The 57426-nt window shown below is 56.5% G+C and carries 50 protein-coding genes and 2 pseudogenes (1 of these 52 only partly in view); 35 read left to right on the top strand and 17 right to left on the bottom strand.

The genetic code is table 11. The features are described from left to right. The 3 genes from ABLU96_RS23740 to ABLU96_RS23730 form a co-directional block, all read left to right on the top strand. Positions 1–1129, top strand: partial view of an ATP-binding domain-containing protein gene (locus ABLU96_RS23740; RefSeq protein WP_063940526.1) — the 3' portion only. Its footprint begins 26 nt before the window's first position; 1129 of the gene's 1155 nt are visible here — the last part of the coding sequence; the start codon falls outside the window, past its left edge; its stop codon occupies positions 1127–1129. Further along, the gene (locus tag ABLU96_RS23735) at positions 1116–2450 is read left to right on the top strand and encodes a hypothetical protein (RefSeq protein ID WP_348862854.1); all 1335 of its coding nucleotides are present in this window, start codon (positions 1116–1118) and stop codon (positions 2448–2450) included. Before ABLU96_RS23740 ends, ABLU96_RS23735 begins: the two co-directional genes overlap by 14 nt. Before the next feature lie 289 nt (positions 2451–2739). Then, positions 2740–2922, top strand: a complete 183-nt coding sequence (locus ABLU96_RS23730) for a Fe-S-cluster oxidoreductase (protein ID WP_103468754.1) — start codon at positions 2740–2742, stop codon at positions 2920–2922. A 25-nt stretch (positions 2923–2947) separates the two neighbouring features. On the opposite strand, the gene setB is transcribed toward ABLU96_RS23730, so the two are convergent. Beyond that, positions 2948–4129, bottom strand: coding sequence for a sugar efflux transporter SetB (setB, locus tag ABLU96_RS23725; protein ID WP_032721873.1), 1182 nt, complete (start codon positions 4127–4129; stop codon positions 2948–2950). Positions 4130–4460: 331 nt separating this feature from the next. On the opposite strand from setB, the gene fruB reads away from it, so the two are divergent. The 6 genes from fruB (at position 4461) to ABLU96_RS23695 (ending at position 11769) form a co-directional block, all read left to right on the top strand. After that, complete coding sequence (fruB, locus tag ABLU96_RS23720) at positions 4461–5591, top strand: fused PTS fructose transporter subunit IIA/HPr protein (RefSeq protein WP_004852698.1); 1131 nt, start codon at positions 4461–4463, stop codon at positions 5589–5591. After that, positions 5592–6530: a 1-phosphofructokinase gene (gene fruK / locus ABLU96_RS23715; RefSeq protein WP_004103928.1), complete on the top strand. Its 939-nt coding sequence runs from the start codon at positions 5592–5594 to the stop codon at positions 6528–6530. A gap of 16 nt (positions 6531–6546) precedes the next feature. After that, positions 6547–8235, top strand: coding sequence for a PTS fructose transporter subunit IIBC (gene fruA / locus ABLU96_RS23710; protein WP_014230167.1), 1689 nt, complete (start codon positions 6547–6549; stop codon positions 8233–8235). A gap of 324 nt (positions 8236–8559) precedes the next feature. Next, a complete protein-coding gene (locus ABLU96_RS23705) occupies positions 8560–9495 on the top strand; it encodes a pseudouridine kinase (protein ID WP_025106748.1) in 936 nt (311 codons plus the stop codon). Continuing rightward, a complete protein-coding gene (locus tag ABLU96_RS23700) occupies positions 9488–10423 on the top strand; it encodes a pseudouridine-5'-phosphate glycosidase (protein WP_004852691.1) in 936 nt (311 codons plus the stop codon). Before ABLU96_RS23705 ends, ABLU96_RS23700 begins: the two co-directional genes overlap by 8 nt. Before the next feature lie 95 nt (positions 10424–10518). After that, positions 10519–11769: a NupC/NupG family nucleoside CNT transporter gene (locus ABLU96_RS23695; RefSeq protein ID WP_064404477.1), complete on the top strand. Its 1251-nt coding sequence runs from the start codon at positions 10519–10521 to the stop codon at positions 11767–11769. Positions 11770–11800: 31 nt separating this feature from the next. Here the strand turns inward: ABLU96_RS23695 and ABLU96_RS23690 are convergent, their stop codons facing one another. The 3 genes from ABLU96_RS23690 to ABLU96_RS23680 form a co-directional block, all read right to left on the bottom strand. After that, positions 11801–12892, bottom strand: coding sequence for a sugar kinase (locus tag ABLU96_RS23690; RefSeq protein ID WP_014839060.1), 1092 nt, complete (start codon positions 12890–12892; stop codon positions 11801–11803). Between the two features lies 1 nt (position 12893). Then, positions 12894–13751: a deoxyribonuclease IV gene (gene nfo / locus ABLU96_RS23685; RefSeq protein ID WP_014230162.1), complete on the bottom strand. Its 858-nt coding sequence runs from the start codon at positions 13749–13751 to the stop codon at positions 12894–12896. A 96-nt stretch (positions 13752–13847) separates the two neighbouring features. After that, the gene (locus ABLU96_RS23680) at positions 13848–14897 is read right to left on the bottom strand and encodes a YeiH family protein (RefSeq protein WP_064357828.1); all 1050 of its coding nucleotides are present in this window, start codon (positions 14895–14897) and stop codon (positions 13848–13850) included. A 173-nt stretch (positions 14898–15070) separates the two neighbouring features. Between ABLU96_RS23680 and yieE the strand changes: the two genes are divergently transcribed. The 3 genes from yieE to cirA all read left to right on the top strand — a co-directional run bounded on the left by yieE (position 15071) and on the right by cirA (position 19843). Beyond that, positions 15071–15937, top strand: coding sequence for a DNA-binding transcriptional regulator YeiE (gene yieE, locus ABLU96_RS23675; RefSeq protein WP_014839059.1), 867 nt, complete (start codon positions 15071–15073; stop codon positions 15935–15937). Between the two features lie 159 nt (positions 15938–16096). After that, the gene (locus tag ABLU96_RS23670) at positions 16097–17566 is read left to right on the top strand and encodes an amino acid permease (protein WP_004852681.1); all 1470 of its coding nucleotides are present in this window, start codon (positions 16097–16099) and stop codon (positions 17564–17566) included. 303 nt (positions 17567–17869) lie between these two features. Continuing rightward, positions 17870–19843 carry a catecholate siderophore receptor CirA gene (gene cirA / locus ABLU96_RS23665; protein ID WP_049080623.1) on the top strand — a complete coding sequence of 658 codons (1974 nt, stop codon included), beginning with the start codon at positions 17870–17872 and terminating at the stop codon, positions 19841–19843. A gap of 110 nt (positions 19844–19953) precedes the next feature. On the opposite strand, the gene ABLU96_RS23660 is transcribed toward cirA, so the two are convergent. From ABLU96_RS23660 to fghA, 3 genes and pseudogenes are all read right to left on the bottom strand, one after another. After that, positions 19954–20064: a DUF5431 family protein gene (locus ABLU96_RS23660; protein ID WP_305955786.1), complete on the bottom strand. Its 111-nt coding sequence runs from the start codon at positions 20062–20064 to the stop codon at positions 19954–19956. Beyond that, positions 20013–20165: pseudogene (locus tag ABLU96_RS23655) on the bottom strand (Hok/Gef family protein); the annotation flags it as partial. The gene ABLU96_RS23660 and the pseudogene ABLU96_RS23655, both read right to left, overlap by 52 nt. Positions 20166–20402: 237 nt before the next feature. Continuing rightward, positions 20403–21239, bottom strand: coding sequence for an S-formylglutathione hydrolase (gene fghA / locus ABLU96_RS23650; protein WP_064404479.1), 837 nt, complete (start codon positions 21237–21239; stop codon positions 20403–20405). A 368-nt stretch (positions 21240–21607) separates the two neighbouring features. Here fghA and folE point away from each other — a divergent pair, with 368 nt between their 5' ends. The 6 genes from folE (at position 21608) to mglC (ending at position 28581) form a co-directional block, all read left to right on the top strand. Continuing rightward, positions 21608–22276 (top strand): GTP cyclohydrolase I FolE, encoded by a 669-nt coding sequence (folE, locus tag ABLU96_RS23645; protein ID WP_004103895.1) that lies wholly within the window; start codon positions 21608–21610, stop codon positions 22274–22276. Positions 22277–22291: 15 nt separating this feature from the next. Then, positions 22292–23449, top strand: a complete 1158-nt coding sequence (gene yeiB / locus ABLU96_RS23640) for a DUF418 domain-containing protein YeiB (RefSeq protein ID WP_025106752.1) — start codon at positions 22292–22294, stop codon at positions 23447–23449. A gap of 155 nt (positions 23450–23604) precedes the next feature. Next, positions 23605–24627 carry an HTH-type transcriptional regulator GalS gene (gene galS / locus ABLU96_RS23635; protein ID WP_064404613.1) on the top strand — a complete coding sequence of 341 codons (1023 nt, stop codon included), beginning with the start codon at positions 23605–23607 and terminating at the stop codon, positions 24625–24627. 289 nt (positions 24628–24916) lie between these two features. Continuing rightward, entirely contained in the window at positions 24917–25915 is a 999-nt protein-coding gene (gene mglB, locus ABLU96_RS23630) for a galactose/glucose ABC transporter substrate-binding protein MglB (protein ID WP_014230154.1), read from the top strand. A 119-nt stretch (positions 25916–26034) separates the two neighbouring features. Further along, positions 26035–27555 (top strand): galactose/methyl galactoside ABC transporter ATP-binding protein MglA, encoded by a 1521-nt coding sequence (mglA, locus tag ABLU96_RS23625; protein WP_014230153.1) that lies wholly within the window; start codon positions 26035–26037, stop codon positions 27553–27555. 15 nt (positions 27556–27570) lie between these two features. Further along, the gene (mglC, locus tag ABLU96_RS23620; RefSeq protein WP_004852662.1) at positions 27571–28581 is read left to right on the top strand and encodes a galactose/methyl galactoside ABC transporter permease MglC; all 1011 of its coding nucleotides are present in this window, start codon (positions 27571–27573) and stop codon (positions 28579–28581) included. A 191-nt stretch (positions 28582–28772) separates the two neighbouring features. Here mglC and sanA read toward each other — a convergent pair whose 3' ends face one another. From sanA to ABLU96_RS23595, 5 genes are all read right to left on the bottom strand, one after another. Then, complete coding sequence (gene sanA, locus ABLU96_RS23615; RefSeq protein ID WP_004852661.1) at positions 28773–29489, bottom strand: outer membrane permeability protein SanA; 717 nt, start codon at positions 29487–29489, stop codon at positions 28773–28775. A gap of 124 nt (positions 29490–29613) precedes the next feature. After that, positions 29614–30498, bottom strand: coding sequence for a cytidine deaminase (gene cdd, locus ABLU96_RS23610; RefSeq protein WP_014839055.1), 885 nt, complete (start codon positions 30496–30498; stop codon positions 29614–29616). 127 nt (positions 30499–30625) lie between these two features. Then, complete coding sequence (locus tag ABLU96_RS23605; protein ID WP_025106754.1) at positions 30626–31321, bottom strand: CidB/LrgB family autolysis modulator; 696 nt, start codon at positions 31319–31321, stop codon at positions 30626–30628. Beyond that, complete coding sequence (locus tag ABLU96_RS23600) at positions 31318–31716, bottom strand: CidA/LrgA family protein (RefSeq protein WP_014230151.1); 399 nt, start codon at positions 31714–31716, stop codon at positions 31318–31320. The genes ABLU96_RS23605 and ABLU96_RS23600 overlap by 4 nt, the downstream gene beginning before the upstream one ends. 121 nt (positions 31717–31837) lie before the next feature. Beyond that, positions 31838–32755, bottom strand: coding sequence for a LysR family transcriptional regulator (locus ABLU96_RS23595; RefSeq protein ID WP_004852655.1), 918 nt, complete (start codon positions 32753–32755; stop codon positions 31838–31840). A 126-nt stretch (positions 32756–32881) separates the two neighbouring features. Here ABLU96_RS23595 and ABLU96_RS23590 point away from each other — a divergent pair, with 126 nt between their 5' ends. From ABLU96_RS23590 to ascB, 9 genes and pseudogenes are all read left to right on the top strand, one after another. Continuing rightward, complete coding sequence (locus tag ABLU96_RS23590; RefSeq protein ID WP_049082278.1) at positions 32882–34240, top strand: aromatic acid/H+ symport family MFS transporter; 1359 nt, start codon at positions 32882–32884, stop codon at positions 34238–34240. A gap of 11 nt (positions 34241–34251) precedes the next feature. Further along, entirely contained in the window at positions 34252–35289 is a 1038-nt protein-coding gene (gene gtdA, locus ABLU96_RS23585; RefSeq protein WP_064404480.1) for a gentisate 1,2-dioxygenase, read from the top strand. 23 nt (positions 35290–35312) lie between these two features. Then, complete coding sequence (locus tag ABLU96_RS23580) at positions 35313–36011, top strand: fumarylacetoacetate hydrolase family protein (protein ID WP_014230148.1); 699 nt, start codon at positions 35313–35315, stop codon at positions 36009–36011. Positions 36012–36019: 8 nt separating this feature from the next. Next, positions 36020–36664 (top strand): maleylacetoacetate isomerase, encoded by a 645-nt coding sequence (gene maiA, locus ABLU96_RS23575; protein ID WP_064404482.1) that lies wholly within the window; start codon positions 36020–36022, stop codon positions 36662–36664. Between the two features lie 8 nt (positions 36665–36672). After that, a complete protein-coding gene (locus ABLU96_RS23570; RefSeq protein ID WP_064404483.1) occupies positions 36673–37866 on the top strand; it encodes a 3-hydroxybenzoate 6-monooxygenase in 1194 nt (397 codons plus the stop codon). A gap of 173 nt (positions 37867–38039) precedes the next feature. Beyond that, entirely contained in the window at positions 38040–38978 is a 939-nt protein-coding gene (gene dusC / locus ABLU96_RS23565; RefSeq protein ID WP_014230145.1) for a tRNA dihydrouridine(16) synthase DusC, read from the top strand. Between the two features lie 152 nt (positions 38979–39130). Then, on the top strand, positions 39131–39964 hold the full coding sequence (bglG, locus tag ABLU96_RS23560; protein WP_004122830.1) for a transcriptional antiterminator BglG: 834 nt from the start codon (positions 39131–39133) through the stop codon (positions 39962–39964). 53 nt (positions 39965–40017) lie between these two features. Continuing rightward, positions 40018–41989: pseudogene (bglF, locus tag ABLU96_RS23555) on the top strand (PTS beta-glucoside transporter subunit IIABC). 17 nt (positions 41990–42006) lie between these two features. After that, complete coding sequence (gene ascB / locus ABLU96_RS23550; protein WP_064404488.1) at positions 42007–43401, top strand: 6-phospho-beta-glucosidase; 1395 nt, start codon at positions 42007–42009, stop codon at positions 43399–43401. A gap of 63 nt (positions 43402–43464) precedes the next feature. Here ascB and ABLU96_RS23545 read toward each other — a convergent pair whose 3' ends face one another. Beyond that, positions 43465–44199 carry a class I SAM-dependent methyltransferase gene (locus tag ABLU96_RS23545; protein WP_025106760.1) on the bottom strand — a complete coding sequence of 245 codons (735 nt, stop codon included), beginning with the start codon at positions 44197–44199 and terminating at the stop codon, positions 43465–43467. Between the two features lie 119 nt (positions 44200–44318). Here ABLU96_RS23545 and mdtQ point away from each other — a divergent pair, with 119 nt between their 5' ends. Continuing rightward, entirely contained in the window at positions 44319–45758 is a 1440-nt protein-coding gene (gene mdtQ / locus ABLU96_RS23540; RefSeq protein ID WP_064404490.1) for a multidrug resistance outer membrane protein MdtQ, read from the top strand. A gap of 105 nt (positions 45759–45863) precedes the next feature. Here the strand turns inward: mdtQ and ABLU96_RS23535 are convergent, their stop codons facing one another. Continuing rightward, a complete protein-coding gene (locus ABLU96_RS23535; RefSeq protein ID WP_014230139.1) occupies positions 45864–46433 on the bottom strand; it encodes a DedA family protein in 570 nt (189 codons plus the stop codon). A 155-nt stretch (positions 46434–46588) separates the two neighbouring features. On the opposite strand from ABLU96_RS23535, the gene ABLU96_RS23530 reads away from it, so the two are divergent. After that, positions 46589–47176, top strand: coding sequence for a Yip1 family protein (locus ABLU96_RS23530; protein WP_004122818.1), 588 nt, complete (start codon positions 46589–46591; stop codon positions 47174–47176). Between the two features lie 176 nt (positions 47177–47352). After that, positions 47353–48300: a D-alanyl-D-alanine endopeptidase gene (gene pbpG, locus ABLU96_RS23525; protein ID WP_014230138.1), complete on the top strand. Its 948-nt coding sequence runs from the start codon at positions 47353–47355 to the stop codon at positions 48298–48300. 94 nt (positions 48301–48394) lie between these two features. On the opposite strand, the gene ABLU96_RS23520 is transcribed toward pbpG, so the two are convergent. Both ABLU96_RS23520 and dld read right to left on the bottom strand, forming a co-directional pair. Further along, positions 48395–48949, bottom strand: a complete 555-nt coding sequence (locus tag ABLU96_RS23520) for a GNAT family N-acetyltransferase (protein WP_004138576.1) — start codon at positions 48947–48949, stop codon at positions 48395–48397. A 97-nt stretch (positions 48950–49046) separates the two neighbouring features. Beyond that, positions 49047–50789, bottom strand: a complete 1743-nt coding sequence (gene dld, locus ABLU96_RS23515; RefSeq protein WP_064404492.1) for a D-lactate dehydrogenase — start codon at positions 50787–50789, stop codon at positions 49047–49049. A 194-nt stretch (positions 50790–50983) separates the two neighbouring features. Between dld and bglX the strand changes: the two genes are divergently transcribed. From bglX to ABLU96_RS23490, 5 genes are all read left to right on the top strand, one after another. Further along, a complete protein-coding gene (gene bglX, locus ABLU96_RS23510) occupies positions 50984–53281 on the top strand; it encodes a beta-glucosidase BglX (protein WP_074189012.1) in 2298 nt (765 codons plus the stop codon). Positions 53282–53447: 166 nt separating this feature from the next. Beyond that, entirely contained in the window at positions 53448–54365 is a 918-nt protein-coding gene (locus tag ABLU96_RS23505) for an ABC transporter substrate-binding protein (protein WP_049102896.1), read from the top strand. Between the two features lie 7 nt (positions 54366–54372). Continuing rightward, entirely contained in the window at positions 54373–55530 is a 1158-nt protein-coding gene (locus ABLU96_RS23500; RefSeq protein WP_049082271.1) for an ABC transporter permease, read from the top strand. Next, positions 55523–56470: an ABC transporter ATP-binding protein gene (locus tag ABLU96_RS23495; protein ID WP_014230133.1), complete on the top strand. Its 948-nt coding sequence runs from the start codon at positions 55523–55525 to the stop codon at positions 56468–56470. The genes ABLU96_RS23500 and ABLU96_RS23495 overlap by 8 nt, the downstream gene beginning before the upstream one ends. Beyond that, positions 56454–57191 (top strand): ABC transporter permease subunit, encoded by a 738-nt coding sequence (locus tag ABLU96_RS23490; protein ID WP_014230132.1) that lies wholly within the window; start codon positions 56454–56456, stop codon positions 57189–57191. The genes ABLU96_RS23495 and ABLU96_RS23490 overlap by 17 nt, the downstream gene beginning before the upstream one ends. Here ABLU96_RS23490 and ABLU96_RS23485 read toward each other — a convergent pair. Then, positions 57166–57279: a protein YohO gene (locus ABLU96_RS23485; RefSeq protein ID WP_004103838.1), complete on the bottom strand. Its 114-nt coding sequence runs from the start codon at positions 57277–57279 to the stop codon at positions 57166–57168. The genes ABLU96_RS23490 and ABLU96_RS23485 overlap by 26 nt on opposite strands. Positions 57280–57426 lie beyond the last annotated feature (147 nt).

Here is a 57426-nt window from a genome sequence, read left to right as displayed (position 1 = left end):
TGAGTTAGATGAAGACCAGCGAAATATAATGGGACTTCCTCCTGACGGCAGCTTCGTTTTAAAGGGGGCTCCTGGCTCAGGGAAAACTAATCTTTTATTAATGCGAGCTGCATATCTAACTTCACTTAGACGCAATATTGCCGTAGTAGTACTAAATCGCAGTCTTGCCGAGTTTATACGCTCCGGGGCTCAAGCATATGGGCTTGAACCTGATAGCGTTTTTACTAGCCGTGGTTTGGTGGCTGAAATGGCTCGTGAAGCAGGGATACCTTTAGACAGAAATGCATCTTATGAAGAGGGGCGTGAAGAAGCATTACAGACCCTTATAAATATTCATAAAAAAACGAATGGTCCAATATATGATGCCATTTTTATCGATGAAGCCCAAGATCATAACGCTAAGGAAATTCAGGCTTTACGGGCTTTGACAAGAGATATTTTTCTTACTACTGATTCTCGACAGATGATTTATGCTGGTGGGACTAAGGCGGATAGTTTTGCTGATCTTGTTGATGATGTGAAAACATTGAACTTTCACTATCGATGCAGTCCGCACATTTGTGATCTTGCTGATGCTATTGGAGATACATTTTCAACTGGATACGAACGTATTGCTCCTACTAGTCGGTATCCTACCGATGCGCCCAATGAGATAGTTCGTGTTTTCAATGGTAATTTATTAAAGCAAGCAGAATTAATTGGTGAGCGTTTGGCTGGGCAAGTCAGAGCTTATCGAGGGCAACTTATAGGTGTTTTTGCTCCTAAACGTGAAGATGTGGCTATTATAACTGGACATTTGCGCGATATTGGACTCGGTGACTTATTGACCGTTCAAACTAGCGATACGGGTTACCTACCTTTGGACGAAAAAAGACCCATTTGTGTATCTACGGTTCATGGTGCCAAGGGGCTTGAGTATCAGGCTGTACATTTTGCTGCTGCGGAGACTGTGAGAACATGCGGTTCGAACCAGAAACGTGTCGCGTTTACAGGTGTTACACGTGCCAAATCTTCATTGTCTGTCTATCATGATGGGCAATTGCCAGGATATTTAAATGCTGCGCTTGATCCCTATAGAGATCAAACAGACCAAACTGATTGGACGAGTATATTCAATGCGCGAAATTAAAGTTAATATTGCTCGGTTTGAAAGAGATAGACTTCCTGAACTGCTTCAAGGAGAGATTAAACCTGAGCAAAGTATTTCTCTTTCACGGCTTGCAAATGAAAAATTCATTGCATCTGGTCTGATAGCTGTTTGGGCAAAAGAACGAGATTTCCTTAATCCGTTACCACATTTCATCGTCGGATCTTCCAGTTCTTTGTCCGATCTTTGTGCATGGTCCGCTGCATTCATGAAAAATATCGGTCCGCTAACAGGGATTATTAGACTTGTAGAGCCATCTCAGATCAAGGAATTCCCTAAAGTAGAAAACACCATAGAAGCAAACGATCTTGAAATAGTTAGTCAGCAAATATCGATAATCTTAGCGGAAGTAATTGCAAGATCATCTTTAGGGAATGCTCCAGAACGTATTGAATTGAGAAGCTGCTTGAGCACTGTTTCATTTGCTATATTTTTAGCTAAAAATCGTGGCTTATATATAGAACCGAAAGAAATCGCATCTAGGTGGACTAAAGCTCGTGGCCTTGTGCAGGCTAATGAGCAAAATCGAGTAACTGAATCCGTATTGTCATTTTATTCACATATTAATCAATATCCTGATGCAAATGCTAATCAATTGGAACAGTTTTATAATCATGGATTTAATATTTCTATACAAAATCCTGAGCTCCCTTTAGAGCTTGAAATAATCGAAAATAATTACTTAAAGAAATTGCTTGATGATCCAAAAATTAATAAAACACCCAAAGAGGATTTGGTTAAAATTATCGATGATATCATTCCGAAATTCACCCGAGGCCGTATGGATGAAGCATTTGACTATCTCCCTTTTGCAAGGCTGATCACACAAACTACAAGTGGTTTGGCAAATCAAGTAGCGTTGTTAGGACAGTCAGCTTCAGCTTTACCAGAGCTAATATTAATGCTTGGAGTTTTGAATGGTTCATCCCCGGCTCCTGATATATTATCATCTTATAATGGAGTAGGTTGGAAGCTTCTTTCGCGTTTGACAGAACGTTTTGACCCTTTCAAACGTCCCGATTGTGACATCTCTTTTGAAGAGGCTTATTTATATACAGGGATAAATGATAACACCAAAATCGTAGGGGTGAATAGGCAACGAATTGAAATCGCTTGGGGTGTAAATGTAGAAGTTGTTATTAATAGACCTAGCGGGAAAAATATTAATGCTTCTAGCAGCTCATCTAAAGATAAAAATCAGGTTTCTGATATTATCCCAACAATAAGCTTTATTGAGCGTCGACTTAAGGATGCTATGGAAATGATTCGATATATAAAAGATCAGCAGGCTGGTAAGCGGTAGTAGTAACTTTTTTTAAATTAATAGTGATACATCACCGCCTCTTAACTGAGGTGGTGTCAACGAACGGACCTGGGCTTCAACTCGATTCTTTTTTGTCAACGATTCATCGTGTGCACGGGTGAATATTAGCAATGAGATGATTAAATCGGTTGGATTATTCTTTACGTCCGCGAACTTATAGACCTTTTCATCCATGCCAGTAACAACGGCCATCCCCCTGCTAAGTATGTTCTTGAATATATCCAAAGCGCTCCAGCAGAAATATGAATTTTAAACAGTGAATAATTATATGTTAGGCAAGCCGGCAAACACCCGCTGCGTGCAGCTATCGCAAAATAATCTCTGCGCTATTTTTGGCTCGCCGTTAAGGCCGAAAGTGTGCGCCAGCCTGAAGCCGGAAGCGGAAATGTGCGCCACCAATCGCGAAGACGCCATGACCTGGCTGCTTCATCTTGAGCTGAGCACTTCGTGACGGTGCAAGCCCGCGCGGGATACCCTTAAACGTCTTTAATACGCCACAGGCAGGCCTGAGTGATGACCCCCATCACCAGCGCAATCCAGAAGACGGCGTGATAGCTCCAGACTTCCGCAACGACCCCCGCCAGCGAACCGGCGATAATCCAGCCAACGCGCGTGGTATTGGTATAAAGCGTGGTGGCCGCGCCCGCCTGTCCGGGCATCAGATCCTGAAAATAGAGCATGCCGATACCGGCGAGAATGCCGATGAAAATGGCGTTCAGCGCCTGCAGGGCCAGCAGCAGTCCGGGGGTATGGACGGTTAGCATGCCAACGTAAAACAGCACGCCGGCCACCGCTGAGATGCGCATCAGGAAGCGTTTGCCGAAGCGTTTGGCGTAGTAGCCCGCAATCAGCATGGTCGGGATTTCCAGCCCGGCGGCGGTGCCCATCATGACCCCGGCCAGCTTCTCCGGTAAATGCAGTTCATTGATGATAAACAGCGGCATATTAATGATGTACAGGCTGTTGATTCCCCACATCAGCGTACAGATGATAAACAGCAGCAGCGCGTCGCGGCGGTTGGTACGCGGCGCTTCAAGATGGCCCGTAGCGATCTTCGGCTCTTTACGCATGCTGGGAAGAAAAAACCAGACCATCGCGCCGCAGACCACAAAGGCAACTGCCGCGCTGAGATACATCACCGTAAAGCCAAAACCCATGGCCAGCGCGTAGGCCAGCGGCGGTCCGATAACCCATGCCAGCGACACCTGAGCGCGCAGAATCGAACTAAACATGACCGCCTCGCGGCCCGTTTTGTCCGCATGCTCGCGGGCGAGGGCAAACATCTGCGGGTTGGCGGTGGAGCCGAAGCTGCTGAGAAATACCCCGATGAACAGCAAAATAAAGTAGTTACGGTTCCAGGCGAAGAGCACGCAGGCCAGCACGCCCATCAGGCAGCAGAAGACGATCAGCCGCTTGCGGTCGCCTTTGCGATCCGAACGCCCGGCGAGGAACTGGCTCACCAGAATGCCGATCACCGCGCTACCGGTAAAAAAGAAGCCGACCATCGCCGGTCGTACGTGAACCTCGTTCGTCAGAAACAGGCTCAGCGTTGGCGTCTGGAGTGCCCCGGCGATACCCGTCAGGAAGGCGACGATCAGAAAGGCGGAAGAGGTGAAATCAAACCCGCGTCGTGGCAGGGCGGCGCTACTGTTTTGCATGTCGGCGTTCATCGGTTTTCAGGAGTCGCGGAGTTTACGCCGTCACTCAGAAAATGAACAGTACCAGGGCACGAATAAATCAAAAAGATGTTTCAAAATCAAACTCCAGCAGAAAGCTGAAGTTTTCCCGGCCTCGACGCTCCCGCTTCAGCAAAAGTGTGCTGTATCTCTAACTTCTGTTATCAGGAAACGAACTTTTCTTGCCTGGCGGCTAATAAAGGTACAGACTTCTTGAAACGTTTCAGCGTCATCGGGAGATTCTCCGGCAGGTAGATGACGCATTTTTTCTCAAAGTAGCTGAAACGATTCAATTCAGCAGGAGAGGAGAACCATGTTCCAGTTATCTGTGCAGGATATTCATCCCGGTCAGCAGGCCGGTAATAAAGAAGAGGCTATTCGTCAGGTTGCCTCCGCGCTGGTCAGCGCGGGCAACGTGGCAGACGGCTACATCAACGGGATGCTGGCTCGCGAGCAGCAAACCTCCACTTTCCTTGGCAACGGTATTGCGATTCCGCACGGTACCACCGACACCCGCGATCAGGTACTGAAAACCGGCGTTCAGGTGTATCAGTTTCCGCAGGGCGTGACCTGGGGCGAAGGGCAAACCGCCTACGTCGCCATCGGTATTGCCGCCAGCTCGGATGAACACCTGGGGCTGCTGCGTCAGCTGACCCACGTGCTGAGCGACGACTCCGTTGCTGAACAACTTAAGTCCGCGACGACCGCTGAAGAGCTGCGCGCCCTGTTGATGGGTGAAAAGCAGAGCGAAGCGCTGAAGCTGGATAACGAGACGCTGACCCTGGACGTTGTCGCCAGCGACCTGCTGACCCTGCAGGCGCTGAATGCCGCTCGGCTGAAAGAAGCCGGCGCGGTCGATGCTTCCTTTGTTAGCCGTACGATTAATGATAAACCGCTGAACCTCGGTCAGGGCATCTGGCTGAACGACAGCACCGAAGGCAACCTGCGCAGCGCCGTTGCCGTCAGCCGCGCGGCCAGCGCCTTTACCAGCGATGAGCAGCCGGTTTCTCTGCTGATCACCGTCGCGATGGCCGATGACCAGCCAACTGCGGTGCTTAATCGCCTGAGCAATTTGCTGCTCGACAAAAAAGCTGACCGTTTGCTGAAGGCTGATGGTGCCACGCTGCTGGCGCTGCTGACCAGCGACGACGCGATTGCTGAAGACGTTCTCAGCGCGGAATACGTTATCCGCAACGAGCACGGGCTGCACGCGCGTCCCGGCACGATGCTGGTTAATACCATTAAACAATTCTCCAGCGACATTACCGTCACCAACCTTGATGGTTCGGGCAAACCGGCCAACGGCCGCAGCCTGATGAAAGTCGTGGCGCTGGGCGTGAAAAAAGGTCACCGCTTGCGCTTTACCGCGCAGGGTGAAGATGCGCAGCAGGCGCTGGATGCGATTGGCGAAGCGATCGCCGCAGGCCTTGGGGAGGGCGCATAAATGAGCAGACGTGTCGCAACGATTACTTTAAACCCGGCCTATGACCTGGTGGGTTTTACCCCGGAAATTGAGCGCGGTGAGGTTAACCTTGTTCGCACTACTGGTTTGCACGCCGCAGGGAAGGGGATCAACGTTGCAAAAGTGCTGAAAGATCTCGGTATTGACGTCACCGTTGGCGGTTTCCTCGGTAAAGACAATCAGGATGGTTTTCAGCAGCTGTTCAGCGAGCTGGGCATTGCTAACCGTTTTCAGGTTGTTCAGGGCCGTACCCGTATCAACGTCAAGCTGACGGAGAAAGACGGCGAAGTCACCGATTTCAACTTCTCCGGCTTTGAAGTCACGCCGGGCGACTGGGAGCGTTTTGTTAACGATTCCCTGAGCTGGCTGGGCCAGTTCGATATGGTTTGCGTGAGCGGTAGCCTGCCGTCTGGCGTCAGCCCGGAAGCGTTCACTGACTGGATGACCCGTCTGCGTAGCCAGTGCCCGTGCATCATTTTTGACAGCAGCCGCGAAGCGCTGGTTGCCGGTCTGAAAGCGGCGCCGTGGCTGGTTAAACCTAACCGCCGCGAGCTGGAAATCTGGGCGGGCCGCAAGCTGCCTGAAATGAAAGATGTGATTGAAGCCGCTCATGCGCTGCGTGAGCAGGGAATTGCCCACGTGGTTATCTCCCTTGGCGAAGAAGGCGCTCTGTGGGTTAACGCATCCGGAGAGTGGATTGCCAAGCCGCCTTCCGTTGAAGTGGTAAGCACCGTTGGCGCCGGTGACTCCATGGTTGGCGGCCTGATTTATGGTCTGCTGATGCGTGAGTCCAGCGAACATACGCTGCGCCTGGCAACGGCAGTTGCCGCGCTGGCGGTGAGTCAGAGCAATGTCGGTATTACCGATCGTACCCAGTTGGCCGCAATGATGGCGCGCGTCGACTTACAACCCTTTAATTAACAGCAGGAGAGGCATAATGAAAACGCTGCTGATTATTGATGCCGGGCTTGGACAGGCTCGCGCCTATATGGCGAAGACCCTGTTAAGCACTGCGGCGCAAAAAGCGCAACTCGAACTGATTGATAACCCGAACGACGCTGAGCTGGCGATTGTGCTGGGCACGGCGCTGCCGGCCGACAGCGCGCTGAACGGCAAAAAGGTCTATCTCGGCGATATTAACCGCGCCGTAGCGCACCCGGAGCTCTTCCTCGGTGAGGCCAAAAGCCATGCAACGCCTTACAGCGCCCCGGCCGCTGCCGCTGTACCCGCAGCGACCAACGGTCCGAAACGCATCGTAGCGGTCACCGCCTGTCCGACCGGGGTGGCGCACACCTTTATGGCGGCGGAAGCGATTGAAACCGAAGCCAAAAAACGCGGCTGGTGGGTGAAAGTTGAAACGCGCGGCTCCGTGGGCGCGGGCAATGCAATCACCCCGGAAGAAGTTGAACAGGCGGATCTGGTGGTGGTGGCTGCCGATATCGAAGTGGATCTGGCGAAATTCGCCGGTAAGCCGATGTATCGCACCACCACCGGTCTGGCGCTGAAGAAAACCGCTCAGGAGCTGGATAAAGCCGTTGTTGAAGCGAAACCGTATCAGCCTGCGGGTAAATCCCAGGCCGCGGCGGAAGGCAAAAAAGAGTCCGCTGGCGCCTATCGCCACCTGCTGACCGGCGTGTCGTACATGCTGCCGATGGTGGTGGCGGGCGGTCTGTGTATCGCGCTCTCCTTCGCTTTTGGTATTAAAGCCTTTGAAGTGAAAGACACCCTGGCCGCCGCGCTGATGCAAATCGGTGGGGGCTCAGCCTTCGCGCTGATGGTGCCGGTACTGGCGGGCTTTATCGCCTTCTCCATCGCTGACCGTCCGGGCCTGACGCCGGGTCTTATCGGCGGTATGCTGGCGGTAAGCACCGGGTCCGGCTTTATCGGCGGTATCATCGCTGGTTTCCTTGCCGGTTACGTGGCGAAAGCGATCAGTACGAAGCTGAAACTGCCGCAAAGTATGGAGGCGCTGAAGCCAATCCTGATCATTCCACTGGTTTCCAGCCTGATCGTAGGTCTGGCGATGATTTACCTGATTGGTAAGCCCGTTGCCGGGATCCTCGAAGCGTTGACCCACTGGCTGCAAACCATGGGCACGGCGAACGCGGTTCTGCTCGGTGCGATCCTCGGCGGTATGATGTGTACCGACATGGGCGGCCCGGTGAACAAAGCGGCCTACGCCTTTGGTGTTGGTCTTCTGAGTACCCAAACCTATGCGCCGATGGCGGCCATTATGGCGGCGGGTATGGTTCCACCGCTGGCGCTGGGTCTGGCGACGCTGGTTGCGCGTAACAAGTTCGACAAAGCGCAGCAGGAAGGCGGTAAGGCCGCACTGGTTCTCGGCCTGTGCTTTATCACCGAAGGCGCGATTCCGTTCGCTGCTCGCGACCCGATGCGCGTCCTGCCCTGCTGTATCGTTGGCGGCGCGGTCACCGGCGCGATGTCCATGGCGGTCGGTGCTAAGCTGATGGCGCCGCACGGCGGTCTGTTCGTCCTGCTGATTCCTGGCGCGATTACGCCGGTACTCGGTTATCTGATGGCGATTGTCGTCGGTACGCTGGTCGCAGGGCTCTCCTACGCGGTGCTGAAACGTCCTGAAGTTCAGGTAGTCGAAAAAGCAGCCTGATCGACCTATTAAATCGTTCTCAAGGGCAGAGTCTTCTCTGCCCTTTTTTTATGCCTCATCTCCTCCCGCTCATCCTGCCGTATGTGCTCTCCTTCGCATTTTTAAACTGTTTAAAAACCATACGGGTCATTTTTTGTGATTTTGTTCATGTTCATATGAAATCCCTCTTGCTGACCTCTTTACTTTAAAAACATTGCGCTTAACATAAACACATGTTCACATTCAAACATGTGTTTATTGAGGGGTAATGAATGGGAGTATGCTTATTTATTGATATTCAATAATTCCACTGCCATAGCATTTTTTATGCTGGAGGGTATTTTTATGCCTGAAAATGATTACGTTGTAATTATTGGATCGGCAAATATGGATGTTGCTGGTTATTCCAATGTATCGTTGAACTATGCGGATTCTAACCCCGGGAAAATAAAATATACTCCCGGCGGCGTAGGGCGAAACATTGCGCAAAACATTGCCTTGTTAAATAAAACAGCGTGGCTATTATCGGTTGTCGGTGACGATTTTTATGGCCACTCTCTATTAAAACAAACGGCCCAGTCCGGGGTTCACGTCGATAAATGTCAGGTTATCCAGGGGGAAGGTACTTCAAGCTATTTATCGCTGCTTGATAATACCGGTGAAATGCTGGTGGCGATTAATGATATGAGCATCACTGAACATATTACGCCAGCGTTTTTAAGACAGCATCATGATTTTATCCGCAATGCCGCGGTGATTGTCGTTGATTGCAATATCAGCGAGGCCGCTCTCGCCTGGCTGATGGAAAATAGCGGCGCAACGCCCGTTTTTGTCGATCCGGTTTCAGCCTGGAAGTGCGTGAAAATCAGCCAGCATCTGGGGCGTATTCACACCCTGAAACCGAACCGAATTGAAGCTGAAACGCTGAGCGGCATCGCGCTGTCCGGCACGGATGACGTCGCGCGCGTTGCCGACTGGTTTCATCAGCGTGGCCTGAAGCGCCTGGTGCTGAGCATGGGCGGCGACGGGGTTTACTACAGTGAGAAAGAGGGCGAACGCGGCTGGTCAGCGCCGCTGAAAACTCAGGTCGTTAACGTCACCGGCGCCGGTGACGCCATGATGGCCGGCCTTGCCTGCTGCTGGCTCGACGGCTGTTCATTTTCGCAAGCGGTGAAGTTTGCTCAGGGATGCTCTTCTCTGGCGCTCTCATCGGAATTCACCAATAACCCTGAATTATCTTACGCCAACGTAAAAAAGGTAGTGGAGAAAGAATATGTCTGAATTAAATATTTCCTCTGAATTATTACAGGTTTCTGCGGAAGTTCAGCAGGCGTTGAAAAATAATCAGCCAGTAGTGGCGCTGGAATCGACCATTATTTCTCACGGCATGCCATTTCCGGAAAATGCGCAAACGGCGCTGGAAGTAGAAGAAACCATTCGTCGCCAGGGGGCGGTGCCGGCAACCATTGCGATTATTCATGGCGTCATGAAAGTTGGCTTAAGCCGTGAAGAAATTGAACTGCTGGGCCGCGAAGGGCATAACGTCGCCAAAGTCAGTCGTCGTGATTTACCCTTTGTTGTCGCCGCGGGATTAAATGGCGCGACCACCGTGGCGTCCACCATGATTATTGCAGCAATGGCCGGAATTAAAGTTTTCGCCACCGGCGGAATTGGCGGTGTACATCGCGGAGCCGAGCACACGTTTGATATTTCCGCCGATTTGCAGGAGCTGGCAAATACCAACGTCACCGTCGTCTGCGCCGGTGCAAAATCTATTCTCGATCTCGGTTTAACGACCGAATATTTAGAAACGTTTGGCGTTCCGCTTATTGGTTATCAAACCTCTGCGCTGCCGGCATTCTTCTGCCGAACCAGCCCGTTTGACGTCAGCATTCGCCTCAATAGCGCCAAAGAGATCGCCAAAGCGATGGCGGTGAAATGGCAGTCGGGTCTGAATGGCGGCATGGTGGTGGCGAACCCCATTCCTGAAGCGTTCGCGATGCCGGAAGAGAAAATCAACGCCGCCATCAACCGGGCGGTGAAGGAGGCGGAAGAGCAGGGCGTGGTGGGGAAAGCGAGTACGCCGTTCCTGCTGGCCCGCGTCGCGGAGCTGACCGGCGGAGACAGCCTGAAATCCAATATTCAGCTGGTCTTCAACAACGCCATTCTGGCCTGCGAGATTGCCAAAGAGTATCAGCAGGTAGCCTGACGACAGTTGCGGGCCGTTTGCGGTTGCCCGCCCCGATATCAACGATACCGAAAGCCTGGCTCGCGCCGGGTTTTCCACCAGGTAAGGATATCATTATGGACATTATGAGAAGTCTTCTGGGGATGGTGGTGTTGCTGGCCATTGCCTTTGCGCTGTCAGTCAATAAAAAACACATCAGCGTCAGAACGGTAGGGGCGGCGCTGCTGCTGCAAATCGTCATTGGCGGGGTGATGCTCTACTTTCCGCCGGGCAAGTGGCTGGTCGAGCAGGCCGCGCTTGGGGTACATAAAGTCATGTCCTATAGCGACGCCGGAAGCGCGTTTATTTTTGGTTCACTGGTCGGCCCGAAGATGGACGTGCTGTTTGACGGCGCCGGCTTTATCTTCGCCTTCCGCGTGCTGCCCGCCATCATTTTTGTCACCGCGCTGATAAGCCTGCTTTACTACCTCGGCGTGATGGGGCTGCTGATCCGGATTCTCGGCGGGATCTTCCAGAAGGCGCTGAATATCAGCAAAATTGAGTCTTTTGTCGCCGTGACCACCATTTTTCTTGGGCAAAATGAGATCCCGGCGATCGTCAAACCGTTTATCAACAAGCTCAACCGCAATGAGCTTTTTACCGCGATTTGCAGCGGGATGGCGTCGATCGCCGGGTCGATGATGATCGGCTATGCCGGTATGGGCGTGCCGATTGATTATCTGCTGGCCGCTTCGCTTATGGCTATCCCCGGCGGGATTCTGTTTGCCCGTATGCTGAGTCCGGCAACCGAAGCATCCCAGGTCACTTTCGACAATCTCTCCTTCACCGAGACGCCGCCGAAAAGCGTTATCGAGGCGGCGGCGTCAGGGGCAATGACCGGCCTGAAAATTGCCGCCGGGGTGGCAACGGTAGTGATGGCGTTTGTGGCGATTATTGCTCTGCTGAACGGTATTATCGGCGGCATTGGCGGCTGGTTTGGCTACGGTCACGCAACGCTGGAGGGAATTTTCGGCTTCCTGCTCGCGCCGCTGGCATGGATTATGGGCGTTGACTGGAGCGATGCGACGCTGGCGGGCAGCCTGATTGGCCAAAAGCTGGCGATAAACGAATTCGTCGCCTACCTCAACTTTTCTCCCTATCTGCAAGCCGGCGGCAATCTGGACGTGAAAACCGTTGCGATCATCTCGTTCGCGCTGTGCGGTTTCGCCAACTTTGGCTCGATCGGCGTGGTTGTCGGGGCGTTTTCGGCCATTTCACCGCAGCGCGCGCCGGAGATTGCCCAGCTTGGGCTGCGCGCCCTGGCGGCGGCCACGCTCTCTAACCTGATGAGCGCCACCATTGCCGGGTTCTTTATTGGTCTGGCATAACAGGCTGCGCGCACCGCGCCTGCGGTGTGCGCTACGCCACGCCGGGAAGTAAATTGAGCGCGTTATCAACGGACAACGAGGGGTTGTTGATACCGTCGCTGGCGCGGGTGATGGCGGTGCAGGCCATGGCGAAAGCGACGCTCTCTTTAAAGTCGCTACCGTCGAGATAGCTATAAAGTAGCCCTGCCATTAGCGCATCGTCGGCGCCGAAGCTGTCTATCGTCGTATGGTCCGGCAGACTCATCCGGAAGCGTTCACCCCCTGCTTCGCTACAGAAAACAGCGTCGTCTTCCGAGCAAATCACCACCCGCTGAGTTCCCCTTTCGTGTAGCCATGCTAGCGCCCGATCGCGATCCGCGTCGTTTTCGATAGCCTGTCCCCAGAGGATCTGGAGTTCGCGCAGCGTGGGTTTGAGGGTGTGGATCTTCCCCAGCCATGGGCGAATGCGGTGCGCTTTAAACTCGGACACGGTATCAACAAATACCGGAATGCCGTTAGCCAGGGTAAATACCCACTCCAGCGACTGCTCCGTCAAATTACAATCGACCAGAACGACGCCGGCATGCGTCAGCAGATCCCGGTACTGATTCAGCAGCTGGGGCGTGAGCGACTGTAAAATATGCGTATCGTTAATCGCCAGCACCGTCTCTTCCTGCGGGTTAGCGATGGAGAGATAGGTGGCGGTGTTATGGCCGTGCAGGCGGATACAGCTTTGCACGTTAACGCCCGCCTGGCGGGTTTGCTCCAGCAGCGTTTCGCCGTAAAAGTCGCTGCCGACGGCGGAAATCAAATGCACATCGCGGCCCAGCAGCGCCAGGTTATGCGCGATGTTCCGCGCCACGCCGCCGGCGGAGCACTGGATATTCCCCGGGTTGGAGACCGGTTGAGGATAATGAATATCGGCAATTCCGCGGATATCCATATTCACCGCGCCCAGCGAGACGCAGTACTCCTGCTCGGTAAGGATGTAGCCTTTGCCCTTGATGGCCCCCTTACGCGTGAGGTCCATAATATGCGCGGCCACGCGGGAGCGGCTAATCTGCAGAATATCGGCAATCTCATGCTGCTGAATTAGCGGATTGCGCCGCAAAATTTTGAGGATCTGCTTTTCCCTGTCGTTCATATCAGACCGTGGCCTCTTCCGTTTGCTGCGCCCGCAGCCAGGCGATCTCTTCCGCCCAGATATCAGGATTGATCGTTTCCAGAATCAGCGGGATACCGTCAAAGCGGCGGTCCTGCATAATCCAGCGGAAAGCATCATGGCCAATATTGCCTTCACCCAGGCTGTGGTGACGGTCAACGCGGCTGGCGAACGCGCTTTTCGCATCGTTCAGGTGCATACCGCGCAGATACTGGAAACCCACAATTCGGTCGAAATCAGCGAAGGTTTTTTCGCACTCTTCGGCGCTGCGCAGGTCGTAGCCGGCGGCGAAGGCGTGACAGGTATCAATGCACACGCCGACGCGTGATTTATCTTCCACACCGTCGATGATGGCCGCCAGATGCTCAAACTTAAAGCCCAGGTTACTGCCCTGGCCGGCGGTGTTTTCAATGACCGCCGTGACGCCTTCGGTTTTTGCCAGCGCGATATTGATCGATTCGGCGATACGCGCCAGACATTCGTCTTCCGGGATTTGCTGCAGATGGCTACCCGGATGGAAATTCAGCAGCGTCAGGCCGAGCTGCTGGCAGCGGGAGAGTTCATCAATAAAGGCATCGCGGGATTTTTCCAGCGCGTCCTCAACCGGATGACCGAGGTTTATCAGATAGCTGTCGTGCGGCAGAATTTGCCCCGGGCCGAACTGGTACTTTTCGCAGGCGGCTTTGAATTCAGCAATGGTTTCGTCGCTCAGAGGGGCGGCGCGCCACTGGCGCTGGTTTTTGGTAAAGAGGGCAAATGCGGTCGCGCCGATTTCGGCTGCGCGAATGGCGGCGTTGGCTACACCGCCGGAGGCGCTGACGTGCGCTCCAATATATTTCATAAAAAAACTCCAGTTAAGCCGCTGGGGGGAGGGTAATGATAGCGGCTTAGCCGGAGAGTTACATCATCCTTAATACAACCTGAGTAGCGAGGGGCTTCAGGCCATCAGGCTATGAATGGCCAGGTTAATCGCGCCGCCGCCGATAATCAGCCAGACGAAGAGCATCAGCGCCATCAGCAGCGGTTTGGCGCCGGCTTTTTTCAGCGCGCTGACGTGGGTGGTCAGGCCGAGGGCGGCCATCGCCATCGCCAGCAGTACGGTATCCAGCGTGACCAGCATATCGACAACCGCTTTCGGCAGCAGGTGGAAGGAGTTAAACACCGCCACCAGAATAAACAGGATCGCAAACCACGGAATGGTGATTTTACTTTTCTCACCGCCGTTTGCCGGGGCTAATTGCTTCACGCGCGCGGCGAGGAACAGCAGGAACGGAGCCAGCATCATCACGCGCAGCATTTTTGCAATCACCGCCGCGTTTTCCGCGTCCGGACCCACCGCGTGGCCTGCCGCGACAACCTGAGCAACCTCATGCATCGTCGAACCCATATAAATGCCGTAGGCTTCCGGCGTGAACCAGTGCGCCAGGAAGGGATAAATCGCCGGGTACAGGAAGATGGCAATGGTACCGAAAATCACCACAGTAGCGACGGCGACCGTGACTTTGCTGGCCTCCGCTTTGACGACCGGTTCCGTCGCCAGTACCGCTGCCGCGCCGCAGATGCTGCTGCCGGCGCCAATCAGCCAGCTGGTATGTTTATCGAGGCCGAAAACCTTTTGCCCAAGAAAACAGGCGATCAAAAAGGTGCTGGAAAGCGTCAGAACGTCAATCACGATACCGCCGACGCCGACGTCGGCAATCTGGGCGAACGTCAGGCGAAAGCCGTATAAGATGATGCCGAGGCGCAGCAGGTGCTGCTTGGCAAAAATCACGCCGCCGTCGCAGGGCTGCCAGATTTTCGGGTAAACCGTGTTACCGATGACCATGCCGAATAAAATGGCCAGCGTGAGGGCGCTGAAGCCCGCGCCGGCGATAGCCGGAAAGCTACCGGCCCACAGCGCTGCGCCGGTGAGCAGGGCGGTGAGCGCCAGTCCAGGTGCAAAGTGCCGCAATGGGCGATGTTTAGTCGGTAAAGTGAGTGCTGTCATAACCTTCTCCTTTGTCTGGGAAAAGCATACGACTCGCTGGTTTAAATATAAAATTGATTATATATTTATAATTAATCGAAATAAGTGGTAAAAACGCGGTTTTGCGATTTGAGAACGATGGGCCTCAGCCTCACGCCGCGGATCGCGAGTCGTCTATAAAGGCAGGAAAAAATATGCATATCACGCTACGTCAGCTGGAAGTTTTTGCTGAAGTTTTAAAAAGCGGATCGACCACTCAGGCGTCGCAAATGCTGGCGCTTTCCCAGTCGGCGGTTAGCGCGGCGCTGACCGAACTGGAAGGGCAGCTGGGGGTGCAGCTCTTTGACCGCGTAGGGAAAAGGCTGGTGGTCAACGAGCACGGCAGGCTGCTTTATCCGCGGGCGCTGGCGCTGCTGGAGCGGGCGCTGGAGATAGAGCAGCTGTTTCGCGGCGACAACGGCGCGATCCGCGTCTACGCCAGCAGCACCATCGGCAACTATATTCTGCCGGAAATCATTGCGCGCTATCGACGGGATCTGCCGGATTTACCGCTGGAGCTGAGCGTGGGCAATAGCCAGGACGTGATCAATGCGGTGGCCGATCTGCGCGTGGATATCGGGCTGATTGAAGGTCCCTGTCACGCCGCGGATATTATCGCCGAACCCTGGCTGGAAGATGAGCTGGTGGTCTTTGCTGCGCCGGATTCGCCGCTGCTGGCAGGGGAGGTGACGCTGCAACGGCTGGCGGAAGCGCCGTGGATTTTACGCGAGCACGGCTCCGGGACCCGGGAAATCGTCGACTATTTATTACTCTCGCATTTACCGGCGTTTCATCTTGGGATGGAGCTGGGCAACTCGGAAGCCATTAAGCACGCGGTGCGCCACGGTCTGGGCATTAGCTGCCTGTCGCGACGCGTGGTGGCGGAGCAGCTTGAAGTTGGATCGCTGGTGGAGCTGACGATTCCGCTGCCGCGCTTAACCCGCACCTTGTGGCGCATTCATCACCGGCAGAAGCATATTTCCAAGGCATTACAGCGGTTTCTGCATTATTGCGACGTGTAAAAGCGGACGCCAAGCGCGCTGGCGTTTTCGGGATTTCATGCTTTACTAATAATCCATGCTCGATCATGAAGCTCTCTTATAACTTTGCAATTGTATCGGATGGATCACAGACACTCTGCTACAATCTCGCCTCGTTTTTTGGATGGATAGCATTTTCACATGGTTTCGGATACTAAAACCACAGAAGCGCCCGGTTTACGTCGTGAACTGAAGGCGCGCCACTTGACCATGATCGCGATTGGCGGTTCCATAGGTACAGGTCTTTTTGTTGCCTCTGGCGCAACGATTTCTCAGGCGGGCCCGGGTGGGGCGCTGCTCTCTTATATTCTCATCGGCCTGATGGTTTATTTCCTGATGACCAGCCTCGGCGAGCTGGCGGCGTTTATGCCGGTGTCCGGCTCTTTTGCCACCTACGGGCAGAATTACGTTGAGGAAGGCTTTGGCTTCGCGCTGGGCTGGAACTACTGGTACAACTGGGCGGTGACCATCGCCGTTGACCTCGTTGCCGCTCAGCTGGTGATGACCTACTGGTTCCCCGATGCACCCGGCTGGGTCTGGAGCGCGCTGTTCCTCGGCATCATGTTCCTGCTGAACTGGATCTCGGTAAAAGGCTTTGGTGAAGCGGAATACTGGTTCTCGCTGATCAAAGTGGCCACCGTCATCATCTTTATTATTGTCGGCGTGATGATGATCTTTGGCATCTTTAAAGGCGCACAGCCTGCGGGCTGGAGCAACTGGGTTGTCGACGATGCGCCGTTTGCCGGCGGCTTTGCGGCGATGATTGGCGTGGCGATGATTGTCGGCTTCTCGTTCCAGGGAACCGAGCTTATCGGCATCGCGGCCGGCGAGTCGGAAAACCCGGAGAAGAACATTCCGCGCGCCGTGCGGCAGGTGTTCTGGCGTATCCTGCTGTTCTATGTGTTCGCCATCCTGATCATCAGCCTGATTATTCCGTATACCGACCCGAGCCTGCTGCGTAACGACGTGAAAGATATTTCCGTCAGCCCGTTCACGCTGGTCTTCCAGCACGCGGGGCTGCTGTCGGCGGCGGCGATTATGAACGCGGTTATTCTGACGGCGGTACTGTCGGCGGGTAACTCCGGAATGTACGCGTCCACCCGCATGCTCTACACCCTGGCCTGCGATGGCAAAGCGCCGCGTATTTTCTCTAAGCTGTCTAAAGGCGGCGTGCCGCGTAATGCGCTGTATGCCACCACGGTGATTGCAGGGCTGTGCTTCCTGAGCTCGATGTTCGGTAATCAGACCGTTTACCTGTGGCTGCTGAATACCTCCGGCATGACCGGCTTTATCGCCTGGCTGGGGATTGCCATTAGCCACTATCGCTTCCGTCGTGGCTACGTGCTGCAGGGGAACGATCTCAACGATCTGCCGTATCGTTCCGGCTTTTTCCCGCTGGGGCCGATCTTCGCTTTCGTGCTGTGCCTGATCATTACCCTGGGCCAGAATTACGAAGCGTTCCTCAAAGATACCATCGACTGGGGCGGCGTGGCGGCAACCTATATCGGCATTCCGCTGTTCCTGGTGATCTGGTTCGGTTACAAGCTGGCGAAAGGAACGCGTTTTGTGCGCTACAGCGAAATGAAGTTCCCGGAGCGTTTTAAAAGCTAAGGTCAGCTGACGCCGTAAGATAAAACCCTCTCATCGAGAGGGTTTTTTTATGTCTGCGATTCTTACATGTTGATACAGTTATTCATAATTTTATTGATAATTGTAATCATTATCTTTATCATTTCCGCCAAATTCAGGATGAAGCCAATCCCCGTATCTTGCAGAGGGTCAGACTGACAAGGGGCGACCAGCCACATCTACTGTAAAAAATTGCGCGCATACGCCGTTAGAGCGCTATGCCGACAGTACCTGTGAGCAGGACCTTTTTTGTTTGTTTTGTTGTACACCTCATGGAGATATGGAATGTTCAGGCTAAACCCTTTTGTCCGGGCCGGATTATGCGCGTCCGTCGTATCCCTGGCGTTTCCGGCGCTCGCCGACGTTAACGAAGAAACGCTGGTCGTCACCGCTGCGGCAACTGAACAGAGCGTCAAAGATGCGCCCGCCAGTATTAGCGTTATCACCCAACAGGATCTGCAGCGTAGACCGGTACAAAACCTGAAGGATGTACTGCGGGAAGTGCCGGGCGTGCAGCTCACCAACGAAGGGGATAACCGCAAAGGGGTGAGCATTCGCGGCCTCAGCAGCGGCTATACGCTGATCCTCGTTGACGGCAAACGCGTTAACTCGCGCAACGCCGTTTTCCGCCACAACGATTTTGACCTCAACTGGATCCCGGTTGATGCCATTGAGCGTATCGAAGTGGTGCGCGGGCCGATGTCTTCCCTCTATGGTTCCGACGCCCTCGGCGGCGTGGTCAATATCATCACCAAAAAAGTCGGTCAGCAGTGGACGGGCACCCTCAGCGCGGATACCACCATTCAGGAACACCGCGATCGCGGCGATACGTACAACGGTCAGTTCTTTACCAGCGGCCCGCTGATTGACGGCGTGCTGGGGATGAAAGCCTACGGCAGCCTTGCAAAGCGCGCCAAGGACGATCAGCAGGCTTCCAGCAACGCAGCTGGCGAAACGCCGCGTATTGAAGGCTTCACCAGCCGCGACGGCAACGTCGAATTCGCCTGGACGCCCAATGATAATCAGGACATCACCGCAGGCTACGGTTTTGACCGCCAGGATCGGGATTCCGACTCTCTTGACCGCAACCGCCTTGAGCGCCAGAACTACTCCCTGAGCCACAACGGCCGCTGGGATGTCGGCAATAGCGAGCTGAAATTCTACGGCGAGAAAGTGGATAATAAAAATCCGGGCCAGGCCGGAACGATCACATCTGAGAGTAACTCGGTGGATGGCAAATACGTTCTGCCGCTGGGCATGATCAACCAGCTGCTGACCTTCGGCGGCGAATGGCGTCACGATAAGCTGAAAGATCCGGTCAACCTGAGCAGCGGCGGTAAATCCACTTCCGCCAGCCAGTACGCGCTGTTCCTGGAAGATGAATGGCGGATAATCGAACCTCTGGCCTTAACCACCGGCATCCGTATGGACGATCACCAGACCTATGGCGATCACTGGAGCCCGCGTGCTTATCTGGTGTATAACGCCACCGATACCGTGACCGTGAAGGGCGGCTGGGCGACGGCATTTAAAGCGCCATCCCTGCTGCAGCTGAACCCGGACTGGACCACCAACTCCTGCCGCGGCTCGTGCAGCATTATCGGTAACCCGGATCTGAAACCGGAAACCAGCGAAAGCTTCGAACTGGGTCTTTACTATCGCGGCGAAGAGGGCTGGCTTGAAGGCGTGGAAGGAAGCGTCACCACCTTCCAGAATAACGTTGACGATATGATCGATATCCTGCGTACTTCCAGCGCCAGCGAAGCGCCGGGCTACCCGAATTTTGTCGGCTGGAAAACGGTGAACGGTAAGCGCGTGCCGGTATTCCGCTACTTCAACGTCAATAAGGCGCGTATCAAAGGGGTAGAAACGGAATTGAAGGTGCCGTTCGGCGACGAATGGAAGCTGACGGTAAACTACACCTACAACGATGGTCGCGACCTGAGTAACGGCGGCGATAAACCGCTGCAAACGCTGCCGTTCCATACCGCTAACGGTACCCTCGACTGGAAACCGCTGGACGACTGGTCCTTCTACGTCACCGCCAACTATACCGGCGAACAGCGTTCGGTCAGCGCGACGGGCAAAACGCCCGGCGGCTACACTATGTTTGATATCGGCGCGGCCTGGAACGTCACCAAAAACGTCAAGCTGCGCTCCGGGGTACTCAACGTGGGCGATAAGGATCTGAGCCGCGACGACTATAGCTATACGGAAGAAGGCCGCCGCTACTTTATGGCCGTCGATTACCGCTTCTAACCGGGCGATAAAAGAGGGCTGGCAGATTTCCCTGCCAGCCCTCGCTAAAGGCGCTCAGGGTGAAGCCAGACGGAAAAGCGGTGGGCGAACCCACCGCTCCAGGTGGCTACTTACCGGATTCGTAAGCCATAAAAGCAGCTACCTCCCTGTTCGTATCGCGGTAGCGAATTTCGCAAAGCGATTTTCTTACCATCAGGGTGAACGCTAATAGCGTGATACACACGATGAGCAGACACCAGATCGGGACGTTGGGCGGTACCTTCATGGTTTGTTCTCCTTGCCTTACGGCGGGTAAGAGACTAACCTGATGTTGTCTAGGCATCGGGACAGCCTCGTGGGTGATTACATTACCTTCGGGGCTTTCTTCTTTCTGCCTCAGCACAACGGTAAAACTCAATCCTGCTCTGAGGCGAAAGCCTCAAGCGCCGCCAAAAATCATACCCCCCGACGACGGAAAATACACTATCTCTCTGTATATATTAGTTTTTATGACTATTGGATGATGAGGCATTTTGCGTATCAATGCGCCGGGAAGGTGCTTCACGACGCATTGAAAGGATCAGGAGAAGAGGTGCCGGGCATGGAAGCGCAGGTGGTCCTCAATAAATGAGGCGATAAAGTAGTAGCTGTGATCGTAACCGGGCTGAATACGCAGGGTTAACGGCCAGCTTTTCTGACGCGCGGTTTCCGCCAGCACCGCCGGCTGCAGCTGTTCGGCGAGGAATGTATCGCTGTCACCCTGGTCAATCAGGGTTGGAATCGCATCTGACTCGCTGCTGGCCTGCATTAACGCGCAGCTGTCCCAGGCCTGCCAGGCCGCTTCATCCGCTCCCAGATAGGCGGTAAACGCTTTTTTGCCCCAGGGAACTTGGGTCGGGTTAACGATAGGCGCGAACGCGGAAACGCTGACGAAGCGGCCCGGATTCTTCAGCGCCATCACCAGCGCGCCGTGGCCGCCCATGGAATGCCCGCTAATGGCGCAGCGGTCGCTGAGATTAAACTCGCGGACAATCAGCTGCGGCAGCTCGTCGCGAAGGTAATCGTACATGCGGAAATGCGCGGACCACGGCGCCTGGGTGGCATTGAGATAAAAGCCCGCGCCTTTCCCCAGATCGTAAGCGCTATCGTCGGCAACGTTATCACCGCGCGGACTGGTGTCCGGCATCACCAGCGCAATGCCCAGTTCGGCGGCGACGCGCTGAGCGCCCGCTTTGGTGGTGAAGTTTTCATCGTTGCAGGTCAGGCCGGAGAGCCAGTAGAGAACCGGCGGCGGCGCGTCAGCGGCGGCGGGAGGTAAAAAGATGCTGAAGGTCATTGCGCAGTTCAGCGTTGCGGAGTCGTGCCGCCAGCGTTGCTGCCGACCTTCAAAACAGCGGTGCTCTTCGAGCAGTTCCATGCAGGGCTCCTTAAGTGTCTCAGGCGTAATTTTCCATAATACAGATATTTCATGCCCTCGTGAGTAACTTTCACTTCCTCCTTTTCGGAACGTATTGCATCATTAATGCAACTTTTAACCAACATGCTGACCTTGCCGCAGCGGCAGGCGTCGCGCTATGGGTCGGCGATTGGCTTGGTTGCGGCAAGGTGAGCAGGGCGTTGCGTGACGCATCGTAGTGCGCTGGTCTGGCGGCGTGGAACGAGAGGTGACGCCAATTTCAACAATTATCGATGCGGCTACTGGATTCTGTGCGTCACCTCACGCACAATGAATACAAACTTTGCCCTCAGAAGAGCAAAGAGCGCCACACCTGCAGGAGAACAAAAATGTCATCACTGAGTAAAGAAGCCATACTCGTTCATGAAGCGCTGGTCGCTCGTGGGCTGGAGACGCCGCTGCGTCCGCCAGTACAAGAAATTGATAATGAAACTCGCAAGCGTCTGATCGCCGGACACATGACCGAGATTATGCAGCTGTTAAACCTTGATCTAAGTGATGACAGCCTGATGGAGACCCCGCATCGCATCGCCAAAATGTACGTCGATGAGATCTTCTCCGGACTGGACTACGCCCGGTTCCCCAAAATCACCGTCATCGAAAATAAGATGCAGGTTGATGAAATGGTGACCGTGCGCGATATCACCCTGACCAGCACCTGTGAACACCATTTTGTGACCATTGACGGCAAAGCCACGGTGGCCTATATCCCGAAAGATTCGGTGATTGGCCTGTCGAAAATTAACCGTATCGTGCAGTTCTTCTCCCAGCGTCCGCAGGTGCAGGAGCGGCTGACGCAGCAGATCCTTACCGCGCTGCAAACGCTGCTGGGGACCAGCAACGTCGCGGTTTCCATCGATGCGGTGCACTACTGCGTGAAAGCGCGCGGCATTCGCGATGCCACCAGCGCCACCACCACCACGTCGCTGGGCGGCCTGTTTAAATCCAGCCAGAATACCCGCCAGGAGTTCCTGCGCGCCGTACGTCACCACAACTAAAACGGAGCAGGGTACATGGAGAGAAATGTCACGCTGGACTTTGTCCGCGGCGTCGCCATCCTCGGTATCCTGCTACTGAATATCAGCGCCTTCGGTTTACCGAAGGCCGCTTACCTCAACCCGGCGTGGTCCGGGAACATTTCCGCCAGCGACGCCTGGACCTGGGCGATTCTCGATCTGCTGGCGCAGGTCAAATTCCTGACCCTATTCGCCCTGCTGTTTGGCGCCGGACTTCAGCTTCTGCTGCCGCGCGGCAAGCGCTGGATCCAGTCGCGCCTGACGCTGCTGGCGCTGCTTGGCTTTATTCACGGACTGTTTTTCTGGGACGGCGATATTCTGCTGGCCTATGCGCTGGTCGGGCTGGTGGGCTGGCGAATGGTGCGCGACGCGCACGATGTCAAATCGCTGTTTAATACCGGCGTGGTGCTGTACGTTATCGGCGTGGCGGTACTGCTGTTGCTGGGATTGATTTCCGGCAATACGCCCAATCGTTCGTGGCTGCCGGACGCGGCAAATTTGCAGTACGAGCAGTACTGGAAGCTAAAAGGCGGCTTTGAAGCGGTGAGCAATCGTGCGGATATGCTGTCGGATAACCTGCTGGCGCTGGGCGCGCAGTACGGCTGGCAGCTGGCCGGTATGATGCTGATGGGCGCCGCGCTGATGCGCAGCGGCTGGCTCAAAGGGCAGTTCAGCCTTCACCACTATCGGCGTACCGGCGTGCTGCTGATTGCGGCCGGAATGGCGGTCAACTTGCCCTCGATTATTGCCCAGTGGCATCTTGGCTGGGACTACCGCTGGTGCGCATTTTTGCTACAGGCGCCGCGGGAGCTGGGCGCGCCGCTGCAAACCATCGGCTACGCGGCGCTGGCCTGGGGCTTCTGGCCGCAGCTGTGTCAGAGTCGTCTGGTGGGGGCGATTGCCTGCGTCGGGCGCATGGCGCTAACCAACTATCTGCTGCAGACCCTGATTTGCACTACCCTGTTCTACCGCTTCGGCCTGTTTATGAAGTATGACCGCTTACAGCTGTTAGCCTTCGTACCGGCCGTATGGGCGGTTAATCTTCTCTTCTCGTGGTTTTGGCTACGTCATTTCCGTCAAGGGCCCGTTGAGTGGCTATGGCGTCAATTCACCCTGCGTGCGTCGGGGACATCATTAAAAGATACATCCAGATAACGATCTGGATCACAATCATTAACAAAATGGATGTAACCGTTTCCATCCCTGTGACCTCACTCACGTAGCGTACGGCACGTCGCTGCCAGAATAGCCTCCTTGCTGAACACAGGAGGTGAGTGTGACGTACTGCAATGCTCTACAGGTCGGTGAGTATGATCACCATTCGTGATGTCGCCCGCCAGGCGGGTGTTTCCGTCGCGACGGTTTCGCGCGTGCTGAATAACAGCGCGCTGGTGAGCCCGGATACGCGAGAAGCGGTAATGAAGGCGGTAACGCTGTTGGGCTATCGGCCAAACGCCAACGCGCAGGCGCTGGCGACGCAGGTCAGCGATACCATCGGCGTGGTCGTGATGGACGTGTCGGACGCCTTTTTTGGCGCGCTGGTCAAAGCGGTTGATACCGTCGCCCAGCAGCATCAGAAATATGTGCTAATCGGCAACAGCTATCATGAAGCGGAAAAAGAGCGTAACGCCATTGAGGTGCTGATTCGCCAGCGCTGTTCAGCGCTGATCGTCCACTCTAAAGCGCTGAGCGACGCGGAGCTGGGGGATTTTATGGAGCATATGCCGGGAATGGTGCTGATTAACCGCATCGTGCCGGGATACGCCCACCGCTGCGTTGGACTGGATAACGTCAGCGGCGCGCTGATGGCGACCCGCATGCTGCTCAATCATGGTCACCAGCGCATCGGCTACCTCTCTTCCAATCACGGCATTGAAGATGATGATTTACGGCGAGAAGGGTGGTTAAGGGCGTTACATGAACACGGCATTGTCGCTCCCGAAAGCTGGGTGGGATCCGGGTCGCCGGATATGCAGGGCGGTGAGACGGCGATGGTCGAACTGCTGGGGCGCAACCTTGGTCTGAGCGCGGTTTTCGCCTACAACGACAGTATGGCGGCCGGCGCGCTCACGACGCTTAAAGATAACGGCATTGCCGTACCGCAGCATCTTTCGCTGATCGGTTTTGATGATATCCCCATTTCCCGTTACACCGACCCGCAGCTGACAACGGTCCGTTATCCGATTATGTCGATGGCGAAACTGGCGACAGAGTTGGCGCTACAGGGCGCGGCGGGAAAGCTGGATCGTGACGCCAGCCACTGCTTTATGCCGACGCTGGTGCGCCGACATTCGGTGGCGCAGAGGCAAATTGTGGGGCCGATCACTAACTAATTATCTGCCTGATGTAACCGCTTTCAATATGTGAGTGATTTCACAGTTTGTTAACATTAAGCTGACTATGATTGCTGCGTTTACAAGTCTGAACATACTATGTCACGGTGATTAATCACTTTTACAGCAGTAATCGGCGGTTAAACGATTAATAAAGCCGTTTTTCAGGAGCGTTACCCTACACGGAAGACAGAATTACAGTCGTGAATGTCGCTGTGCAGTAACATAAATGTAACTCTCGCCAGCCATTTTCACACCAAAGACCCTGCATAATAAAACCGGAGATTCCATGAATAAGAAGGTGTTAACCCTGTCTGCTGTAATGGCTAGCATGTTATTTGGCGCCGCGGCTCACGCAGCAGATACCCGTATCGGCGTGACGATTTATAAATACGACGACAACTTTATGTCGGTGGTGCGTAAGGCAATTGAAAAAGATGGCAAATCAGCGCCGGATGTTCAGCTGCTGATGAATGACTCGCAAAACGACCAGTCCAAGCAGAACGATCAGATTGACGTCCTGCTGGCAAAAGGGGTGAAGGCGCTGGCGATTAACCTGGTTGACCCGGCGGCGGCGGGGACGGTCATCGACAAAGCGCGTGGCCAGAACGTGCCGGTGGTGTTCTTTAACAAAGAACCTTCCCGCAAGGCGCTGGATAGCTACGATAAAGCGTACTACGTCGGTACCGACTCAAAAGAGTCCGGCGTGATTCAGGGTGACCTGATTGCCAAGCACTGGAAAGCGAACCCGAACTGGGATCTGAATAAAGACGGCCAGATTCAGTTTGTCCTGCTGAAGGGCGAGCCGGGCCATCCGGATGCGGAAGCGCGTACCACCTACGTTATTAAAGAGCTGAACGATAAAGGCTTCAAAACTCAGCAGCTGGCGTTAGATACCGCCATGTGGGATACCGCTCAGGCGAAAGATAAAATGGATGCCTGGCTGTCTGGCCCGAATGCCAACAAAATTGAAGTCGTCATCGCTAACAACGATGCGATGGCCATGGGCGCGGTAGAAGCGCTGAAAGCGCACAATAAGAGCAGCATTCCGGTATTCGGCGTCGATGCGCTGCCTGAAGCGCTGGCGCTGGTGAAATCCGGCGCCATGGCGGGTACCGTACTGAACGATGCCAACAATCAGGCGAAAGCCACCTTCGATCTGGCGAAAAACCTGGCCGATGGTAAAGAACCGGCTGCCGGTACTCAATGGAAAATTGATAATAAGATTGTCCGCGTACCGTACGTTGGCGTTGATAAAGATAATCTGAGCGAATTTATCGGTAAGTAATCGCTTAATAAGCTGCGGGCGTACGCGCTTGTACGCCCGATTATTCCTGATACAGAACCCGTCCCGGCTCGTCGTTAATGCGTCGGCTGGGGTATGCACGCACGCAGCCAGGTATAACTATGGTCAGCAATAATAGCGAACGGTCAGGCGAATATTTGTTGGAAATGAGTAACATCAACAAATCGTTTCCTGGCGTCAAGGCTCTCGATAATGTGAACCTCAAGGTTCGTCCCCACTCTATTCACGCGTTAATGGGGGAGAACGGCGCGGGCAAATCTACATTATTAAAATGCCTATTTGGAATCTATCAAAAAGATTCCGGCAGTATTCTTTTTCAGGGACAAGAGATCGATTTCCATTCGGCAAAAGAAGCCCTGGAGAACGGTATTTCAATGGTTCATCAGGAATTAAACCTGGTATTGCAACGCTCGGTAATGGACAACATGTGGCTGGGGCGTTATCCCACCAAAGGCATGTTTGTCGATCAGGACAAAATGTATCGTGATACCAAAGCGATTTTCGATGAGCTGGATATTGATATCGACCCGCGCGCTCGCGTCGGAACGTTATCGGTATCGCAAATGCAGATGATTGAAATTGCGAAGGCATTTTCCTATAACGCCAAAATTGTGATTATGGATGAGCCGACTTCTTCGTTAACCGAAAAAGAGGTCAACCATCTGTTTAAAATTATCCGCAAGCTGAAAGAGCGCGGCTGCGGCATAGTCTATATTTCTCACAAAATGGAAGAGATCTTCCAGCTGTGCGATGAAATTACCATCCTGCGCGACGGCCAGTGGATTGCCACCCAGCCGCTGGAAGGGCTGGATATGGATAAGATCATCGCGATGATGGTGGGCCGCTCCCTCAATCAGCGCTTCCCGAACAAGGAGAATAAGCCGGGTGAGGTAATTCTTGAGGTGCGCAATTTAACCTCACTGCGCCAGCCATCGATTCGCGATGTCTCTTTCGATCTGCACAAAGGCGAAATCCTGGGGATTGCCGGACTGGTTGGCGCGAAACGTACCGATATCGTGGAGACGTTATTTGGTATTCGCGAGAAGGCCGGCGGGACGATCAAGCTGCACGGTAAGAAGATTAATAACCATAATGCCAATGAAGCCATCAACCATGGCTTTGCGCTGGTGACCGAAGAGCGCCGTTCGACGGGAATTTATGCCTACCTGGATATCGGTTTTAACTCGCTGATCTCCAATATTAAGAAATACAAGAATAAGGTCGGATTGCTGGATAATTCACGCATGAAAAGCGATACCCAATGGGTGATTGATTCGATGCGCGTGAAAACTCCGGGGCAGCACACGCAAATTGGTTCGTTGTCCGGTGGTAACCAACAAAAAGTGATTATCGGTCGCTGGCTATTGACCCAGCCGGAAATTCTGATGCTCGATGAACCCACGCGCGGCATTGACGTTGGGGCGAAGTTCGAAATTTACCAGCTGATCGCCGAGCTGGCAAAAAAAGACAAAGGAATCATTATTATTTCCTCCGAGATGCCGGAGCTGCTGGGTATTACTGACCGTATTCTGGTAATGAGCAATGGTCTTGTTGCCGGAATTGTTGAGACTAAAACCACCACGCAAAACGAAATTCTCCGTCTTGCGTCGTTGCACCTTTAAGATCAGGGGCTCCTCATGAGTGCGTTAAATAAAAAGAGTTTTCTCACCTATTTGAAAGAAGGTGGGATTTACGTGGTTCTTTTAGTATTGCTGGCCATTATTATTTTCCAGGATCCGACTTTCTTAAGTTTGCTGAACTTAAGTAATATTCTGACCCAGTCTTCGGTGCGTATTATTATCGCTCTCGGCGTGGCCGGACTTATTGTCACCCAGGGAACCGACCTTTCAGCCGGACGCCAGGTCGGCCTGGCGGCGGTTATCGCCGCCACGATGCTGCAGGCGGTGGACAATGCCAATAAGGTGTTCCCGGAGATGGCTACGATGCCGATCCCGCTGGTTATCCTGCTGGTGTGTGCGATCGGCGCGGTCATTGGTCTTATCAACGGTATTATCATTGCTTACCTGAACGTGACGCCGTTTATCACCACCCTCGGCACGATGATCATCGTTTACGGTATCAACTCCCTGTATTACGACTTTGTTGGCGCGTCGCCGATTTCCGGCTTCGATAGCCACTTCTCGCAGTTTGCCCAGGGGTTTATCGCGCTGGGCTCATTCCGCCTGTCGTATATCACCTTCTATGCGCTGATTGCCGTGTTCTTCGTATGGATCCTGTGGAACAAGACCCGCTTTGGTAAAAACATTTTTGCTATCGGCGGTAACCCGGAAGCGGCGAAGGTCTCCGGCGTCAACGTCGCCCTGAACCTGCTGATGATTTATGCGCTCTCCGGCGTGTTCTACGCGTTCGGCGGGCTGCTGGAAGCCGGACGTATCGGTTCGGCGACCAACAACCTTGGCTTTATGTATGAACTGGATGCGATTGCCGCCTGCGTGGTCGGCGGCGTATCGTTCAGCGGCGGCGTCGGTACCGTATTTGGCGTGGTGACCGGGGTGATAATCTTCACCGTCATCAACTACGGTCTGACCTATATCGGCGTGAACCCGTACTGGCAGTACATTATCAAAGGGGCGATTATCATCTTCGCCGTGGCGCTGGATTCGCTGAAGTATGCGCGGAAGAAGTAACGATTAGTGAATGAAGGCAGGCGTCAGTTCAGGCGTCTGCCTTTTGCATTTTCTGGATGATAATTTGCCGCCTTCCTGCCACTCGAATTATTCAGGGTATCTATCCTCAGTATCCCGATACTCACTCGCGTAATCAGAAAAGTATTCCCGCTCGATAAGACGCCAGTTATCACGCTCACTTTATGGAGGCTTTACTTCTCTTTTTTCTGCAGCTCCAGCAGCTGCTGCGGCGTGACCGCCGGATAGGACTGTGCGCCGTCTGGAACTTCCTGCAGCGCGGGAATCGGGATCAGCGGGCCTAAAAAGCGCGGTTCGCGTTTAAAAATATAGAGATCCGCCAGCGCGCCGAAGCGGGCGCCGAACTCGCGCAGGCGAACGCTCCACATATCCTTCGGCGACGGCACCGCGTAGCACTGCGCCTGAATCCCCATATGCAGGGCAATAAACAGCGCGCGCTCGCAGTGGAAGCGTTGGGTAATAATAATAAAGTCGTTAGTATCGAAGACCTTACGGGTGCGGACAATCGAATCGAGCGTACGGAAACCCGCATAGTCCAGCACAATATCCGCCGGATCGACGCCGGCTTTAATTAAATCGCGGCGCATGGTCATCGGCTCGTTATAGCTTTGCAGCGCGTTATCGCCGCTGAGCAGCAGGTAGTTCACCTTGCCGCTATTGTAGGCGTTCAGCGCGCCCTGAATCCGGTAACGATAATATTGGTTGATAACCCCGGTACGGTAGTACTTGGCGGTACCGAGCACGACGCCGACCTGGCGGTAGGGCAGATCCTGTAGCTCATCGTAAATATAGGGAGAGGTTTTCCAGCTCATCCAGCGGTCGAGTCCCAACACGGTTAACAGCAGCAAGCCGAACAGGACTAACAGGCTGTATAACACACGCTTTAACATGAACCTGGCTCAATAGTGGACGAAGGAAGCTTCAGGCTACTTTACCCGTCGGGCAAGCGCAAGAAACCGTCGTTTAATTGCGGGGATTTTCAACAGCGCGGGCCGTTTGGCCCGCAGAATGTGACTAACCTAACAGTACGCGATCGATATTATGGCAGCCCAGCGCCTTCAGCGTCGCCGCGGTGGCGTCCCACTGGATAAGCGCCGCATCGGCCTTCTCGGCCAGGATCGCGCGCTGGATATCCGGGTAATCGTATCCGTTGAGGCTCAGCAGATTCAGCGCACCCTGCAGCGGGGGCAGCGTCGGGTTAAAGGCGGCGTTTTCGGCATAGCTACCGGTGAAAAGGGTACCGTCTTTCAGCTCCAGCGCAACGCCGGATGGTGAGTTGCTGTAAGGCATATGGCAACGGTTGGCCGCCTGAATCGCCGCCTGAGCCAGCGCGTCGCCGCTGAGCGGGAAGCCGTGGTCCTGCTCATCCATCAGCAGGGTTTTTATGTCCAGATCTTTCGGGCCGAAAGCGTCCGGCAAATAGTGCTGCAGCGAATGCGCTTCGCGCCCGGGGAGGTGGATGCGCAGCGACAGGCCGCTGTTCAATTCGTTCATAAACTGACGACAGTGGCCGCAGGGGGTGTAGTTCACGGTAATCGCCCGCAGGGATTTTTCGCCGCGCAGCCAGGCGTGGCTGATGGCGCTTTGTTCGGCGTGCACGGTTTGCTGCATGGTGGCGCCGAGAAATTCCATATTGCCGCCGAAGTACCAGGTACCGCTGATGCCGCGGGCAATCGCGCCGACGTTAAAATGCGACAGATCGGCCCGCGCGCAGGCCGCCGCCAGCGGCAGCAAAGCAAAGGCCAGCGCGTCTTCATCCAGCCCCGTCGCGCTTTGCAGCGCTGCCACCTGGTCTGCATTCAGCAGGGCCGGGAAATGCGGGTCGGCCAGCATCGGGGCGATGGCCGCTTGCAGGTCCGCCGCCAGTTGGGGAAGAACAGCTTGAAAACGTGGGTGCATGGCGTTGCCTCATAACAATGTAATGGAAATCTAGTGTACGGGTGGTTACAACCTGTATATGTGATAAACATCTCATTGTCATTGCAACTAATCTGTGTTGCATTTAAAAATGTGATTCAAATCACATTTAACCCACCACCGCTAAAATGAGCGGAAACAAAAACGGCGCGACCAGCGAGGTAATAATCCCGCAAAGCACCAGCGCCAGCGAGCTGAACGCCCCTTCCTGATAGTCGAGCTCAGCGCAGCGGGCGGTCCCCAGGGCGTGGGATGCGGTACCCATCGACAGCCCGCGCGAGGCCTTGGTGCGGATGCGCATCACATTCAGCAGGGTGTGGCCAAAGACCGCGCCGAGAATGCCGACGAAAATAACGCAGACCGCGCTGATCGCCGGGATCCCGCCAATGCTGCTGCTCACCGCCATGGCGATCGGCGTCGTTACCGATTTCGGCAAAATAGAGGCGGCAATCTGCGGGGTTGCGCCCATCATCAGGGCAACGGTAGTGCCGGTGACCATCGCCACCACGCTGCCGATAAAGCAGATGGTGATGATTGACTTCCAGCGGGCGCGGATTTGGTGCAACTGCTCATACAAAGGAAAGGCCAACGCCACCACCGCCGGCTGCAGCAGGTCGTTAAGAATTTTGCTGCCCTGGAAATAGCGCTCGTAGGAGATGCCGGTAATCAGCAGAAAAGGTATCAGCACCACCATCGCGACCAGCAGCGGGTTGAGAAGCGGAAATTTAAACCGCGCCGCCAGCCTGCGGGCAAGGAAAAAGACGGCCAGGGTTAACGGCAGCGACCACCAGATTTCATGGATCATTTTTCACTTCCTTTTTGCCCAACCACTTTGCGCTCACCGTGAACCAGGTGTGAACTCCAGCTGACCACTAAAAAGACCACCAGCGTGCTTATCGCGCAGGAGACCACCACCGGGCCAAACTGCGCGCGCAGTAAATCCCAGTACTGCATGACGCCGACGCCAATAGGTACAAACAGCAGCGCCATATAGCGAATCAGGATGTTGCAGCCGGGGTTGACCCACTGTGCAGGCAAGATTTGCAGCGCCAGCAGAAAAAACAGAATCAACATGCCAATAATACTGCCGGGAATCGCGATCGGCAGGAGCGAAGAGAGAAAAATGCCCGCATACAGGCAGGCGTAGATGAGCACGAAAGCGCGCAGATACTGCCAGATAATAATCAGTGATTTACTCATGGTAATAACCCTTGATGAACCGCATTCATCATACAATTAAAGCCAAAAATGTGCTACCGATCACATCATGAATTCTGCGCATACCTGCGATAGAGACCGTGAACACCGGACCGGGCGGCGGTCAGAGTGAAGATTGCAGGGACAAGCAATGGAGAAATCGGCTCAGCGCCAGCGACGGCGCTTCACTTTTTCGCCAGAACACCCCAACGCTACCTTTTTGTTCAATGCGCGGCAAATTAAGAATCGCCAGCTGGTGCTGGGCCGCGTAGCGCTGCGCCAGGCGCAGTGAGAGAATCGAGACCATATCGCTGCTCTGCAGCAGATTGCTGGTGACGTTCATCGAGGCGGACTCAATGGTGTTTTCCGGCAGCATCACGCCGTTATCCACCAGCGCGTTGTCGATGCTCAGGCGAATTGGCGTGCCGGTGGGCCAGACGATCCAGCGCCACGGAGAGAGGTCGGCCCAGCTTAATCGCGATTTCTGGGCCAGCGGGTGATCGGGGCGGGCGACAAAACAGACCGGTTCGGTGTAGAGCACCCGGTAGCTCAGCGGCAGCTCCAGCGCCCGCCCGCCGACGCGCCCGACGACGACATCCACCACCCCGGCGAGCAGGTCGTTAAGCAGCGGCGTCATCACTTTCTCTTCGATATTCAGGTGCAGGGTCGGCATCTCTTTCAGCAGTTCGAGGATCGCCTGTGAGACGCAGTCGGTCGCCACCGGCGAACAGCCGATCATCAGGCTGCCCACCTGTCCTCCCTGTTTAAAACGCTCGATTTCATACTGCGAACGCGACATATCGTTAATCAGTCGCTGGGCGTGCTGAAGCAGCAGCTTTCCGCCTTCGGTCGGGCGCAGACCTTTGCTGTGGCGTTCGAACAAAACCATGCCGACTTCGTCTTCAAACTGGCTGAGCCATTTGGAGAGCGCGGGCTGAGTAATGTTCATCATTTTCGCCACCTGCGTGAGATTGCCTTGCTCCCCCAGCGCCACCAGCATCTGTAAATGGTGCAGCTTCAGTTTCTGCGTCCAGTCTGCCATCAGCGATAACCTCCAGGTTATGTCTATGCCCGAAATACCATTGTACATTTCATTGCCACAGTTACAAACTCGCAACATAAAAGAAATAAATACAACATCTACCCCTACCTGCTCTGAGGCATAATCATGACTCAACGACTTGAACTACAAAAACTACTCAACGCTGCGCCGGTCGGCGCCCGACAGTGGCGCGTGATTATCTGCTGTTTCCTGGTGGTGATGCTTGATGGCTTCGATACCGCCGCGATTGGTTTTATTGCGCCGGATATCCGCAGCCACTGGCAATTAACCGCCGGTGACCTCGCACCGCTATTTGGCGCAGGCTTGCTGGGCCTGACCGCCGGGGCGCTGCTCTGCGGTCCGCTCTCCGACCGCTTTGGCCGTAAGCGGGTGATTGAGTTCTGCGTCGCGCTGTTCGGCCTGTTCAGCCTGCTTTCCGCGTTTGCCCCCGATTTACAGATGCTGGTGTTCCTGCGTTTTCTGACCGGCCTCGGCCTCGGCGGCGCGATGCCTAATACCATTACCATGACCTCGGAATATCTGCCTGCCCGGCGGCGCGGGGCGCTGGTGACCCTGATGTTTTGTGGATTCACCCTCGGCTCGGCCTTCGGCGGCGTGGTCAGCGCGCAGCTGGTCCCGCTAATTGGCTGGCACGGTATTCTGGTACTGGGCGGCGTTTTGCCGCTGCTGCTGGCGGTGGCGCTGATACCGCTGCTTCCCGAATCTCCGCGCTGGCAGATCCGTCGCCAGCTCCCGCAGGCGGTGATTGCCAAAAACGTTAGTGCCATAACCGGCGAACGCTATACCGATACCCATTTCTGGCTTGATGAGCCTGCCGCTGGGGCGAAGGGCAGCATCAGCCAGCTGTTCGCCGGTCGCCAGCTGGCCATCACCTTAATGCTATGGGTGGTGTTCTTTATGAGCCTGTTGATTATCTATCTGCTCTCCAGCTGGATGCCGACGCTGCTTAACCATCGGGGGATTGATTTACAGCACGCTTCGTGGGTCACCGCCGCCTTCCAGATTGGCGGTACCTTCGGCGCCTTGCTGCTCGGCGTGCTGATGGATCGCTTCAATCCCTATCGGGTGCTGGCGCTGAGCTACGGCCTGGGGGCGGTCTGTATCGTCATGATTGGCCTGAGCGAGAACGGCCTGTGGCTGATGGCGCTGGCGATTTTCGGCACCGGGATTGGCATCAGCGGCTCGCAGGTGGGGCTGAATGCGCTAACCGCTACGCTGTATCCCACCCAAAGCCGCGCGACCGGGGTGAGCTGGTCAAACGCGGTCGGCCGCTGCGGCGCCATCGTCGGCTCGCTCTCCGGCGGCGTGATGATGGCGATGAATTTCTCTTTTGACACCCTGTTTTTTGTTATCGCAGTACCGGCCGTCGTTAGCGCCGTGATGCTTGTCCTGCTGACGCTTGCCGTCCGCAACCCAACATCTGTACCTGCCGCGTTGCCTTCTGCTGGCATCGTGAATAAATAAGGAGAACGCTCATGACTCAATCTTCAATGGAAATCAATAAAGACCGTCAGCAGTACTATCAGCATATTTCCGGCCAAAACCTGACGCCGCTTTGGGAGTCCCTGCACCACCTGGTGCCGAAAACGCCGAATGCCACCTGCGCCCCGGCCTACTGGAATTATCAGGAGATTCGTCCGCTGCTGCTGGAAAGCGGCGAGCTGATTGGCGCGAAAGAGGCGATACGCCGCGTGCTGGTGCTGGAGAACCCGGCGCTGCGCGGACAGTCATCGATTACCTCCTCGCTGTATGCCGGTTTACAGCTGATTATGCCCGGCGAAGTGGCGCCGAGCCATCGTCATAACCAGTCGGCGCTGCGCTTTGTGGTTGAAGGTGAAGGGGCATTTACCGCCGTCGATGGCGAACGCACCGCCATGCGCGCCGGCGACTTTATTCTGACGCCGCAGTGGCGCTGGCACGATCACGGCAATCCCGGCAATGAGCCGGTGGTCTGGCTCGACGGCCTCGACCTGCCGCTGGTGAACTATCTGGGCTGCGGCTTCGCTGAGGATTACCCGGAAGATCAGCAGCCGGTGACCCGCAAAGAGGGAGACTACCTGCCGCGCTACGCTGCCAATATGCTGCCGCTGCGCCATCAGGTCGGTAACTCTTCGCCCATCTTTAACTATCGCTACGACCGCAGCCGCGAAGCGCTGCACGACCTGACGCGTATGGGCGATGCCGACGAGTGGGACGGCTATAAAATGCGCTACGTTAACCCGGTTACCGGCGGCTATCCGATGCCGTCGATGGGCGCCTTCCTGCAGCTGTTACCGAAAGGGTTTACCTCACGCGCGGCGAAAACTACCGACAGCACCATCTATCACGTGGTAGAGGGCAGCGGCCAGGTGACTATCGGTGAGCAGACATTTTCTTTCCAGGCAAAAGATATCTTCGTGGTGCCGACCTGGCACGCCGTCTCTTTTAACTCTGCCGAAGATACCGTGTTATTCAGCTTTTCGGACCGTCCCGTGCAGGAAGCGCTCGGCCTGTTCCGCGAAGCGCGTTATTAAAAATGAAGAATAAGGAATCCATCATGACTCAATACGTTTTTGCACCCCAGGCCCCGATTAGCGTTCCGGTTGTCGGCAGCGATGAGCAGTTCCCGGTACGCCGCGTTTACTGCGTGGGCCGCAACTACGCCGCTCACGCGCGTGAAATGGGCTTTGACCCGGATCGCGAACCGCCGTTTTTCTTCTGTAAGCCAGCCGATGCGGTGGTGCCCGTCGCTGCGGGAGAGACGCTGGAGTTACCGTATCCGACGCAAACCGACAACTATCACTACGAAATTGAACTGGTGGTGGCGATTGGCAAGCGGGGAAGCGATATCCCGCTGGAGCAGGCCCATGAGTATATCTGGGGCTATGCCACGGGGCTGGATATGACCCGCCGCGATCGCCAGATGGAGATGCGCCAGATGGGCCGTCCGTGGGAGATTGGTAAAGCTTTTGACCTGTCCGCGCCGATTGCGCCGCTGCATAAAGCGGATACGGCGGACGTGAACCAGGCCGGAATTTGGCTGCAGGTGAACGGGGAAGATCATCAGCGCAGCGATATTCGCCACCTGATCTGGTCGGTCAATGAGACTATCAGCTATCTTTCCGGCTTCTTTGAGCTGCAGCCCGGCGATCTGATTTTCACTGGCACGCCGGAAGGCGTCGGCGCGGTGGTGAAAGGCGATGTCATCACCGGCAACGTAGATGGACTGACGCCAATCGCCGTGCGCGTGGTGTGAGGTGAATGATGAAGCTGTACAGTTTTTTCAATAGCTCAGCCTCCTACCGCGTGCGCATCGCGCTGGCGCTGAAAGGCATCGACTACCAGAGCGTGGGCGTCAATATCCGCATTGGTCAGCAGAACGCGCTGGAGTACCGGCGGCTGAATCCGGTTGGCCTGGTGCCAACGTTGATTACTGATGATGGTGAATCTCTCGGCCAGTCGCTGGCGATTGCCGACTGGCTGGATCGCCACTATCCGCAGCCGCTGCTGCTGCCTGAGGAAGACAGCGCGCGCATGCGGGTCCTGGAGATTGTTTACGCCATCGCCTGCGATATTCACCCAATAAACAACATGCGCGTTTTACGCTACCTCAGCGACGAACTGCAGGTAAGCGAAGAGGAGAAAAAGCGCTGGTATGCGCACTGGATCCAGCAGGGATTCAGCGCCGTCGAACAGCTATTGCGCCACGCGAAATCCGGCGCTTTTTGCGTGGGCGATGCGCCCACCCTGGCAGACTGCTGTCTGGTACCGCAGTGGGCCAACGCGCTGAGAATGGGCTGCGATCTCAGCCACTATCCGCGCTGCCAGGCGGTCTATGACGCCTGCACCCGGCTACCGGCGTTTATCGCCGCCGCGCCGGAAAACCAACAAGATAAGATCCCGGCTTAGGAGGCAACATGGCAAAAGTGATGCGAGCAATTATTGTCGGCGGTGGTATTGGCGGAGCGGCCACGGCGCTCTCTCTGGCGCGCCAGGGCATTAAAGTGATGCTGCTGGAAAAGGCGCATGAAATCGGCGAAATCGGCGCGGGGATCCAGCTTGGCCCAAACGCGTTCTCGGCGCTGGACAGCCTCGGCGTCGGCGAAGTCGCCCGCCAGCGGGCGGTCTTTACCGACCATATCACCATGATGGATGCGGTAAACGACGAAGAGGTGGTGCATATTGAGACCGGACAAGCGTTCCGCGACCATTTTGGCGGGCCGTATGCGGTGATCCACCGGGTAGACATCCACGCCACCGTCTGGGAAGCGGCGCTGACCCATCCGGCCGTGGAGTATCGCACCTCGACCCAGGTGGTGGATATCCGCCAGACCGCCGATGACGTGACGGTTTTCGATGACAAAGGCAACAGCTGGACGGCGGATATTCTGATCGGCTGCGACGGCGGTAAGTCGGTGGTACGCCAGAGCCTGCTGGGGGATTCGCCGCGGGTGACCGGCCATGTAGTCTATCGCGCGGTGGTCGACGCCGCCGATATGCCGGACGATTTGCGCATTAACGCGCCGGTGCTGTGGGCGGGTCCGCACTGCCACCTGGTGCATTATCCGCTGCGCGGCGGCAAGCAGTACAATCTGGTGGTGACCTTCCACAGCCGGGAGACAGAAGAGTGGGGCGTGCGCGACGGCAGTAAAGAAGAGGTGCTCTCCTACTTTAAAGGCATTCACCCGCGTCCCCGGCAGATGCTGGATAAGCCGACCTCCTGGCGGCGCTGGTCCACCGCCGACCGCGAGCCGGTAGAGAAATGGGGCAACGACCGCATCACGCTGGTTGGCGATGCCGCTCACCCGGTGGCGCAGTATATGGCCCAGGGGGCCTGTATGGCGCTGGAAGACGCGGTGACGCTGGGTAAAGCCCTGGCGCAGTGCGACGGCGACGCCGCCCGCGCTTTCGCGCTGTATGAGTCGGTACGTATTCCGCGTACCGCGCGGATCGTCTGGTCGACGCGTGAAATGGGGCGGGTCTATCACGCCGCCGGCGTTGAGCGCCAGGTACGCAACCTGCTGTGGAAAGGCAAGACCCAGAGCGAGTTTTATCGCGGCATCGAGTGGCTGTACGGCTGGAAAGAGGATAACTGCCTGGAACCACGTTAAGCGGCTGTGCATTTCCCGGGGCGCAGACAGAGGTGACCTTGTAGCCCGGCTAAGCGCAGCGCAAGCCGGGAAGCAGCAGCGCCGCCGCCGGGAAAACCGATCTTGGCCCCTTTCAACCCGCATCCAGAGGCGCTAACATAGCGCCTCTTTTTTCCGGGCAATGAAAAAACAATATGCGTGTATTACTGGCGCCGATGGAAGGCGTGCTCGATTCGCTGGTGCGCGAGCTGCTGACCGAAGTGAATGATTACGATCTCTGCATCACCGAATTCTTGCGCGTGGTGGATCAGCTCCTGCCGGTAAAATCGTTCTACAGACTGTGTCCGGAACTGCATAACAACAGCCTGACGCCGTCCGGCACCCGCGTGCGCGTGCAGCTGCTCGGGCAGTATCCGCAGTGGCTGGCGGAAAACGCCGCTCGCGCGGTCGAGCTCGGTTCCTGGGGCGTTGACCTTAACTGCGGCTGCCCGTCAAAGCTGGTGAACGGCAGCGGCGGCGGGGCGACGCTGCTCAAAGATCCCGAGCTTATCTATCGCGGCGCCAAAGCGATGCGCGAGGCGGTTCCCGGCCATCTGCCGGTCACGGTAAAAGTTCGGCTTGGCTGGGACAGCGGCGAGCGGCGGTTTGAAATTGCCGATGCGGTCCAGCAGGCGGGCGCCAGCGAGCTGGTGGTTCACGGCCGCACCAAAGAGGATGGCTATAAAGCGGAGCGCATTGACTGGCAGGCTATTGGCGAAATCCGTCAGCGCCTGACTATCCCGGTGGTGGCCAACGGTGAAATCTGGGACTGGCAAAGCGCCCAGGATTGCCTGGCCGCGACCGGCTGCGATGCGGTGATGATTGGCCGCGGCGCGCTGAACGTTCCAAACCTGAGCCGGGTGATAAAATATAACGAACCGCGTATGCCCTGGCCGCAGGTGGTCGAACTGCTGCAAAAATACACCCGTCTGGAAAAGCAGGGCGACACCGGCCTTTATCACGTCGCGCGGATAAAACAGTGGCTGAGCTATTTGCGTAAAGAGTACCTCGAAGCGGCTGACCTGTTCAGCGCGGTACGCACCCTACAGGATTCAACCAGCATAGCGCGCACGATTAACGACTGGCGTAGCTAAACTATCTGACCGGCATCACATTTTTTAGCTTGTCCCATTGAGATTACCCGGCGGACAGTGAAATACTCACTACCGATTGTTACTGCTCCGGCAGGCAAAACCTGATTTCCTGGCATCCGTCGGGGTCAGGTTTTTTTGTTTTTGGGGTTCATATGCAAATCGCCAAAGTACTTAATAATAATGTAGTGGTGGTTGTTGATGAGCAGCAGCGCGAACAGGTGGTCATGGGCCGAGGACTTGCCTTTCAGAAACGCGTTGGTGACTCTCTTGATGAAAGTAAAATTGAAAAGGTCTTCGCGCTGCAGAGCGATGAACTGGTTGGCCGTTTAGGTGAATTACTCAGTCAGATACCATTAGAAGTGATGACGACCTGCGATCGGATTATCGATCTGGCGCGCGGTCGTCTCGGGAAGTTACAGGATAGTTTGTACATTACCCTGACCGACCACTGCCACTTTGCGATTGAGCGGCAGAAGAAGGGCATCGCTATTCGTAATGTGCTGCTGTGGGAAATAAAGCGGCTGTATCCGAAGGAATTTGAGTTAGGGCAGGAGGCGCGGGCGATCGTCAGCAAACGGCTCGGGGTTGAACTGGCCGAAGATGAAGCGGGTTTTATCGCCCTGCATCTGGTCACGGCGCAGCTCAACAGCGAAATGCCGGAAGTGATGCACGTCACCCGGGTCATGCAGGAGATCCTGCAGCTGGTGAAGTATCAGCTGACGCTGAACTACGACGAAGAGTCGCTGAGCTACCAGCGCTTTGTCACCCATCTCAAGTTTTTCGCCCAGCGTATGCTGACGCGAACGGTGGTCGAAGATGATGATGTGACGCTGCACAGCGCGGTAAAGGATAACTACCCTAAAGCGTGGAAGTGTGCGGAAACCGTCGCGCGGCACCTGCAAAAGAGCTACCAGCGGCCGCTGACGACGGAAGAAATTATGTTTCTCGCCATTCATATTGAGCGGGTGAGAAAAGAGGGACGCTAAGCGCCGATCGGGCCTGGCGCATAGCTCCCGCGCTACAACTGGATTGTTACTGCATTACGCAGGCAAAACCTGAGCGCAACGCCTACACGGCGTTGTTCTCGGGTTTTTTTATTTTTAATACTCAGTTAACGATGCCTGCGGGCAGCGGAAGTAAGGAAAAACAGCATGGAATATAAAGCACTCGCGCAGGATATTCTCAGCCGGGTTGGTGGCAAAGAGAATATTGTGAGTCTGGTTCACTGCGCAACGCGGCTGCGTTTTAAGCTCAAAGATAGCAAGAAGGCGGATGCCGAAGGACTGAAGGCGAATCCTGGCGTCATCATGGTGGTGGAAAGCGGCGGCCAGTTTCAGGTGGTCATCGGTAACCACGTGCACGATGTCTGGCTGGCGGTGCGCAGCGAAGCCGGGCTGACGGATGACAGCGAGCCGGTGGCGGTGAAAGGCGAAAAAGTATCAATTATCGGCCAGCTTATCGACGTGGTTTCCGGTATTTTCACCCCGTTTATCGGCGTCCTGGCGGCCTCGGGGATCCTCAAAGGGCTGCTGGCGCTGGCGGTGGTTTGCGGCTGGTTAACGACGCAGCAGGCAACCTACAAAATCTGGTTTGCCGCCAGCGATGCGCTGTTCTTCTTTTTCCCGCTGTTTCTCGGCTATACCGCCGGTAAGAAATTTGGCGGCAACGCCTTTATTACCATGGTGATTGGCGGCGCGTTAACCCACCCGCTGATGATTCAATCTTTTGACGCCAGTATGGCGCCTGACGCCGCGACGGAGTATTTCCTTGGGATTCCGGTGACCTTTATCAATTACAGTTCATCGGTCATCCCGATTATCCTCGCCTCGTGGGTGAGCTGCTGGATTGAGCGGCGCAGCAACGCGATACTGCCCTCGTCGATGAAGAACTTCTTTACCCCGGCGATTTGCCTGGCCGTGGTCGTCCCGCTCACGTTTCTGATTATCGGCCCGGTTGCGACCTGGCTGAGCCAGCAGCTGGCCAACGGCTATCAGCTTATCTATCAGGTTGCGCCCTGGCTTGCCGGCGCGGCGATGGGGGCGCTGTGGCAGGTGTGCGTCATCTTTGGGCTGCACTGGGGCCTGATACCGTTAATGATTAACAACCTTGCCGTGCTTGGCCATGATTCGATGATGCCGATGCTGCTGCCGGCGGTGATGGGGCAGGTTGGCGCCGCGCTGGGGATTTTCCTGCGCACCCGCGATGCGCGGCAAAAAGTGCTGGCGGGCTCGGCGGTATCCGCGGGGATCTTCGGCGTGACCGAGCCGGCGATTTATGGGCTGAATCTGCCGCTCCGCCGTCCGTTTATCTTCGGCTGCGTCGCTGGCGCCATCGGCGGCGCGATTGTCGGCTTTAGCGACAGCCACGTCTATTCTTTCGGTTTCGGTAATATTTTCACCCTGGCGCAGATGATCCCGCCGCAGGGCATTGACGCCACGGTATGGGGCGGCGCGCTGGGGACGGTTGCCGCTTTAATTATCGCCTGCGTTCTCACGTTAGTCGCCGGGCTGCCGCGCAGCACCGCTGAACAGGCGGCCGTTGTGGTGGCTCCGGCCTCGGAAAATGACATCCTGGCGCCGATGACCGGCAGCGTACTGGCGTTGGATCAGGTTCCCGATAGCACCTTCGCCAGCGGTTTACTTGGCCAGGGCGTGGCGATTATCCCCTCAGTGGGCAAAGTTATTGCGCCGTTCTCGGGCGAGGTCGCCTCGATTTTTCAGACGAAACATGCCATCGGTCTGCTGAGCGATAGCGGAATCGAGCTGCTCATCCACGTGGGCATCGACACCGTCAAGCTCGATGGCGCACCGTTCACCGCCCACGTTAAAGAGGGCGACAAAATCAAAGCGGGCGATCTGCTGCTGGAGTTTGACCGTCAGGCGATTCTGAACGCCGGTTACGATCTGGCGACGCCCATTATTATCAGCAACAGCGACGATTTTCGTGCTCTCGACATCGTATCCGCCAGCGCGGTGGATGCCGGTCAGCCGCTGTTGTCCGTAAGCCGTTAATCACAGGAGAGAGATGAATGAAGACATTCCCACAGGCGTTTTTATGGGGCGGCGCGACCGCGGCAAACCAGGTTGAAGGCGCTTATCTGGAAGACGGGAAGGGATTAACCACTTCTGACGTCCAGCCGCGCGGCGTATTTGGCGACGTCGTAGAACGCGTGCCTGGCGATAGCGGTATAAAAGATGTTGCTATCGATTTTTACCATCGTTATCCGGAGGATATCAGCCTCTTTGCCGAGATGGGCTTTAACTGCCTGCGCGTATCCATTGCCTGGGCGCGTATTTTCCCTGAGGGCGATGAGGCGCAGCCAAACGAAGCCGGGCTGGCCTTTTACGATAAGCTGTTTGATGAAATGGCGAAGCACAATATTACTCCGCTGGTGACCCTGTCCCACTATGAGATGCCGTGGGCGCTGGTGAAAAACTACGGCGGCTGGGGCAATCGCAAAGTCATTGGCTTCTTCGAACGCTACGCCCGCACGGTGTTTGCTCGCTACCAGGCGAAGGTCAAACTGTGGCTGACCTTTAATGAAATCAATATGTCCCTGCACGCGCCGATGACCGGCGTCGGTCTGCCGGCCGACAGCAGCAAGGCTGAAGTCTATCAGGCCATTCATCATCAGCTGGTGGCGAGCGCGCTGGCGGCTAAGGCCTGCCATGACATCGTGCCTGAGGGCAAAATCGGCAACATGCTGCTCGGCGGCCTGATGTATCCGCTGAGCTGCAAACCGGACGATATTTTTGAAACCCTGCAGCAGAACCGCAGCTGGCAGTTCTTTGGCGATGTCCAGTGCAGCGGCGCTTACCCGGGCTATATGCTGCGCTATTTCCGCGACAACGGCATTAGCCTTGAGATCGCCGATGCCGATCGCGAAGCCCTGAAAGAGACCGTCGATTTTATCTCCTTCAGCTACTATATGACCGGCTGCGTGACCGCCGACGAAGAGCTGAACAAAAAATCGCGCGGCAATATTCTCAGCATGGTGCCGAACCCGCACCTGGCAAGCTCGGAGTGGGGCTGGCAGATTGACCCCCTCGGCCTGCGCACGCTGCTGAACGTGCTGTGGGATCGCTATCAGAAGCCGCTGTTTATCGTGGAAAACGGCCTGGGCGCAAAGGATAAGGTGGAAGCCGACGGCAGCATCAACGACGATTACCGGATCAGCTACCTTAACGACCATCTGGTGCAGGCTCGTGAGGCAATAGAGGACGGCGTTGAGCTGATGGGCTACACCAGCTGGGGGCCTATCGACCTGGTGAGCGCGTCGAAGGCGGAGATGTCCAAACGCTATGGCTTTATCTACGTCGATCGCGACGATGAAGGCAACGGCACCCTGGCGCGCAGCCGCAAGAAGAGCTTCTGGTGGTATAAAGAGGTAATCGCCACCAACGGCGGCAGCTTAAAAGAGTAATGCCCTGAGCACGAAGCTAACATCAGCCTTATGGCCCGGATAACTTCCGGGCCTTTTTGCGTATTACGCCGGCTTGCGCGCGCGCAGGAGAAAAATCATCGGCCGCTCTTTTTCTTCATCCAGCGCCGGCTGAGCGGCAATCTGCTCCGCCGTCGGTCCCCACTCATCCAGATGCTCGATGATAAAACCGGCGGCGATCAGCTGGTTTATCCAGCTGGACAGCTTGCGATGCTGCTTTTTCACCCCGTCGGCAAACCAGTTGCTGATGCGCTCGCCCTCCTGCTGGTAGTGGCTCACCGGCCAACTTTTCTGCCCGTTCTCATCTTCCTGCCAGCCCTGACGCGGCGGGGCGGTATAGATGGGATGCTCGGCGGAGAACAGCAGCGTGCCGCCGGGCGTCAGCGCCCGGTAAACGGTGGCGAACAGCGGCGCCACGTCGGGCAGATAGTGCAGCGCCAGCGAGCTATAGACCAGCTCGCAGCTATCGGCGGGCAGGGTAAGCGTCTGAAGATCTTCGCAGCGATAGCGGATACCTTCGCCCTCCGTCATTTCGCGGGCGCGCTCCAGCATTCGGCTGGAGAGATCCAGCCCGTCCACCTGCGCGGCGCCCTGGTCGCGGGCCCAGCGGCAAAACCAGCCGTAGCCGCAGCCAAGATCGACGACGCGTAAACCGGATAACGGCGGAAGCATTTGCTGAAGGGTCGGCCACTCGGGCGCGCCTTCCAGCCCTTTGACTGAACGGTCGAGGGTGGCGTATCCGGCAAAAAAAGCGGGATCGTCATAGATGTTCTGACTCATTGTCACTCCATGAGAAGTTTATTTTTAGTCTGCTAATAGTTACGGCACACGCTTTACTAAACGGCAAGGATGCAAGTAGCTTAATATACCCGACCTTATTTAATCATCTGACCGATTTCATGAACCTGACTTTGAGCAAACGCGCGTTGGCTGGCCTGCCACTGGTTATCGCGCTGGCGGGCTGCGCGCCATCGCACGATACTGGCAAGCCGCTCCAGCAGCAAACCCCGGCATCCCACGTCGCAACGGAACTGCCCGCCGCCGTGAAAAACGGCTGGCCGCAGAGCAACTGGTGGCAGGATTACCATGACCCTCAGCTCAATAGCCTGATTCAGCGTGCCTTAGCCAATGCGCCGGACATGCAGATTGCCGAACAGCGCATCAGGCTGGCGGAAGCGCAGGCACGGATGTCGCAATCCAGCCTGGGACCGAACCTGGATTTTTCCGCCGATATTGAACGGCAGAAAATGTCCTCCGAGGGGCTGATGGGGCCGTTTGCCACCGATACCGACGGCAATACCGGGCCGTGGTACACCAACGGCACCTTCGGACTGACCGCCGGATGGGATCTGGACCTGTGGGGTAAAAACCGCGCGCTGCTTAAAGCGCGCATCGGTGAAGTCAAAGCTCAGGTTGCCGAAGAAGCCCAGACCCGCGAACTGCTGGCCGGCAGCGTCGCCCGCCTTTACTGGCAGTGGCAGACCGAAGCGGCCATTAAAAACGTGCTGACGCAGGTGAAGCGCGAACAGAATAATGTCGTTACCGTGGATACTGCGCTGTATCAACGCGGGATCACCAACTCGGCCGAAGGGGCCGAGAACGATATTAACGTCAGTAAAACCGATCAGCAGCTCGCCGACGTGGCGGGCAATATGAAGGAGATTGAAGCGCGGCTGATGGCGCTGACCAACAGCCAGAGCCAGGCGCTGAATCTTCATCCGGCGGATTTACCCGCCGTCAGCGCGCAAATGCCCAACCAGCTGGGATATGAGCTGCTGGCGCGACGCCCTGACCTGCAGGTCGCCCACTGGTATATCGAGGCTTCATTAAGCGAAGTTGATGCCGCGAAAGCCGCGTTTTATCCGGATATCAACCTGATGGCCTTCCTGCAGCAGGATGCCCTGCATCTCAGCGATCTGTTCCGCCACTCTGCCCAGCAGATGGGCGTCACCGCCGGGCTGACCCTGCCGATCTTTGATAGCGGCCGCCTGAACGCGAATCTGGATATCGCCAGCGCGCAAAATGGCCTGTCGATAGCGAAGTACAACAAAGCGGTGGTCGATGCGGTTAATCAGGTGGCGAAAACCGCCAGCCAGATGGAAACGCTGATGGCGAAAAATCAGCAGCAGCAGCAGGTTGAAAAAGATGCTCAGCGGATGGTCGCGCTGGCGCAGGCGCGGATGAACGCAGGGATTATTTCCGGCTCGCGCGTCAGCCTGGCGAAGCTGCCGGCGCTGCAGGAGCGCGTCACCGCGCTGCGCCTGCACGGCCAGTGGCTTGATGCCAGCATCCAACTGACCTCCGCGCTGGGCGGCGGATATCATCAGGCGGCGAAGTAGTTCTGTTTCCCCGGCTCGCGCTGCGCTTAGCCGGGCTACAGGCCCATGCGATCTGTGGGGTTGTCGCCCGGATAAGGCGTTTACGCCGCCATCCGGGAACTCTCGTCACTCTTTCTTCTTTGCCTCGCGGCGCTTTAGCCACCAGTGCGCCGCAACCACCAGCACCACCGCCAGAATCAGCCAGATCCAGTGCTTCAGATGCGCATCCAGATGATGCAGCCACGGGCCAATCGCTTCCCCGCCGAGATAGCCGAGCGTGGTAAAAATTAACGCCCAGATAATCGCGCCGACAATATTCAGCGGCAGAAACACCTTCGGCGGCAGGCGGCTGGCGCCAATCAGCAGCGGGCCGATAACCCGAAAGCCGTACATAAAGCGGGTGCCGATGACAAACAGGTAGGGGCGACGCTGGATCATCCGCTGGGCCTTTTGGATCCGCTTTTTCTGGCGTGCGAATCGCCGCAGAATCCGTCCGCCAAAGCGCCTGCCGAGTAAATAAAGCAGCTGATCGCCAATCATCCCCCCGAGGGCGACCGAGATAACCACCAGCCAGAACTTCAATAATCCCTGATGTGCCGCCACGCCGCCGAGCAGCGTGATGGTTTCGCCTTCCGCCACGCTGCCAATGACCAGCGCCGCGTAGCCGTACTGGGAAATCAGGTTATTGATATCCATATAAAGATTAACTCCATAAAACGTCAGTCCCTTAATCATACACCCTGATGATAAAAATGCGGGGGAAGCGCATTTTTCTCGCTGTACACAAAATAATCTACAAGGTGAATTATACTTGGATCAGTGCTGTACCACGCCGTGACAAGGGGGACGCTATGAACCATGTCTGGGGGCTCTTCTCTCATCCTAATCAAGAGATGAGCGTTATTAAAAGCGAAAACGAAACCGTTTCGCATCACTATACGCACCATGTGCTGGTCATGGCGGCGGTTCCGGTTATCTGCGCCTTTATCGGCACCACGCAGCTGGGCTGGAACTTCGGCGACGGCACGGTGGTAAAACTGTCGCTGATGACCGGGCTGGCCCTGGCGGTGCTGTTTTACGCCGTGATGCTCGCCGGGGTTGCGGTGATGGGGCGGGTTATCTGGTGGATGGCGCGAAGCTATCCGCAGCGGCCTTCCCTTAAGCGCTGTATGGTTTTCGCCGGCTATGTCGCCACGCCGCTTTTCCTCAGCGGGCTCGTGGCGCTCTATCCGCTGGTGTGGCTGTGCGCGCTGGTCGGGACCGTCGCGCTGCTTTACACCGGCTATCTGCTGTATCTCGGTATTCCCACGTTCCTGGGGATTAACAAAGAAGAGGGGTTGAGCTTCGCCAGCTCGACTCTGGCGATAGGGGTGCTGGTGCTGGAAGTGCTGCTGGCGATCACCGTTATTCTCTGGGGATACGGATATCGGCTCTTCTGATTTAACTCATTGCCGGCATAAATAGATTTTTATGTCGGCAATGCAGCATTTGTTCACGATTCTTATTAGCCAGCTCGCGTTCTGACAAGGTATGATGATTTTTGCCAGCGGCGTCATCACCCCAGCGCCGCGGCGTACGTTCATAACGTGCAAAAATACTTTTCAGAATGTTCACGATGACCAAATTTCGAGTTTCTTTGCTCAGCCTGACGTTGCTGCTGGCTGTGCCTTTTGCGCCCCAGGCGTTGGCTAAAACCTCCACGGCGGTGACCGCCTCCCAGCCGGATATCGCTTCCGGCAGTGCGATGATCGTCGACCTTGCCAGCAAAAAAATCATCTATGCCAGCCAGCCGGACCTGGTTCGCCCGATGGCGTCGATCACCAAGGTGATGACCGCGATGGTGGTGCTTGATGCCCATCTGCCGCTGGATGAGATGCTGACCGTTGATATCAGCCAGACGCCTGAAATGAAAGGGATCTATTCACGGGTGCGCCTGAACAGCCAAATCAGCCGCCGCAATATGCTGCTGCTGGCGCTGATGTCGTCGGAAAACCGCGCCGCCGCCAGCCTGGCGCACCATTATCCGGGCGGCTACGACGCCTTTATCCGCGCGATGAACGCCAAGGCGCAGGCGCTGGGGATGACCCGCACCCGCTACGTTGAGCCCACCGGTCTGTCGATTCATAACGTCTCTACCGCCCGCGATCTGACTAAGCTGCTGATCGCCAGCGAGCAGTATCCGCTGATTGGCCAGCTGAGTACCACTAAAGAAGATATGGCGACATTCGCCCATCCGGCGTATACGCTGCCGTTCCGCAATACCAACCATCTGGTCTACCGCGATAACTGGAATATTCAGCTGACCAAAACCGGCTTTACTAACGCGGCGGGCCACTGCCTGATTATGCGTACGGTGATTAATCAGCGCCCGGTGGCGCTGGTGGTGATGGATGCGTTTGGCAAATATACCCACTTCGCCGACGCCAGCCGCCTGAGAACGTGGATTGAAACGGGAAAAGTGATGCCGGTTCCGGCTTCCGCGCTCAGCTATAAAAAGCAGCGTGAAGCGCAGATGGCCGATGCGATGCTGAAAGGCGGCGCGCAGACCGCGCAGAACGATTAACCCCCATTTCCCCGGATTACGGCGTAAACGCCTTATCCGGGCTACCGAACCGCGCTGTACCGTAGCCCGGCTAAGCGCAGCGCGAGCCGGGGGGTTACTCCGGCAGCGTCCAGTCGCCATCGCCGAGCGGGCGCTGCATAATCAAGGTATCCCGCCAGTCGCCCATCTTATAGCCGACGCTGCGCAGCTGACCCGCCACGCTAAAACCGAACTTTTTATGAATCGCAATCGACCCGGCGTTACTGTGGCCGTCGCCGATAATCGCCAGCATTTGTCGCCACGGTCCCTGTTCGCATTTCTCAATTAACCGGGAGAGCAGGGCGCTGCCGATACCGCGTCCCCCCATTCCCGCCTCAACGTAAATCGACTCTTCCAGGGTGTAGCGGTAGGCCGGACGCGGGCGGTAAAAGGTGGCGTAGCAGTAGCCGACGATGGTGCCGCGCCACAGGGCAACCAGCCACGGCAGCCCGCTATCGCGCACGGTTTTGATTCGCTTGCGCATCTCATCCACGGTTGGCGGGATCTCTTCAAAAGAGGCGCGTCCATTGAGCACGTGCCAGACGTACAGCGCGGCGATAGCGTGGGCGTCATCGGGCAGCGCTTCGCGGATCTCTAAGTCAGCGTCGTGTAGCTTATCCACTGCGGACATGATGGGTTAATTCCTTAAACGGGTTTGCCGGAGAGGAAATTTCTCCGGCGTGCAGCGTAATACAGAAGCCCCGCGGCTGAACAGTCCCCCGTGCGGATTATTGCGGTTCGGTCGCGCTCGTCGGTTTATCCTGCGCTTCGCCCCAGTATTTTTGCTTACTGGTTTTGCCAATCCCCGGGTTCATGCTGTTGGTGGGATCGTTTTCGCGATAGAAGCGTTTTAAGCTTTCCGGCGCTTCATACAGATGGCCGACGTTATGCTCGGCCGGATATTGGGCGCCCCGCTCCTTCAGCAGCACCAGCATTTTCTCTTTCAGTTCGTGGGCATCGACGCCTTTTTTCACGATGTAATCCTGATGGAAAACGTGGCACATAAAGTGACCGTAATAGAGCTTATGCACCAGCTGGCTATCGATATCGGCGGGAAGATGCTCAAACCATTCGGTGTCGTTACGGCGCAGGGCGATGTCCAGCGCCAGAATATCTTCCACCTCATCGGCGTGAACCGCCTGGTAGCGGATCGCCGCACCCGCGGCGGCAAAGCGGTGCAGGAAGGCTTTGCTGCCTTCTTCTGCGGTGCAGACGAAGAAATCCCCTTCGGCATTCTGGAAATATTCCCCGAGCCAGGCCTGAGCCTCTTCGATGCCGTCGCCCGCCATTTTCAGCAGCAGATGGTGTTCGTATTTATCGCGCCAGGTTTTCATTCGCTCCGGCAGATGCGACGGGAAGACGTGACCCAGCTTTTGCATAAAGCGGTCGGTGAAGTGCGGCTTAAACAGCGACACTTTCTCCAGCATCGCGTCGGTGCGGCCCTTCATGGTAAAGAAGAACGGCATTTTATCGGTGCCGAGCTTGTCGATCATCAGGAAGGTGTCTTTCCCGTACTGCTCGGCGATGTCGTAAATATCGCGGTGCATATACTCGCCCGCCACCGGCAGATGGTTGAACTCGGCGAGAATATGGCGGCGAATTTCGGTCAGCACGTCCGGGCGGTTGGTGCCGATGTAGAACACCTGCTGGCGTTTTTCCGCCGGGAAGGTATCGAGGCGCACGGCGAACACCGCCAGCTTGCCGGCGCAGCCCGAGGATTCAAACAGGCGGTCCGGGTCGGCGTTGTAGCGCGCCGGGGTATCGGCATTCACGTCGCGCACGCGGGTGACGTAATCATGATCGTGGGCGTGGCGGCCATCGTGGCGCACATCTTCATCTTTAACCCGTTCGTCGTCGAGGCGGCTGAGGATTTGCTCCGGCGTGGTGCCGAGGTCAATGCCGAGGTGGTTCACCAGCGTCAGCTTGCCGTTTTGATCAATTTGCGCGTACAGCGACATTTCGGTATACGCCGGGCCGCGCTGTACCAGCGAGCCGCCGGAGTTGTTGCAGATCCCGCCGACCACCGATGCCCCGATGCAGGATGAACCAATGACCGAGTGCGGTTCGCGACCCAGCGGCTTCAGCGCTTTTTCCAGCGAATAGAGCGTCGTGCCGGGATAAGCCAGCACCTGCTCGCCTTTATCCAGCAGATGCAGTTTATCCAGGCGCAGGGTGCTGATAATAACGATATCGCGGTCATAATCGTTACCGTTCGGCGTTGAGCCTTCGGTCAGGCCGGTGTTGGCCGCCTGCATCAGAATGATTTTATCGGCGTTGACGCAGGCGTTCAGCACGCGCCACAGCTCCAGCAGGGTACCGGGAAAGACTACCGCCAGCGCGTCGCCCTGGCCGGAGCGAAAGCCTTTACGGTAGCGCTGGGTTTTAGCCGGGTCGGTGAGCAGATGGGACGAGCCGACCAGACGGGCGAGTTCAGCCAGAAAAGCGTTGTTATAGGTTGTTGCAGATGACATGTTCCACTCCTTGTGGTGGTACAAAATTATCAAAAATAAGAATAGCGCTTTGTATGACAATTTGATGCATCAATGTTTCGAAAAATCAGAGAACAACGCGCGCTTTATTCAGGCGTCTCGTTTATGTTTATGGCAGACTTCGATTTTTGCTATCTTTTCGCCGATCTGGTCGACTGGAACAATGAGGGATAAAAATGAAATGGCTTTGTACTGTAGGCGTCGCTGTGAGCCTGGCGCTGCAACCGGCGCTGGCGGATGAATTGTTCGGCAATCATCCCCTAACGCCGCAGGCGCGGGATGCGTTTGTGACGGAACTGCTGACGAAAATGACGGTGGATGAAAAAATCGGTCAGCTGCGCTTAATTAGCGTCGGCCCGGATAACCCGAAAGAGGCCATCCGCGAGATGATCAAAGAAGGCCAGGTGGGGGCGATTTTTAACACCGTGACCCGCCATGATATCCGCATTATGCAGGATCAGGTGATGGAACTCAGCCGCCTGAAAATCCCGCTCTTTTTCGCCTATGACGTGCTCCACGGCCAGCGTACCGTCTTTCCGATTAGCCTTGGCCTGGCCTCCTCTTTTAACCTCGACGCGGTGAACACCGTCGGGCGGGTGTCGGCTTACGAAGCGGCCGATGATGGCCTGAACATGACCTGGGCGCCGATGGTCGACGTCTCCCGCGATCCGCGCTGGGGCCGCGCTTCGGAAGGGTTCGGGGAAGATACCTACCTGACCACCGAGATGGGCAGGGCGATGGTGGAGTCGATGCAGGGGAAAAGCCCGGCAGATCGCTACTCGGTGATGACCAGCGTCAAGCACTTTGCCGCCTACGGCGCGGTCGAAGGCGGCAAAGAGTACAACACCGTTGATATGAGCCCGCAGCGCCTGTTCAACGACTATATGCCGCCCTACAAAGCGGGGCTGGATGCGGGCAGCGGCGCTGTTATGGTGGCGCTCAACTCGCTCAACGGTACCCCGGCGACCTCCGACGCCTGGCTGCTTAAGGACGTGCTGCGCGACCAGTGGGGCTTTAAAGGCATCACCGTCTCCGACCATGGCGCTATCAAAGAGCTGATCAAACACGGCGTGGCGTCGGACCCGGAAGACGCGGTGCGCGTGGCGCTGAAGTCCGGCATCAATATGAGCATGAGCGACGAGTACTACAGCAAGTATCTGCCGGGACTGGTGAAGTCCGGTAAGGTGACGATGGCGGAGCTGGATGACGCGACCCGCCACGTGCTGAACGTGAAATATGATATGGGCCTGTTTAACGACCCGTATAGCCACCTGGGGCCGAAAGATTCCGATCCGCAGGATACCAACGCCGAAAGCCGCCTGCATCGCAAAGAAGCGCGCGAAGTGGCGCGCGAAAGCCTGGTGCTGCTGAAAAACCGCCTCGATACGCTGCCGTTGAAAAAATCGGGCACTATCGCGGTAATCGGCGCGCTGGCCGACAGCAAGCGCGACATGATGGGCAGCTGGTCGGCGGCGGGCGTGGCCGATCAGTCGGTCACCGTGCTGACCGGTTTGCAGAACGCGCTGGGCGACAAAGGCAAGATTATCTATGCCAAAGGCGCTAACGTCACTGACGATAAAGGCATCGTCGACTTCCTCAATCTGTACGAGAAAGCGGTGCAGGTTGACTCGCGCTCGCCGCAGGAGATGATTGACGAAGCCGTGGCGGCGGCGAAGCAGTCCGACGTGGTGGTTGCCGTGGTGGGCGAGGCGCAGGGCATGGCCCACGAAGCCTCCAGCCGCACCGACATCACCCTGCCGCCGAGCCAGCGCGCCCTGATTAGCGCGCTGAAAGTGACCGGTAAACCGCTGGTGCTGGTGCTGATGAACGGTCGTCCGCTGGCGCTGGTGAAAGAGGATCAGCAGGCTGATGCGATCCTCGAAACCTGGTTTGCCGGTACCGAAGGCGGCAACGCCATTGCCGATGTGCTGTTCGGCGACTACAACCCGTCTGGCAAGCTGCCCATGTCCTTCCCGCGCTCGGTCGGGCAGATCCCGACCTACTACAGCCATCTCAACACCGGTCGCCCGTACAATGCGGATAAGCCAAACAAGTACACCTCGCGCTACTTTGATGAAGCCAACGGCCCGCTCTATCCGTTTGGCTACGGCCTGAGCTACACCACCTTTAGCGTTTCCGACGTGAAAATGTCGGCGCCGACCCTGCAGCGCGACGGCAGCGTGACCGCCAGCGTGCAGGTAACCAATACCGGCAAGCGCGAAGGGGCGACGGTGATTCAGCTTTATCTGCAGGACGTTACCGCCTCCATGAGCCGTCCGGTGAAAATGCTGCGCGGCTTTAAAAAGGTGACCCTCAAGCCGGGCGAGACGCAAACCGTCAGCTTCCCGATTGACGTTGAAGCGCTGAAGTTCTGGAACCAGCAGATGAAGTACGACGCCGAGCCGGGTAAATTCAACGTCTTTATCGGCGTCGACTCCGCCCGCGTGAAGCAGAGCGAGTTTGAACTGCTGTAATGGTGATTTGTCGCCCGGGTGAGGCTGCGGCCGCCACCCGGGAACAGGCATTCCTTACCCCAAAGGCCGATTTATCGGCCTTTTCTTTTTCCGCTCCGCCCCAAATGAACTACGCTTTTTGCTTAAGCTCCTGTTAATGGAGCGCAAATTAAAGAGGGACGCGAGGATGATTAAGGCAAGTATGTGGTCCGGCACGCTGGCGCTGGCGGCCCTGATAAGCCTGCCGCTGCAGGCGGCGGAGCCGGTTAAGGTCGGCTCAAAAATTGACACCGAAGGGGCGCTGCTCGGCAATATTATTTTGCAGGTTCTGGAAAACCACGGGGTGAAAACCGTCAATAAAATCCAGCTCGGCACCACCCCGGTGGTGCGCGGGGCGATAACCGCCGGTGAGCTGGACATTTACCCGGAATATACCGGCAACGGCGCGTTCTTCTTCAAAGAGGAGAACGACCCTGCGTGGAAAAACGCGCAGCAGGGATACGAAAAAGTTAAAAAGCTGGATGCGGAAAAGAATAAGCTCGTCTGGCTTACCCCGGCTCCGGCCAACAACACCTGGACTATCGCCGTCCGTCAGGATCTGGCGGAGAAAAACCACCTCGCCTCATTAAGCGACCTTGCCGGCTATCTGAAAAAGGGCGGTGACTTTAAGCTGGCCGCCTCGGCGGAATTTATTGAACGGCCGGACGCGCTGCCGGCGTTTGAAAAAGCCTACGACTTCACGCTCAAACAAAATCAGCTGCTGTCGCTGGCGGGCGGCGATACGGCGGTCACCATCAAAGCGGCGGCGCAGCAAACCTCCGGCGTGAATGCGGCGATGGCCTACGGTACCGATGGCCCGGTCGCCGCGCTGGGTTTGCAAACCCTGAGCGACCCGAAGGGCGTGCAGCCGATTTATGCGCCCACGCCGGTCGTACGTGAAGCGGTGTTAAAAGCGTATCCGCAGATAGCCGACTGGCTACAGCCGGTCTTCGCCAGCCTGGATGAAAAGACGCTGCAAAAGCTGAACGCCAGTATTGCGGTTGAAGGCCTGGATGCGAAGAAAGTCGCCGCCGACTATCTGCAACAGAAAGGGCTGCTGAAGTAGGGCGCGCGTGACCACTCGTTGCTGTAACCGGGTTGCGCTGCTGCTGGCATTCCTCCTGCTGCTGGCGATGGCGCTGCCGTTTATCAACTATGCGCCTAACCGGCTGTTATCCGGCGAGGGGCGCTGGCTATGGCAGGTCTGGCCGTGGCTGGCGGGCGTACTGGGGGCGGCAGGGCTGCTGATAGCGCTGCTGAGCTGGCGTCCCGGGCGTCTCCCGCTGCTGGTTATCTTCCTGCTGGCGGATCTGCTGCTGCCTTTATTGCTATGGGGAGCCGGCAGTGCGGCGGTACAGCTGGCTCAGAGCGGTTCTCCGCTGGCCCGCACCTCGCCGGGAAGCGGCCTGTGGCTGGCGCTGGCCCTGTGCCTGCTTATCGCCAGCGATGCCGTTCGTCGCCTGACGACCCGAGCCCTGTGGCGCTGGCTGCTGAACGCGCAGGTCTGGCTGCTGCCCGCGCTGCTGCTGGGGCTCGGCGCGCTCGATGGCCTCTCTTTGCTGAAAGAGTATTTCAATCGCCGCGAGGTGTTTGACGATGCGCTGTCCCAGCATGTGACGCTGCTGTTGGGGACCCTGCTGCCGGGGCTGCTGATTGGTTTGCCCGTTGGCGTCTGGCTCTGGCGCTACCCCCGCTGGCAATCGCCGGTTTTTGCCGTTCTCAACGTGATTCAGACCGTTCCCTCCGTCGCGCTTTTTGGCCTGCTTATCGCGCCGCTGGCCGGACTGGCGCGCCAGTTTCCGTCGCTGGCGCAGCTCGGCGTTTCCGGTACCGGCATCACGCCGGCGCTGATTGCGCTGGTGCTGTATGCGCTATTGCCGCTGGTGCGCGGGGTGACGATCGGCCTTCAGCAGGTGCCGCGCGAAGCGCTGGAGAGCGCGACGGCGATGGGGATGAGCGGCGTGCAGCGCTTTCGTCAGGTACAGCTACCGCTGGCGTTGCCGGTGTTGTTGCGCAGCCTGCGGGTGGTCAGCGTACAAACCGTGGGTATGGCGGTGGTGGCGGCCCTGATTGGCGCGGGCGGCTTCGGCGCGCTGGTTTTCCAGGGGCTGCTCAGCAGCGCGCTGGATCTGGTGCTGCTGGGGGTGATCCCGACCATCGCGCTGGCGGTGGTGGTGGATGCGTTATTCGCGCTGTGGGGCGCATTACTGAAAGGAGAGGCCCGTGATTGAGTTCGACGGCGTCAATAAAGCCTTTGCCGGAGAGCCTGCGGTGAAAAACCTCAATCTGCATCTGCGCGAGGGGGCATTTTCGGTGCTGATTGGCACCTCCGGCTCGGGGAAGTCGACCACGCTGAAGATGATTAATCGCCTGGTGGAGCACGACAGCGGGACGATCCGTTTCGCCGGGCAGGATATTCGCCAGCAGCCGGTGCTCGAACTGCGCCGCAGAATGGGCTACGCCATCCAGTCCATCGGCCTGTTCCCCCACTGGACGGTGGCGCAGAACATTGCCACCGTCCCGCAGTTGCAAAAGTGGTCGCGGCAGAAGACCCAGGCGCGGGTCGATGAGCTGATGGCCTTGCTGGGGCTGGAGCCGGGCCTGCGCGAACGCTACCCACATCAGCTTTCCGGCGGCCAGCAGCAGCGCGTCGGCGTGGCGCGCGCGCTGGCCGCCAACCCGGAAGTGCTGCTGATGGACGAACCCTTCGGCGCGCTCGATCCGGTGACGCGCGAAGCCTTGCAGCAGGAGATGATCCGCATTCATCGCCTGCTGGGACGCACTATTGTGCTGGTGACTCACGATATCGATGAGGCGCTGCGGCTGGCGGACCATCTGGTGTTGATGGACGGCGGCGAAGTGGTACAGCAGGGCGAGCCGCTGCAGATGCTGCTTGAGCCAAAAAATGCGTTTGTGGAGACGTTCTTTGGCCGTAGCGAACTGGGCGTGCGCCTGCTGTCGCTACGCGGCGTGAGTGATTATCTGCGCCGCGATGAGCGCCTGGCGGGGGACGCGTTGAACGTGACGATGACTCTGCGCGAGGCGCTGTCGCAGTTCGTTGCTCATCGCCGCGAGGTGCTGCCGGTGGTCGATGAGCAGGGAGAGGCCTGCGGGACGCTGCATTTTGCCGACCTGCTGCGCGAGGAGGCCCGGCGTGAAGGTGCTGCGTGATCCGCTGCTGTGGCTCAGCGCCATGTTTATCGCGCTGCTGCTGGCGTTGCCCTACAGCGCGCCGCTGTTCAGCGCGCTGTTTCCCGAACTGCCGCGTCCGGTTTATCAGCAGGAGAGTTTTGTTTCTCTTACCCTGGCGCACTTTTGGCTGGTGGCGCTCTCCAGCCTCGCGGCTACGGTGGTGGGCGTCGTCGCCGGGATTGCGGTCACCCGTCCGGCGGGGCATGAGTTTCGCCCGCTGGTGGAGACGATTGCCGCAATGGGGCAGACGTTTCCGCCGGTCGCGGTGCTGGCGATTGCGGTTCCGGTGATGGGGTTTGGCTGGCAGCCCGCGCTTATTGCGCTGGTGCTGTACGGCATCTTACCGGTTTTGCAGGGCACGCTGGCCGGGATTGGGGCGGTACCGTCCGGTGTGTTAGCTATCGCTCAGGGAATGGGGATGACCGGCTGGCAGAGGCTGATAAAAGTTGAGCTGCCGCTGGCGGCGCCGGTGATGCTGGCCGGGATTCGTACCTCGACCATCGTCAATATCGGTACGGCGACCATTGCTTCAACCGTCGGCGCGAATACGCTCGGCACGCCGATTGTTATCGGCCTCAGCGGATTTAATACCGCTTATGTGATTCAGGGGGCGCTGCTGGTGGCGCTGGCGGCGATTATCGTCGACCGGGGGTTTGAACGGCTGAACCGGCGAATCAGCCGACACCACCGCGAACAATAAATGAATAACCGGCCAGCATCACGCCGCCGATGCCGCTGATGGCCATAAATAAGAACAGGGTAATCACCGCAATTTTCGCTGGCTTCATAATAGGCTCCTGATGTTAACGCAGGGATTATACGGTGAAGCGCAGGTGTTAATAAAACATTAATTGCTTTTTAGCTACGACAACCACCCCCGGCTTGCGCTGCGCTTAGCCGGGCTACGGTTCATCACCGTCTGCGGGCCGGTAGCC

Origin of the sequence: Klebsiella sp. CN_Kp106, from assembly GCF_040064575.1 — a bacterium.
Taxonomy (GTDB): Bacteria; Pseudomonadota; Gammaproteobacteria; order Enterobacterales; family Enterobacteriaceae; genus Klebsiella; species Klebsiella michiganensis.
Note: the sequence above shows the minus strand (reverse complement) of the source record. Positions and strands in the feature narration are given on the sequence as shown.

Excerpts from the sequence above, each read along its gene's own strand:
- ABLU96_RS23735 (WP_348862854.1), top strand. The coding sequence starts at position 1,116 with ATGCGCGAAATTAAAGTTAATATTGCTCGGTTTGAAAGAGATAGACTT.
- ABLU96_RS23730 (WP_103468754.1), top strand. The coding sequence starts at position 2,740 with ATGTTAGGCAAGCCGGCAAACACCCGCTGCGTGCAGCTATCGCAAAAT.
- setB (WP_032721873.1), bottom strand. The coding sequence starts at position 4,129 with ATGCAAAACAGTAGCGCCGCCCTGCCACGACGCGGGTTTGATTTCACC.
- fruB (WP_004852698.1), top strand. The coding sequence starts at position 4,461 with ATGTTCCAGTTATCTGTGCAGGATATTCATCCCGGTCAGCAGGCCGGT.
- fruK (WP_004103928.1), top strand. The coding sequence starts at position 5,592 with ATGAGCAGACGTGTCGCAACGATTACTTTAAACCCGGCCTATGACCTG.
- fruA (WP_014230167.1), top strand. The coding sequence starts at position 6,547 with ATGAAAACGCTGCTGATTATTGATGCCGGGCTTGGACAGGCTCGCGCC.
- ABLU96_RS23705 (WP_025106748.1), top strand. The coding sequence starts at position 8,560 with ATGCCTGAAAATGATTACGTTGTAATTATTGGATCGGCAAATATGGAT.
- ABLU96_RS23700 (WP_004852691.1), top strand. The coding sequence starts at position 9,488 with ATGTCTGAATTAAATATTTCCTCTGAATTATTACAGGTTTCTGCGGAA.
- ABLU96_RS23695 (WP_064404477.1), top strand. The coding sequence starts at position 10,519 with ATGGACATTATGAGAAGTCTTCTGGGGATGGTGGTGTTGCTGGCCATT.
- ABLU96_RS23690 (WP_014839060.1), bottom strand. The coding sequence starts at position 12,892 with ATGAACGACAGGGAAAAGCAGATCCTCAAAATTTTGCGGCGCAATCCG.
- nfo (WP_014230162.1), bottom strand. The coding sequence starts at position 13,751 with ATGAAATATATTGGAGCGCACGTCAGCGCCTCCGGCGGTGTAGCCAAC.
- ABLU96_RS23680 (WP_064357828.1), bottom strand. The coding sequence starts at position 14,897 with ATGACAGCACTCACTTTACCGACTAAACATCGCCCATTGCGGCACTTT.
- yieE (WP_014839059.1), top strand. The coding sequence starts at position 15,071 with ATGCATATCACGCTACGTCAGCTGGAAGTTTTTGCTGAAGTTTTAAAA.
- ABLU96_RS23670 (WP_004852681.1), top strand. The coding sequence starts at position 16,097 with ATGGTTTCGGATACTAAAACCACAGAAGCGCCCGGTTTACGTCGTGAA.
- cirA (WP_049080623.1), top strand. The coding sequence starts at position 17,870 with ATGTTCAGGCTAAACCCTTTTGTCCGGGCCGGATTATGCGCGTCCGTC.
- fghA (WP_064404479.1), bottom strand. The coding sequence starts at position 21,239 with ATGGAACTGCTCGAAGAGCACCGCTGTTTTGAAGGTCGGCAGCAACGC.
- folE (WP_004103895.1), top strand. The coding sequence starts at position 21,608 with ATGTCATCACTGAGTAAAGAAGCCATACTCGTTCATGAAGCGCTGGTC.
- yeiB (WP_025106752.1), top strand. The coding sequence starts at position 22,292 with ATGGAGAGAAATGTCACGCTGGACTTTGTCCGCGGCGTCGCCATCCTC.
- galS (WP_064404613.1), top strand. The coding sequence starts at position 23,605 with ATGATCACCATTCGTGATGTCGCCCGCCAGGCGGGTGTTTCCGTCGCG.
- mglB (WP_014230154.1), top strand. The coding sequence starts at position 24,917 with ATGAATAAGAAGGTGTTAACCCTGTCTGCTGTAATGGCTAGCATGTTA.
- mglA (WP_014230153.1), top strand. The coding sequence starts at position 26,035 with ATGGTCAGCAATAATAGCGAACGGTCAGGCGAATATTTGTTGGAAATG.
- mglC (WP_004852662.1), top strand. The coding sequence starts at position 27,571 with ATGAGTGCGTTAAATAAAAAGAGTTTTCTCACCTATTTGAAAGAAGGT.
- sanA (WP_004852661.1), bottom strand. The coding sequence starts at position 29,489 with ATGTTAAAGCGTGTGTTATACAGCCTGTTAGTCCTGTTCGGCTTGCTG.
- cdd (WP_014839055.1), bottom strand. The coding sequence starts at position 30,498 with ATGCACCCACGTTTTCAAGCTGTTCTTCCCCAACTGGCGGCGGACCTG.
- ABLU96_RS23605 (WP_025106754.1), bottom strand. The coding sequence starts at position 31,321 with ATGATCCATGAAATCTGGTGGTCGCTGCCGTTAACCCTGGCCGTCTTT.
- ABLU96_RS23600 (WP_014230151.1), bottom strand. The coding sequence starts at position 31,716 with ATGAGTAAATCACTGATTATTATCTGGCAGTATCTGCGCGCTTTCGTG.
- ABLU96_RS23595 (WP_004852655.1), bottom strand. The coding sequence starts at position 32,755 with ATGGCAGACTGGACGCAGAAACTGAAGCTGCACCATTTACAGATGCTG.
- ABLU96_RS23590 (WP_049082278.1), top strand. The coding sequence starts at position 32,882 with ATGACTCAACGACTTGAACTACAAAAACTACTCAACGCTGCGCCGGTC.
- gtdA (WP_064404480.1), top strand. The coding sequence starts at position 34,252 with ATGACTCAATCTTCAATGGAAATCAATAAAGACCGTCAGCAGTACTAT.
- ABLU96_RS23580 (WP_014230148.1), top strand. The coding sequence starts at position 35,313 with ATGACTCAATACGTTTTTGCACCCCAGGCCCCGATTAGCGTTCCGGTT.
- maiA (WP_064404482.1), top strand. The coding sequence starts at position 36,020 with ATGAAGCTGTACAGTTTTTTCAATAGCTCAGCCTCCTACCGCGTGCGC.
- ABLU96_RS23570 (WP_064404483.1), top strand. The coding sequence starts at position 36,673 with ATGGCAAAAGTGATGCGAGCAATTATTGTCGGCGGTGGTATTGGCGGA.
- dusC (WP_014230145.1), top strand. The coding sequence starts at position 38,040 with ATGCGTGTATTACTGGCGCCGATGGAAGGCGTGCTCGATTCGCTGGTG.
- bglG (WP_004122830.1), top strand. The coding sequence starts at position 39,131 with ATGCAAATCGCCAAAGTACTTAATAATAATGTAGTGGTGGTTGTTGAT.
- ascB (WP_064404488.1), top strand. The coding sequence starts at position 42,007 with ATGAAGACATTCCCACAGGCGTTTTTATGGGGCGGCGCGACCGCGGCA.
- ABLU96_RS23545 (WP_025106760.1), bottom strand. The coding sequence starts at position 44,199 with ATGAGTCAGAACATCTATGACGATCCCGCTTTTTTTGCCGGATACGCC.
- mdtQ (WP_064404490.1), top strand. The coding sequence starts at position 44,319 with ATGAACCTGACTTTGAGCAAACGCGCGTTGGCTGGCCTGCCACTGGTT.
- ABLU96_RS23535 (WP_014230139.1), bottom strand. The coding sequence starts at position 46,433 with ATGGATATCAATAACCTGATTTCCCAGTACGGCTACGCGGCGCTGGTC.
- ABLU96_RS23530 (WP_004122818.1), top strand. The coding sequence starts at position 46,589 with ATGAACCATGTCTGGGGGCTCTTCTCTCATCCTAATCAAGAGATGAGC.
- pbpG (WP_014230138.1), top strand. The coding sequence starts at position 47,353 with ATGACCAAATTTCGAGTTTCTTTGCTCAGCCTGACGTTGCTGCTGGCT.
- ABLU96_RS23520 (WP_004138576.1), bottom strand. The coding sequence starts at position 48,949 with ATGTCCGCAGTGGATAAGCTACACGACGCTGACTTAGAGATCCGCGAA.
- dld (WP_064404492.1), bottom strand. The coding sequence starts at position 50,789 with ATGTCATCTGCAACAACCTATAACAACGCTTTTCTGGCTGAACTCGCC.
- bglX (WP_074189012.1), top strand. The coding sequence starts at position 50,984 with ATGAAATGGCTTTGTACTGTAGGCGTCGCTGTGAGCCTGGCGCTGCAA.
- ABLU96_RS23505 (WP_049102896.1), top strand. The coding sequence starts at position 53,448 with ATGATTAAGGCAAGTATGTGGTCCGGCACGCTGGCGCTGGCGGCCCTG.
- ABLU96_RS23485 (WP_004103838.1), bottom strand. The coding sequence starts at position 57,279 with ATGAAGCCAGCGAAAATTGCGGTGATTACCCTGTTCTTATTTATGGCC.